Below are 55,407 nucleotides of genomic sequence, written 5' to 3'. Positions count from 1 at the left end.
CCCGTAGAGGTGCAGATGCGTACCGGGTTCGGCGAGCAGTTCGTGCCAGGCATCGACATCGTCGCCGATCAGGTTGCGCATCTCGACCGACGTGCCGGTGAGGGTCACCGGGCCGAGCGGGAGGCCGAGCACTGCGCGCACATGATTTTCGAACTGCGAGGTTTCTGCACCCTCGATCGTCCAATGGCCGCTATTGTGGACGCGCGGGGCCATTTCGTTGAACACCGGGCCGTCGGGCGTGGCGAAGAACTCGCAGGTCAGCAGCCCGACATGGTCGAGTCGGTCCGCCAACTGCGTCGCGAGTGCGATGGCGGCGGGGCCCTGTTCGAGGATCGCGGTGGGTGCGGGGGCGGTCGATCGGTCGAGGATGCCGCCGACATGTTCGTTGTGCGGCGTGGGGTAGGCGATGCTCGTGCCGTCGACGCCGCGCACCAGCAGCACCGAGAATTCATGGGTGAAGGCGACCAGCCCTTCGAGCACGCATTCGCGTCCGCCCAGCGCGGCCCATGCGGGGTCGGCGTCGGCGGCGGAGGTCAGGCGGACCTGGCCCTTGCCGTCATAGCCTTCGGTCGCGGTCTTGAGGATTGCGGGGGTGCCGATCGCGGCGATCGCGGCGTCGAGATCGGCGCGTGATGCGACCGCGTGCCACGCCGCAGGACGCCCGCCACATTCTTCTGCCAGCCGCTTTTCCCGCCAGCGATGTGCGGCGGTTTCGAGTGAGGCGCGACCCGGTCGGACGGGCGCATGGGCGGCGATCGTCGCGACGGCGCGCGCGTCGATATTCTCGAACTCATAGGTAACCACGGCGCAGTCGCGCGCGAAGGCGGCGAGCGCGGCTTCGTCGTCATAGGCGGCGCAGGTGAAGGCGGCGGCGACATCGCACGCCGGGCCGCTTTCGGGTGCATAGATGTGAACGCGATAGCCGAGCTGCGCGGCGGCGACCGCGATCATCCGGCCGAGCTGGCCGCTGCCCAGGATTCCGAGGGTACTGCCGGGCGGGATCGCGGTCATTCGGGATCCGTGGCGACGCTTTCGGTCTGGCGCGCGCGCCATGCCTTGAGCCGTTCGGCGAGCGCAGTGTCGCTGGTGGCGAGGATCGCGGCGGCGAGCAGGCCGGCGTTGATCGCCCCCGCCTTGCCGATCGCCAGCGTGCCGACGGGGATGCCCCCGGGCATCTGGACGATCGAAAGCAGGCTATCCATGCCCTTCAGCGCCTTGGATTCCACCGGTACGCCGAGCACGGGGAGATGCGTCATCGACGCCGCCATGCCGGGCAGATGCGCCGCGCCGCCTGCGCCGGCGATCACCACCTTGAGTCCGCGATCCGCTGCGCCCGTTGCGTAATCGTAGAGCCGTTGCGGGGTGCGATGCGCGGACACCACCTTGGTCTCATGCGCGATACCGAGCGCGTCGAGCGTCTCGGCGGCGTGGCGCATCGTCTCCCAGTCGGAGGTGCTGCCCATGACAATGCCGATCAGTGGTGCGTCCGCCATTCGCCTGCCCTGAAAGCTGCGGGAAAGCGTCCCCCTAATGGCGTCGCGCTTTGGACGCAATGCGCGGGAAGCGATGTTGGTGCGATGCGCTATATCGGGGGACATGAACGACGCGATCCTCTCCGACGATGAGGCCTGGGAAGCCTTTCAACGCCGCGACCGCGCCTATGACGGGCGGGTTATTGCGGGGGTGCTGACCACCGGCATCTATTGCAAGCCGAGCTGCCCCGCGCGGCATCCGCTGCGCAGCAATGTCCGCTTCTTTCCCGATGCGGCGAGTGCACGGGCGACGGGGTTGCGCGCGTGCCTGCGCTGCAAGCCCGACGAGATCGGGCGTGAGCGGGTCGCTGTGGCGAAGGCGGTCGCGCTGCTGGAGGGGGCGGAGGAGACCATCGGGCTGGAGGCGCTGGCCGCGCAGGTCGGCTATGCGCCGCACCATTTCCAGCGCTTGTTCAAGCGGGCGACCGGGGTGACCCCGGCCGCCTATGCCCGGGGGTGCGGGCACGCCGTGCCGCCGCCGCGCTCGATACGGAGGACAGCGTGACCGATGCGATTTACGAGGCGGGCTATTCCGCGCCCAGCCGCTTTTACGAAACTGCCGCCGACCGGCTGGGCATGACGCCGAGCGCGTGGCGCAATGGCGGTGCGGGGGTGACGATCCGCTGGACGGTCGCGCCGACCAGCCTGGGGCCGCTGCTGATCGCGGCTACCGACAAGGGGTTGTGCCGGGTGGCGTTCGATGAGGACAGCCTTGCGCTCGCCGCCCGCTTCCCGCGCGCGGAGATCGTGGCGGGCGGTGCGGCGCTTGCCGATCTTGCGGCCCGGGTGGTGGCGGAGGTGGAGCAGCCTGGACGACATACCGACCTGCCGCTGGACGTGCGCGGGACCGCGTTCCAGGAGGCGGTGTGGCAGGCGCTGCGCGCGATCCCGCCGGGCGAGACGCTGAGCTACACCCAGCTCGCCATCGCGGTCGGCCGGCCTGGCGCGGTGCGCGCGGCGGGAACGGCGTGCGGCGCGAACAATGTCGCGATCATCATCCCGTGCCACCGCGCCCAGCGCAGCGACGGGAGCATGGGCGGCTATGCCTATGGCATCGAGCGCAAGCTGGTGCTGCGCGCACGCGAAGGGGTCGAGGAATGAGCTACATCGTCACCGGGCTCAGCCCCGAACCCTTCTCGCCGCTGTTCGGCCAGTCTGACGACGCGCTGACGGAGCAGGGCGTGATCCGGGTGCGCGCCGATGCCAAGCCCGGTTATCCGTGCCGCATCACGCTTGAGGATGCCGAGCCGGGTGAGACGGTGTTGCTGCTCAACCACGCGGATCATGCCGTCGCCACGCCCTACCGCAACGCCTATGCGATCTATGTCCGCGAGTCCGCGGTCGTGGCGAACCGGTTCGAGGGCAGCTTGCCGCCGGTCTTCGCCAACCGCCCGATCGCGCTGCGCGGCTATGACGCGGACGGGATGCTGCGTGGCGCATTGCTTGCGCTGGCGGGGGATGCCGAGGCGCGGATCGGCGACCTCTTCGCCCGGCCCGAGATCGCGTACATCCATGCGCACAATGCCGCGCATGGCTGCTTCGCCGCGCGGATCGATCGCGCCTAACCCGCCGGCTTGCAGCTATAGACCAGCCTCTCGTTGAATATCTGTGGCAGCGCGGTGCGGATCGACTGTTGGCGCGTGGCGAGTTCTGCGCGCGCGCTGGGGTCTGTCGAGCAGGACTTGACCTTGACGTCCGCCCGCCGCTTGCGCGCGGTGTCCATCTGCGCGGCAGACAGCAGGTAGCGGGTGGTCGAATAGGTGCGCGTCGTCGGCGCATATTCGAGCACCGAGACGGTCGCCTCGTCATCCGGCACGAGGATGCGCTGCCAGTTCTGCCCCGCCTCGGCATATTGGGTGCGACCGTTGACGCAGCCTTCGGGGTTGATGTCGATCGCTACATCCTTGGTATCCGACACGGTAACACGCGAGCGGACGGGGTCGATCGTGCAGACCATCTTGCCCAGGCCACCGGGCTGCGCGACCGGCGGCGGCACCGCGACGCGCGCCCCGCCATCGACCGCGGCAGGGTCGAAGGCGGGACGGAGGATGAAGGTCGCGACCGATGCGGCGATCAGCGCGCCGCCGCCGAGCGCAGTCAGGATCGCCTCGCGCTTCTGTTCGCGGGTCAGCAGCAGTCCGGCAATGCCGAGCGCGAACGCCCCCATCACCAGCAGCAGGGCGGCCCCGGCCATATAGTTTTCGCGCGTCACGATATTCTCGCTGCGTGCGGTCTGGATCGCGTCCTCGCGGTCGGCGGCCGCCTTGGCGGCGGCTTCGCGCGCGCGCAGTTCGTCCGCTGCGCGCGCCTGTTCGGCGGCGGTGCGATCCTGTGCCAGGCGTTCGGCGATGCTGGTGCAGGCGACGCCGTTGGATGGCATCGGTTGCTTCGCCTCACGCAGGAACGCGGCGACCTCCTCATTGCTGATCGCAAAGCCGAAGCTGGCGTCGCCATCGTCGGCGCGGGTCAGCGCCGCGTTGACACCGAGCACGCGCCCGCACGGGTCGAGCAAAGGACCGCCCGAATTGCCGCGTGCGATGCCGGCAGTGTGGAGCAATACCTTCACCCCCTGAAGGTCGCGGCGACCGGAGAACACGCCCTGTGAGCGGATCGGGGTCAGCGGAGTGATGAAGTCGGCGGACGTGCGTGCGGTGGCGAGATCGACATTTCCGGGATAGCCGAGCGCGATCATCGAGTCCCCCTCGCTGACCGGGCCGGAATAGAAGGTGAGCGATGGCAGGCGGATGCCGGTGAATTCGATCAGCGCCAGGTCGCGGTCGCTGTCGATCGCGATCAGCCGGCCCTGGAACGACTTGTCGCCCTCTGACGGGACGACGCCGATCAGGACATTGCCGGGGTAGCGCTCGGCGGATTCGACGACATGCGCGTTGGTCAACACGCGATTGGGCGCGACGGCAAAGCCGCTGCCATGGCCGAACCCGACCACTTCGCCCTCGACCGTCGCGATCGTGACGATGCGCACCACGCCGCGCCCGGCGGCGGAAATATCGTCATCGGCGCGCGCCGGGGTCGCCAGACCGAGCAGCAGCGCCAGTGTCAGCAACAATCGAGTCAACACAACGCGCCTCCGCCCGAACCAGCCTTCCTTCGCCAAAGCGATGCGGTGGTGCAACCCCAAGCCGGCGTCGCGCTCAGTCTGCGGGTTCCTTCGTTTTCTCGCTCTCATCCTCTTGCTGGTCTGTAGCCCGCGCCGCGAAGACCTTTGCCGGAGGATCGCCGCGGTCGATGGCCGCAATCATCGCGCGGGCCTGGGCTCCCATCCCGCCGCCGTGCGGATGAAAGGCGACCAGCCTCAGCGCCTCGCGCGCTTCGGCACGATTGCCATCGTTGAGGAACATCGTCGCCGCGTTCATCCGCAGGCCAAGGTCGAACAGCGCGATATCATAGGCTCTGGCCAGGCCCAGCTTGGCATTTTTGGTCGGCGGTTCGCCGGCAGAAAAATAGCTGCGGTAAAAGAGGATCAGCGCGCGCGGATCCTCCGGGTCCGCCTGATTTTCGGCGACGATCGCGCGACGGACTGCCACCCAGTCCTCTGGCTTGCCGTCGCCCTCTTCGGCCAGCGCGAATTTCGCCATTGCGCGGTAGAGCAGGGCTTCGGTGCGCTTGGGGGCGGCGGCAATCGCCCGGTCCGCAGCGGCGAGCGCGAGTGCGTAATGGCCCGCATCATACTCCGCTTCGGCCAGCGCTTCCTGGGCACCGGGGTCGGATGGATAGGGTGCGGCGGCCTTGCGCGCGTCGAGAACGACCTGCTTGGCCTCCTCCGCATCGACCCCCGCGCGCGATTGAACACGCACCGCCATGGTCGCAACCTCTCCCGGGGTCAGCTTGCGCAACGTAACCGGTGCCGTCGCAAGCGCAGACGCCGGGATCCGCTTGGCCGTGAGGCGGGTGCTCCGCAGATATTTGTCGAGCGCCTTGCCGAGCTCCTTGAGGTCGCCAAATGCGAGCGCGGCCTTCTCCAGCGACTCGCCGCGGTTCATTGCCGCGATATAGGCACCAAGCTGCTTTTGGCGCTCCGGGTCGCTCATCAGATAGTGGGTGAGCAACCATCCGCGGCCATAGATTGCCTCGCGCTTGTCCTCGGGCAGCTTGCTTGACGTCAGAGTGAGAAGCTGGTCGACCGGAAGGGGGTTGCCGCTGAGCAACCCAAAGCCGCGATGTTGGGGCGCGGCACCGATCAGCGCGCCGCCATCCTTTTCGAAACGAACGGTCGACCAATATTCCGCGAAGCCCTCGCTGAACCACAGCGGAAACGAGGCCGGGAGCGAGGTGAACATGAAATGGTGCGCATATTCGTGGCGCAGCACGGTGGCGCCGGACATTTCATAGGCTTCGCTTTGCCCGGACACCCGCGGAACAAAGGCGACATTGGCACCTGCGCGGGGGATGTAGAAGCCGCGGGTAAACTTGTCCTTGGTCAGCTTTTCGACCGATACCGATCCCGACAGAACGAATACCGTCACCCGGTTAGCGGGACCCGCAGCGGCCGGGCGGGCATTGGGGTAGAAGACACGCATCGTCCGTTCGAACTTCTCGAGCTCGTTCGCAAAGCGTGTGATCGATTCCGGCCTGTCATCGGCGAGAACGACGAAATGTTCGGAACTCGCCTCATACCATTCTGCCCGAGCGACAGCCGAGCATGCCAATAGCGCGACCGCAAATGCGAGTAAGCGAATCACGGACAATCCCCCTTCTTGCCGATGACCACGGGCGCGTGCTCCAATGGCGAGCCGACCTGGATCGCGCGCCCGACCTTTAGCCCCGCGCGATGCTATCGCGCGTCAATCGGCGCGTCGAGCCTCGATCTGTCAGCGATCACAGGAAGTTATATGGGTCGACATCGACCACCACCCGCACCTTGGCCGGCCACTCCAGCGCACCGAGCCAGTCGCGGATCACGTCCTGCACGTCGAGCGCACGGCGGGCATGGACCAGCAGGCGGAAGCGGTGGCGGCCGCGCAGCATGGCGAGCGGGGCGGGGGCAGGACCGAACACTTGCATCGCCTCGACCTGCGGCGCGCTGCGACCGATCGCGCGGGCGGTGTCGAGCGCGGCGTCCTTGTCCTCGCTCGACACGATGATCGCGGCATAGCGGCCAAAGGGCGGCGCACCCGCCTCGCGTCGCGCTTCGGTCTCGGCGGCGTAGAAGCCCTCCGCATCGCCATTGACCAGCGCGCGCATCACCGGCGCCTTGGGGCTGTGCGTCTGGATGAGCACATGGCCGGGCTTTTCGCCGCGTCCGGCGCGCCCGGCGACCTGACAGATCTGCTGGAAGCTGCGCTCGGCGGCGCGCAGATCGCCGCCTTCAAGGCCGAGGTCGGCATCGACGACGCCCACGAGGGTAAGGTTGGGGAAGTGGTAGCCCTTGGTCACCAATTGCGTGCCGACGACGATGTCGATGTCGCCCGCCTCCATCCGCGCGACGAATTCCGCCGCCTTGGCCGGGGACCAGATCGTGTCGGAGGTGACGATGGCGGTTTTGGCATCGGGGAACAGCGCGGCGACCTCGTCCGCGATGCGTTCGACGCCCGGACCGCACGCGACCAGGCTGTCTTCACTGTCGCATTCGGGGCAGGCGCGCGGGGTCGGGATGGTGTGGCCGCAATGGTGGCAGGCGAGGCGGTTGATCAGCCGATGCTCGACCATCCACGCCGTGCAATTGGGGCATTGGAAGCGATGCCCGCAGGTGCGGCACAAGGTCAGCGGGGCATAGCCGCGGCGGTTGAGGAACAGCAGCACCTGTTCCTTGCGCTCCAGCGTCGCGTCGATCGCGCGGACCAGCTTGGGCGCAAGCCAGCGACCGCGCATCGGCGGGTCGGCGAGCAGGTCGATCGCCTCGATCGCGGGCATCTCGGCGACGCCGTAGCGATCGGGCAGCTTGAGTTCGGTGTAACGACCCAGCGCGACCTGTTGCCGGGTCTCGATCGCCGGGGTGGCGCTGGCGAGGATGACCGGGCAGCCTTCGAAATGCCCGCGCATCACCGCGACGTCGCGCGCGTGATAATGGACGCCCTCTTCCTGCTTGAAGCTGGTCTCATGCGCCTCGTCGACCACGATGAGGCCCAAGTTCGGATAGGGGAGAAACAGCGAGGAACGCGCGCCGACCGTCACCAGCGCTTCGCCACACGCGATGGCGCGCCATGCCCGCCGCCGCTGCGACTGGCGCAGGCCCGAATGCCAGGCGACCGGCTCGACCCCGAAGCGGGCGTAGAAGCGCTTGAGAAAGGGCTCGGTCAGCGCGATTTCGGGAAGCATCACCAGCGTCTGACGCCCGGCGCGGATCGCTTCGGCGACGGCTTCGAAATAGACTTCCGTCTTGCCGGATCCGGTGACGCCGTCGAGCAGGAAGGGCTGGAAGTGCTGATCGCGCACTGCGTCGCGCAGCGTTGCCGCCACCCTTTCCTGCTCGTCGGACAGCGCGGGCGCGCCGAAGCTTGGGTCCGGCAGCGGATAGGGGGTGTCGAGTGCGACCGTGACGCCCTCGATCGCGCCGGTCTTGACCAGTCCGCGGATCACGCCATCGGAGACATCGGCGATCGTCGCCAGCTCGCGGATCAGTCCTTGGCGGTCGCCGATCCGCTCCAGCGCCTGTTCGCGCTGCGCGGTCATGCGCGGCGGCACTTCGCCGGTCGCGCGATATTCGACGATGGTCTTGCCGCCCTCCAGCGCCGAGGTCGAGCTGAGCGCCATCCGCAGCACCGACGCGAGCGGGGCGAGATAATAGTTGGCGGTCCATTCGACCAACCGACGCAGCGGAGCGGGGATTGGGGGTGCGTCGGCGACGGCTAGGAGGTTGCGGAGGCGATTGTCGCCAATCTCCTCGACCGGCAGACGCTCTGCCTCCCACACCACCCCGATCAGTTGGCGCGGACCGAGCGGCGCGACAACGATCGCCCCCGGCTCGACCGGCATCCCGCGCGGGATGCGATAGTCGAGCGGGCCGAGCGCGGAGTTGAGGACGATGACGCGGGCGCGGGACATGCCCGCCCCATATCGGCATTCGCGGGCTGCGTGGGAAGCCTTTGGTTAGAGGCTGACGCCCAGCGTGAAGGTCAGCGCATGGTCGGTCGCGCTGGTGCGGCCGTTGCGGGGCAGGCGGTACTGGTGGAGATAGCCGCCTTCGACGCTGATCGCCTTGCTCGCCTTCCAGCTCACCCCGATCGAATTGCGCATCCGGTCGTGCCCGGCATTCTCGCCCCAGTCGGTGTCGTCGAGCGGCAGGAAACTCTCATGCGCCGCGAACAGGCGGAAATCGCTTTTGCCGAGTGGCAGCGCGGCCTTGATGTTCGGACGAAGCCGATAGCCGATCTCGTCGCCGGTCGATGCGGCGCGTCGTTCGAGCCGCAGCCGGCCCGACAGCTTGAACGGCCCGGCATCGGTGGAGAAGCCGCCCTGCACGCGCAGCCGGTCTTCGGTCCGGGTGACGGTACCGCGCGAATAGTTGACGACGCGGACATAGCCACCGCCGATATACCAGCCATCGCCGAGGCTGCGCTTCACCCCGGCGGCCAGCTCGATCTCATACAGTCCGCCCGAATCGTCGCTGAAGCGGTTGATCGATTCTGAGTTCGATGCTGGTCTTGTCCGCCACCGCGACCTCTCCGGTCGCGGTGAGCCAGAGTTCGCTGTCGTCACCTTGTGCCCAGGCCGGGGCGGCGATCAGCAGCGGGAGAGCGATGAGGATGGAGCGCATCGGAGTCCGGTGTTAGAGGGCTTCGCGAACAGAGTCGCGCAGCCCATAGCGCGGCGTCATTCAACTGTCACATTTCACCGGAGCAGGCCCATGAAGTTCTTCGCCGACACCGCCGACACCAACGATATTCGTGAGCTGGCGGATGCCGGGCTGCTGGATGGCGTGACCACCAACCCGTCGCTGATCCACAAGGCAGGGCGCAACTTCCTCGAGGTCGTCGCGGAAATCTGCGGCATCGTCGACGGACCGGTTTCGGCCGAAGTGGTCGCGCTCGACTATGAGGGCATGATGCGCGAGGCGGAGATCGTGCGGAAGATCGCCGACAATGTCGCGGTCAAGCTGCCGCTGACGATCGAGGGGTTGAAGGCGTGTAAGGCGCTGACCAGCGACGGCACGATGGTCAATGTCACCTTGTGTTTCTCGGCCAATCAGGCGTTGCTCGCGGCGAAGGCGGGAGCGACGTTCATCTCGCCGTTCGTTGGCCGTCACGACGATATCGGGTTCGACGGGATGGACCTGATCGGCGATATCCGGCTGATCTATGACAATTACGCGTTCGAGACCGAGATCCTGGTCGCCAGCGTTCGCCATCCGATCCACATTCTTGAAGCCGCCAAGCTGGGTGCGGATGTGATGACCGCGCCGCCGGCAGTGATCCGTCAGCTGGTCAAGCACCCGCTGACCGACAAGGGGATCGAGGGTTTCCTGTCCGACTGGGCGAAGACCGGACAGACGATTGCCTAAGGGCTAGTCGCATCACCGAAAGAAGGGCCGTCCCGGGATGCCGGGGCGGCCCTTCTTCGTTGCGGGTCACTCGGTGAGAAATGCCTTCACCTCTGCGGCGAAGCGCTGCGGCTGGTCGAGCATGATGAAGTGGTAGCTGTCGGGGACCGCGACCAGTTTTGCCGGAGTGCCGACATAGGCGGGTTCCCACACGGCCTTGGCCTGCGCTTCGCCGACGCCGGCGGCGTAGAGGATGGTGAAGGGTTTCGCGGTGACCTTGCCGAGTTCGGGGCCGATATCGGTGATCAGGTCTTCATACAGCGCCTGGGCGACGGCGCGCTGGTCGGCCTTGATGCCCCAGTTGGCGACCTTGATCCGGCCTTCGGGGGTGTTCGACCAGATGCCGCCGGGGTCGCTGGTGACGGCGGGCATCGCCTTCATCCGATCGGCTCCAGCTACGGTCATGGCGCGGAGTTGTTCCGCGCGGGGCGCAATGCTGGCGGGGGTGGCGGCGGGGTCGAAGAGCTTGCCGAAGAAGGGCAGGGTGTCGACGACTAGCAGCCGGCCGACCCGGTCGGGGTGGCGGGCGGCGAGGATCATGCCGATCAGGCCGCCATAGCTGTGGCCGATGACTGCGGGCTGCTTGGCACCGCGCTTGGTGGCGTCGGCAAGCACGTCGGCGATGATGCGGTCGGTCATGCCGGGCTTGCCATTCGCGCCGAGGTCATCGCCGCCGAAGCCGTTGACCTGGACCAGCAGCACCTGTCGGTCCTTGGCCAGATCGGGGGCGATGCGGTCCCAGACCTGGCGAGGACTGGACAGGCCGGGGATGAGGTAGACGGGTTCGCGGCCGGGCTTCGCTTCGCCAAGGGCGACGATCGAGATGTGCTGCATCCGCTGTTCGGCGACCGGGGCGGTTTGGGCGTGGCAGCGCTGGGGTGGGGCGAGGAAGGCTGTGGCGAAGGCGGCTAGGGCGATCAGGCGGAACATGGCTCAGGCTTCCTTCGAGGGGTTGGTGAAAATCTCTTCGATCGTCAGGCCGAACAGGTCGGCGATCTTGAAGGCGAGGGGCAGCGAGGGGTCGTAGCGGCCGGTTTCGATCGCATTGACGCTCTGCCGGGACACTTCGAGACGCTCGGCGAGGTCCTGCTGGCTCCACTCTCGCTCGGCGCGGAGGACGCGGAGGCGGTTCTTCATGCTTCCTCCTCCGACTTGCGGTTGCGCAGGGCGGAGACGCACTGGCTGATGCCCCAGATGCCGCACCAGATCGGGAAGCCCAGCATCGTCGGGAAGTGCGGGACGGCGCCGCCGAACTCCAGGAACCCCCCAGATGCTCATGATCGCCAGCAGGCCGCCAAGGCCGACCATCATGTGGCGGACGATTTGCGAGCGGAGATATTCGTCACTCTCTTCGACGACGTACAGGCCGAGGACGGCGATGATCCCGACCAGCGGCAGGGCGGGGAGGACCGAAAGCAGGCCGAGCAGCGCGCCAGAGGGCTGGCTGTCGCGGATCACCCAGGTCGTGATGAACAGCGTTGCGACATAGACCGCGATCAGCGGCATGAACCGGGCGATGTAGCGCCGACCGGCGGGGGTGGTGTTGCGCATTGGAAAGCTCCCTTGTTCAAATGACAAGTGAGCTTTACGCCGATCTGATTGGCGATGTCAATGTAGCTTTACAAAAAGATTGCCTACCTTTCCAAATCGTCGAGGATGCTTTGCGCGAGCAGGCTGAGCGTGTCGTCCCTTGCCCCCATGATGACGATGCGGTCGCCGGGCTGGGCGATGGCGGCGAGGTGGGCGGCGGCGGCGGCGCGGTCGGGGATGTGGCGGGCATCGCGGTCGGTGGCGGCGATGTCGGCGATGATGTCGGCGCTGGTCACTTCGCGCGTGACGGTGCCGCCCTGATAGACCGGGTCGGGGAGGATCAGCTGGTCGCCCGGCGCGAGCTTGTCGGCGAACATCGCGACGAGTTCGCTGCGCATCACCTTGAGCGGGCCATAGCCGTGCGGCTGGAACAGCGCGAGGATGCGGCCGGGAAAGGCGTGGAGCGTGTCGAGCGTCGCCCCGATCTTGTCGGGGTTGTGCCCGAAATCGTCGATCACCGCGACGCCGTTCGCTTCGCCGACCAGTTCGAAGCGGCGGCGCAGGCCGGTGAAGCCCTGAATCGCCTCGCATACCGCATCGGGGTCGAGACCGGCGGCGATGCAAGCGCCGATCGCGGCGAGGGCGTTGGCGACATTGTGGGTGCCGGGCACCGATAGGCGGATGCGGCGGGTGGCGCCGTCCATTTCGAGGTCGAAGCTGATCGCGAAGGGTTCGGGCGTCAGGTTGCGGGCGGAGAGGTCCGCTTCGGCATCGACCGCGAAGGTTCGCGTGCGGGCCGGGTCGAGCGCCCTCGCCAGTTCCGCGCTTTCCGGGTCGCCGATATTGACGATGGTGGTGCGCGCCTTGGCCGCGAAGTCGCCGAACAGGGTGCGGAGTTCCTCGAGGCTCTTGTGGTCAAGGCTGACATTGTTGAGCACCGCGACCTGCGGAGTGTAGAGCGCGATCGAGCCGTCGCTCTCGTCCACCTCGCTGACATAGAGGTCGCCCTCGCCGACCAATGCGCTGGCGAACGGTGCTTCGGGCCGCACGAAATTCTTCATCACCGCGCCGTTCATCACCGTGGGATCGCGGTCGAGGCTGTACAGGATCCACGCGATCATGCCGGTGACGGTCGACTTGCCGCTGGTCCCCGCGACGCCGATCGACAGCGGGGCGGCGTTGAACAGTTTCGCGTTGAGTTCGGCCCGGGTCATGCGGGGGCAGCCGAGGCTGGCGGCCTGAACCATGTCGGGGACGGTGGCTTCGACTGCGGCGGATGCGATCACCACCTGATCGGAAGAGGTGATGCCGCTGCCGTCCTGCGGGAATAGGTCGATGCCGAGGTTGCGCAGCGCGTCGAACTTGGCGGGGAGGCGCCCGGAGTCGAGGCTGCGGTCCGAGCCGGCGACGCTCGCGCCCTGGCCGGCGAGGATCATCGCGAGCGGCATCATGCCGCTGCCGCCGATCCCGACGAAAAAATGGGGTTTGCCGTGTTCCATCATGCCGGGCTATCGCGGGTTCGGAGACAGGGGGCAAGCGTGTCCCACTTCCGTTCGCCCTGCGCTTGTCGAAGGGCCGTTCTTCTTCGACGGGTCGAGCAGAAAGAACGGTGCTTCGACAAGCTCAGCATGAGCGGGACAGGCGAAGGAAAGCTATGCGGATCGGCGTCGTCGCACCGGCACGGACAGTCAGCGCGGAATCGGCGGCGCGGATGCAGGCGTTCATGGCGCTGTACTGGCCCGCGCATGAGATCGTGTTCCACCCGCAATGCTTCCTGACCGAGGGGCATTTTGCAGGTCCCGACGATGTCCGCGCGGCGGCGTTTCTGGAATTCGCCAATGACGCGGCGTTCGACGCGATCTGGTTCGCGCGCGGCGGATATGGTTCCAACCGCATCCTCGATGTCGCGATGTCGAAGTTGGGGCCTGCGGCGAAGACCAAGACCTATATCGGCTATTCCGACATGGGGTTCATGCTGGGTGCGCTCTATGCGCGGCGGATCGGGCGGCAGGCGCATGGGTCGATGGCGAGCGCCATGGGGGTCAACGACAAGGGCACCGACGCGGGCTGGGTGCTGAGCTGGCTGATCGACGGCAAGCGCGACGGGCTGGAGCCGACGCTGGACGGTCGCCCGGCGGCGGCGTTCAACCTGTCGATCCTGGCGGCGATGATCGGCACGCCGTGGCTGCCCGACCTGACCGACCATGTGCTGCATATCGAGGAGGTCGGCGAGCCGATGTACCGGATCGACCGGATGCTGTTCCAGATGGCGCATGCCACGCAGCTGCAGGGCATTGCGGGCGTGCGGCTGGGCGCGGTGACCGACATGGTCGATAACGACGTGCCGTTCGGGGAGAGCCTTGAGCAGATCATCATCCGCTGGTGCCGTGAGATGGGGGTGCCGTATCTGGGGCGGTCGGGGATCGGGCATATCGCGCTCAACCGGGTGGTGCCGTTCGGGGTGATCTGACCGCGCGCCTGACAGGCGTCCGACGATCCTGACGAAAATGGGCGTGTGTGGGGCGGAGACGACCGCGACGGGGCGGGTTTGCGCCGGGTAGGCGACTGTGACGCGACACCTGCGCGACGGGCTGACACCATCGGCGCGACATGCGGGCGACGGGGAGGCGACTGTGCCGCGACCGATGTGCGACGGGCAAGCGACACCGGCGCGACGGGTTCGCGACCGTGGCGCGAGCCCGGCACGACCGGCGTGCGACAGCGGCGCGTCGCGTATCTTCAGGGTAGTTTCGGGCGGGTTGCGCATCGGCCAGTCTATGCGCTTTTTGGCGGTTTGTAGGAAAGCGGATTTCGCCTCCTTTCGTCACCCCGGCCTTGAGCCGGGGCCCAGCTGCCTTGGCCGGTCGAAGAAGCTGGGCCCCGGGTCAAGCCCGGGGTGACGATTGTGGCGGGGTTGGTAGGTGGAGCCTCCGCTGCCGAGCGTGTGGCGGGGGTGGACCCCGGCACGGGGCCGGGGTGACGATCGTTAGTGTGTCGCCGTCCTGCGTGCAGCGGTGCGGAACAATGCCGCGCTTCCCAGCCAGAGCAGCGTGAACACCGCGTGGAAGGCGAAGGCCTTGGGTGCGCCGCCGGGGAGGGTGGCGGTGATCGGGGCGGTGGCGGTGAGCAGGCCGAGGATGAGCTGCATCGCCGCGACGCCGGCCATGGTGCGGGCAAGACCGGCGGCTTCGAAGCGGCAGGCATAGCCGCCGACGGCGGTGGCGAGGATGATCATGAAATTGCCGGCGGCGCTGCCTTCGTCGCGGACGATGCTGGTCCAGACGATCAGGAAGGATGTGAGGCCGACGAGCGCGATGCCGCTGCGATACGCGGTGGTGGGGGTCATGGGGTGGCTCCTGTGCTGGGTGACAGGGCAGGGATGGCGGGGTTTGCGCGCGGGGTAATGAGGCGGCGGTGAGGAATTTGTGATGCGTCGGGGTGCTTGAAGAAGACGCAGAAGAAGACCCTCCCAACCCCTACCGCGAAGGCGGGAGGGGCTAGAGATTGCGGGCGGTCAGCTCGCCTCCCGCCCCACGCGGACGAGTGCCCCGTCGGGATCGCTGACCGCGAATTCGACCATGCCCCAGGGTTTGAGGTGGGGTGTACCCGGCTCGATGATCGCATCGCGCACGCGGTTGGCGATGGCGTCGACGTCTTCGGCGTAGAGGTACAGGCCGAAGGGATTGTCGGGGGCCTGGGGCGTGTTGGGTTCGTGGCGCAGATGGAGGTGCCAGCCCTTGCCGTCGCTCAGGATGCGGTAATGGCCCCAGTCGCTGTCGAGGGTAAAGCCGAGGCGCTGGTAGAAATCGGTGCTCGCCTGCAGGTCGCGGCAGGGGAGGATGGCGGCGATGCGGTGGTCGGCGGGCATGGGCGGAGGGTAGCGTCGAAGCATGCGCCGCGCTATATCCGTGCCATGGCTCATCGCTTCGCCAGCACTACCACCACCACTCCCGCCGCGGCGGGAGGGTTTGGCGTGCGCGGTTAGAGCCGCTCCGCCGCCCTCTTGCCCGGGATCGGGTGAGATGGCGCTGCTCCTCCTGATCCTGCCCCTTTTCTAGCGCCGCGTGCCCGTGCATAGGCACGTCAAACATGCAGGATTGATATGGCCGACCTTCTTTCGATCACGCTTCCCGATGGCTCGGTGCGCGAAGTGCCGCCGGGGACCACGCCGGGCGACATTGCCGCCGCGATCGGGCCGGGGCTGGCCAAGGCGGCGATTGCCGCGCGGGTCGATGGCGAATTGCGCGATATCGGGCGGCCGCTGGAGAAGGATAGCGCGCTGGCGCTGGTGACGGCGCGGGACGAGGCCGATGCACTGGAGCTGGCGCGGCATGACTTTGCGCATATCCTGGCCGAGGCGGTGCAGGCGCTGTGGCCGGGGACGCAGATCACCTTTGGCCCGGCGACCGATGACGGTTTTTACTATGACGTGATGGCTCCGGCGTCGCGTGCGCCCTTCTCGATGGAGGATCTGCCCGCGATCGAGGAGAAGATGCGCGAGATCATCCGCGCCGACAAGCCGCTGCGCCGTGAGGTGTGGAGCCGGCAGGCGCTGATCGACCGCTGGACCGCCGAGGGCGAGAGCTTCAAGGCCGAATGGGCCAAGGAACTGCCCGAGGGCGAGGAGCTGACGGTGTACTGGTCGGGCGACGACTGGCTCGACATGTGCCGGGGGCCGCATCTGGCATCGACCGGCAAGCTCGATCCGCAGGCGTTCAAGCTCATGCGCGTCGCGGGGGCCTATTGGCGCGGCGACCAGAAGAATGCGCAGCTGACGCGCATCTATGGCACCGGCTGGCTCAACAAGAAGCAGCTCGACGCGCATCTGCATAAGCTGGAGGAAGCGGCGAAGCGCGACCATCGCAAGCTGGGTGCGGAGATGGACCTGTTCCACCTGCAGCAGGAAGCGCATGGCAGCGTGTTCTGGCACCCCAAGGGGTACATGGTGTGGCGTCAGCTTGAGGCCTATATGCGCCGTGCGATCGATGCTGCTGGCTATCGCGAGGTCAAGACGCCGCAGGTGATGGACGCGCGCCAGTGGGAGCAGTCGGGCCATTGGGGCAAGTATCGCGAGAATATGTTCGTGATCCCCGACGAGGTGCCGAACGTCGACGATGACGGCCCGGTGATCAGCGGCGAGGCCGACTGGATGGCGCTGAAGCCGATGAACTGCCCGGCGCATGTGCTGATTTTCCGGCAGGGGCTGAAGAGCTATCGCGAGCTGCCGCTGCGGCTGTACGAGAATGGCTGTTGCCACCGCAACGAGCCGCATGGCGCGCTGCACGGGCTGATGCGCGTGCGGCAGTTCACGCAGGACGACGCGCATATCTTTTGCCGCGAGGACCAGATCGTCGCCGAGGTGCAGGCCTTCTGCGAGCTGGCGGACCGGGTGTATCGCGACTTCGGCTTCACCTATTCGATCAAGCTGGCGCTGCGGCCCGAGAAGCGCTTTGGCTCCGACGCCGACTGGGACAAGGCGGAGAATGAGCTGCGCGACGCGGTGGTGCGCGCGGGGCTGGCGACGCCCGAATATGGCTGGGAGGAGCTGCCGGGCGAGGGGGCCTTCTATGCGCCGAAGCTGGAATGGCATCTGACCGACGCGATCGGGCGGACGTGGCAGGTGGGGACGATCCAGTCGGACCGGGTGCTGCCCGAGCGGCTGGATGCGTCGTACGTGGGCGAGGATGGCGAGCGGCACCGGCCGGTGATGCTGCACCGCGCGATCTTTGGCTCGTACGAGCGGTTCATCGGCATTCTGATCGAGCATTTCGCCGGAAGGCTGCCGGTATGGCTGGCGCCGGTGCAGGCGGTGGTGGCGACGATCGTGTCGGATGCGGATGACTATGCGAAGGATGCGGTCGTAAAGCTCAAGGCCGCCGGAATCCGGGTCGAGAGCGATCTGCGCAACGAGAAGATCAACTACAAGGTGCGCGAGCACAGCCTTGCCAAGGTCCCGCATTTGCTGGTCGTCGGCAAGCGCGAGGCCGAGGAGGGCACGGTCGCGGTCCGCACGCTGGGCAGCGAGGGGCAGAAGGTGATGCGCCTCGACGACGCCATCGCGATGCTTGCGGATGCGGCGCTGGCGCCCGATATGAAGGCGTAACCCGCGCGCCACAGCGTGTGGCTTTTTCGTCAGGATCGCGCGGCGGGACTACCCGCTCGCGCGTTTCTGCGTTATCGTAACTGGTCGAAATTATAACAGGAGCTGTTCCTATACGTCCTCCCATGTCCCGGCGCGGCTTCGCGCCTCCGGTCCCCACTGGTCCGCGGCACAATGAATTCATCACCTCCCCCCAAGGTTCGCGTGATCGACCATGAGGGCGAGAATCTGGGCGTGATGTTCACGCGCGAAGCGATGGAGCAGGCGCAGGCGCTTGGCCTCGACCTGGTTGAGGTGTCGCCGAACGCGGACCCGCCCGTCGCCAAATATCTCGACGTCGGCAAGTACAAGTACGAGGCGCAGAAAAAGGCGAACCTCGCCCGCAAGTCGCAGAAGACGCAGGAGATCAAGGAGATCAAGATGCGTCCGAACATCGACGATCATGATTATGAGACGAAGATGAAGGCGGTGCACAAGTTCATCGGCGAGGGCGACAAGGTGAAGATCACGCTGCGCTTCCGCGGGCGCGAGCTGAGTCATGGCCAGCTGGGCATGAACCTGTTGAAGCGCGTCCAGGAGGACAGCGCCGAGGTGGCGAAGGTCGAAAGCTATCCGCGCATGGAAGGCCGGCAGATGCTGATGGTGCTGTCGCCCAAGTGAGGGCGGCACTCCTCCTGTTCGCGCTGGCCGCATCGCTGCCTGCTGCTGCGCAGGTGGTGCACAGCCCACCGATCACCGCCGGGACGGACGAGCCGCTCGTCCGTCCTGCGGATGCGAAGCTGGTCTGGTCGGACGAGTTCGATGTCGACGGCCTGCCTGATCCGAAGCGCTGGGCGTACGACACCGCGCGCAACAAGCTCGGCTGGCACAATGAGGAAAAGCAGTATTACGCCGCCGCGCGACCGCAAAATGTGCGGGTCGAGAATGGCCGGCTGATCCTCACCGCCACGATCGAGCGGCTGAAGGACAAGGCCGATTATGGCGGCCAGGATTATGCGTCCGGCAAGATCTTCACCAAGGGGATTGCCGACTGGCGCTACGGGTTCTTCGAGGTCCGCGCGAAATTGCCGTGCGGGCGCGGCATCTGGCCCGCGATCTGGATGTTGGCGTCGGACGACCGCCGCGGCTGGCCCGCAATGGGCGAGATCGACATCATGGAGCATGTCGGCTGGGACAATGGCCGCGTCCATGGCACGGTGCATACCGGCGCGTACAACCATGTCGCGCAGACGCAGAAGGGCGCGCATGTCGTGCGGCCCGATGTGTGCGAGACGTTTCACACCTATCAGCTCGACTGGAATGAGGACCGCATCCTCGTGGGCATGAACGGCCGCGCCTATATGCGGTTCGAGAATGATAAGAAGGGCGATCCGCAGACCTGGCCGTTCGGCACGCCCGAATATCTGATCCTGAACGTCGCGGTCGGCGGCTGGGGCGGGCAGAAGGGGATCGATCCCAAGGCGTTCCCGGCGGCGATGGAAGTGGATTACGTGCGGGTTTGGCAGCGGGATTGAGGGGGCGAACCGATGAAGCTGAGTCGCCGACTGCGCCGCCGTCTGTCCCGTACGGCCTATATCATCGCAGCCATGACGTTCGGCGCATATGTGCTGACGCGCTATCTTGAAGTGTCTGACCCCGGCTTTGAGGAAAGATGGGGCGTGCTCGGCGACACGCTTGGTTTCCCCATATTCTTGCTGGCCATTGTCGGGAGCGCACTCGATCCGTCACCGAAGCCCAAGAGTGCGTGGAGCGGGCGGCTAAATCCCGATTATAGCGGCGCCATCGCCATTGCTGTGATGGGTTTCTCGGCTTCATTTATCCTCTGGTGGAATCAGACTGCTCGCGGAAGTGCCGTGGTTCCGATCATCGTCGCCGTAGCAACGATCATTGGCACGGTCGCAGCATGGCGATTCGCGAAGCTGCGGGGAGCCGAGATTGGAGAAGCACGCTTCGTGCGGCCCGCTGATTTGAGCACGTCGCGCCGGGCTTGACCCGGGGCTGGGCTTTCTTTTCAGCGTTGGGAAGAAGAAGCCTTGGCCCGGCTCAAGGCCGGGCTGACGAGGGAGTGTGGTCAATTCCTCCCCCAGCTTGCTGGTGGAGGGGGACCGCCCGCGTAGCGGGTGGTGGAGGGGCGCTGCGCGCAGACGCAGCGGATCGCTTGCCGCACGCGTTCCGCGCCGTTGGCGCGGCCCCTCCACCACCGCCTTCGGCGGCGGTCCCCCTCCCCTGAGACAAGCTCAGGGGAGGAATTGGTTAGTCTCCCCCTCCGCCGTCACCGCCGTTGTCACCGCTACCATCGCTGTCCGCGCGGTCGCGATCGGTGTCGCTGGCGTGGGTGGTGCCGCCGTCACCGCCATCTTTCTTGCGTTTGGCCTCCTTCGCCGCGTTGAGCGAGATGAACACGGTGACCAGCGAAATCGCCACCGCGCCGAGCGCGATCCAGACGGCGGTCATACGGGCGGCTCCCATAGTTCGATGGCGTTGCCTTCGGGGTCGTGGATGCGGGCGAATTTGCCGATGCCGCCTTCGTCCCATTCGGGTTTGGTGATGATGTCGATGCCGGCGGCGTTGAGCTGTTCGAGCATCCCTTCCAGATCGCGCACGCGCAGGTTGATCATGAACTGCTTCTCTTCGGCGAAATAGTCGGTGGTCGCCTTGAACGGCGCGAAGACCATCGGGCCGCCGACCGTCTGCCACACCCATTCATTCGCCTCGCCCCCGCTATCCTCGGCGACGCAGCCCGCGCCGATACCGAGATGTTCGCGATACCATGTGTTGAGCGCGTCCGGGTCCTGCGCCCGGAAGAACAGCCCGCCCATGCCGAGTACGCCCATATCTCATGTCCTCCCGGTGGTGATGGGGGGAGTGTAGGGCGGGGGGTGCGATGGCGGAAGCACTGAAATCCTCCCCGTTCCGGGGAGGATTGGTCACGCTGCGCTGGCGAACTCGCCTTGGCCCGCGGTTGCGTCGAGCAGGCGGCGTTCGAGTGACTTCAGGCGCAGCACAGCGGTGATCTTGTCGCCGGTCAGGTCGGTTACGTAGAAGGTATCGACCGCGCGCTCGCCATAGGTGGCGACGTGCGCGCTGTGGATCGTCACCTTTGACTGGAACAGCGCATAAGCGAGGTGGTGAAGCAGCGCCGGGCGGTCGCGCGCCTGCACCTCGATCACGGTGAAGCGGTTCGACGCCTTGTTGTCGATCAGCACGTTCGGTTCGATCGTGAAGGCATCGGCGCGGAGTCGGAGCGGTTTGGCGGCGAGGCGTTCGGTGAGCTTGGCGCGGTTGGCCAGCGCCTCGGCAATGCCGCTTTCGATGCGGGCGAGCTGGCCGGGATCGTCGAACGGGCGGCCGAGCGGGTCCTGAACGAGGAAATTGTCGAGCGCCATGCCGTCGCGCGTGGTGTGAATGCGCGCGTCGATGATGTTGCCGCCCGCAGCATGGATCGCGCCGGCGATGCGGTAGAACAGCCCGGCATGGTCGGCGGCATAGACGGTGACGAGCGTCGCGCCGCGATCGGGATAGACTGTTGCCTCGACCGACAGCTGCGCGTCGCCAACGCGGGCAATGAAGCGCGCGTTGCGTTCGATCACATCCTCCGGCTCCGCAACCCAGTAAGGATCGGCGAGGCGGCGGACGAAATCGCCGACATCGCGGTCGAGCGCGCGGCCAAGCGCGGCCTGTTTCGCGGCGATCCGCTCGCTGCGACCCTTTTGCTTGTGGCCGAGGCGCAGCACTTCCTCGGCGCTGTCGAAGAGGTTGGTGAGCAGCTGGCGCTTCCACCCGTTCCACACGCCGGGGCCGACCGCGCGGATATCGACGACGGTGAGGATCAGCAGCATCATCAGCCGCTGGGGCGATTGCACCACCTCGGCAAAGTCGAGGATCGTCTTGAAATCGCTGAGGTCGCGCTTGAACGCGGTCGCGGACATCAGCAGGTGATAGCGGACCAGCCAGGACACCGTCTCGGTCTCCGCCGCGGTCAGGCCGAAGCGGGGGCCAAGCTTGAGCGCGATCTCGGCACCGATCACGCTGTGATCGCCGCCGCGCCCCTTGGCGATGTCGTGCAGCAGCACCGACACGTAGAGCGCGCGGCGCGACGCGACCTGGTCGAGGATCGAGGTGGAGAGCGGGTGATCCTCCTTGAGGTCGCCCTTTTCGATCCGGTTGAGCAGGCCGACCGCGCGGATCGTGTGCTCGTCCACCGTGAAATGGTGGTACATGTCGAACTGCATCTGCGCGACGACGCGGCCAAAGTCCGGAACGAACTGGCCGAACACCCCCGCCTCGTTCATCCAGCGCAATACGGTCTCGGGGTCGCGGGGGGCTGGTCAGCACGTCCATGAACAGAGCATTGGCGCGCGGATCGTCGCGCCAGTCGGCGATCAGCTTGGCATCGCGATTGGCGGCGCGCATCGCGAGCGGGTGCACCTCCAGCTTGTGGAGGTCAGCGAGCTGAAACAGCTCGACGAGGCGCACCGGATCCTCGGCGAAGAAATCGTCGCGCGGCAAGGCGAGGCGGCCGCGATCGAGGACGAAGCCCTTGAGCTTGCGCGGACTGCGGCGGATGCGGGGCAGGCCGAAACGGCTGCCCCGCGCGGCGAACTTCTCGTCCAGATGGGCGAGGAAGACGCCGGTCAGGTCGCCGACCATCTTCGCCTGGAGGAAGTAGAAGTGCATGAAGCGCTCGACCTTCGACTTGCCCGGCCGGTCGGCGTAGCGCATCCGCTCCGCGATCTCGCGCTGATAGTCGAAGGTCAGCCGGTCCTCGCCGCGACGGGAGAGGTCGTGGAGGTGACAGCGCACCGCCCAGAGGAAATTTTCGGCGCGGCGAAACTGGCGATACTCCAATTTGGTGAGCAGCCCCGCCTCGACCAAGTCGCCCGGCTCGCGCACGCCATGAGCGTATTTGCCGATCCAGAACAGGGTGTGCAGGTCGCGCAGCCCGCCCTTGCCCTCCTTGACATTGGGTTCGACGACATAGCGGCTGTCGCCCATCTTGCGGTGACGCTCATCGCGTTCGGCGAGCTTTTGCGCGATGAAGTCACGCGCCGTCCCGTTCTGGATCTCCGCCTTGAAGCGCGCGGCACCCTCGTCATAGAGCGTGGTGTCGCCCCAGATATAGCGCGCCTCCAGCAAGGCGGTACGCACGGTGATGTCACCCTTTGCCTCACGTACCATCTCGTCGAGCGAGCGCGAGCTGTGGCCGACCTTGAGCCCCATGTCCCACAGCGAATAGAGCATCGATTCGATGACCTGCTCGCTCCACCCGGTCTGCTTCCAGGGGGTGATGAAGCCGATATCGACGTCGCTGTGCGGCGCCATCTCGCCCCGGCCATAGCCGCCCACCGCGATCAGCGTCATCCGCTCGGCCGCGGTCGGGTTGCTGTTGGGGTAGAGGCGCGCGAGGGTGAAGTCCCACAGGGTGCGCAGCAGCTGATCCATCAGGAACGCGCCGCTGGCCGCGCTTTCATGCCCCTTGGCCGGGTGTTCGATCAGTCGGCGGGCGATTTCGGCGCGCCCATCCTCCAGCGCCTGTTTGAGGCGGAGCGCCCCGGCCTGACGCAGCCGCATCGTATCGGGAGCATCGAGCGCGGCGAGGTCGTCCGCCAATGCCCGCCGGTCGATGATCGCGCGGCGGTGGGGGGATGGAGTCAAAACGGCCGGACATGGGGTGGAGATAGGGGAAGGGCGAGGTACGCGCTACCCGCCTTGATCGTCATCCCGGCCTCGTGCCGGGATCCACCGGGCGGCAGGCGCGATGCTCGAGCCGCTGTCGCCGGACGTGCGGCGCAGTGGACCCCGGCACAGGGCCGGGGTGACTAAGTTGAATTCAATCCGGCTTCTTCGCCACGCCGACCAGTGCGGGGCGCAGCAGGCGGTCGCGGATCATGTAGCCGGACTGGATTTCCTGCACGATCGTGCCGGGTTCCGCGTCGGCGCTGGGGATTTCCATCATCGCCTGGTGGCGGTTGGGGTCGAGCGCTTCGCCGAGCGCGCTGATCTTCGAGATGCCGTGGCGGGCGAAGACGCTGTCGAGTTCGCGGCCGGTGGCTTCGAGGCCGGTGATCAGCCCCTTCATCTTCTCGTCCTCGCGCAGCTCTTCGGGGATCGCCGAGAGGGCGCGACCGAGATTGTCGGCGACCGACAGGATGTCGCGCGCAAAGCCCGTCGCGGCATAGTTGCGCGCGTCCTCCGCCTCCTTCTGCGCACGGCGGAGCAGGTTCTGGGCCTCGGCGCGGGCGTAGAGGGTCGCGGACTTGGCTTCGGCCAGCTCTGCCTCCAGCTCGGCGACGCGGTCATGCTCGGCGACTTCGGGCGCCTGCTCGGCGGTCTCCGCGCGGAGGTCTTCGGTCGCTTCGGTCTTATTGTCTTCGGTCATGGTTCCTGCGTGTTCTGTTATGAGTCAGGCCAGCAATCTGGCCAGGGTTGAAGCGGTGAAGTCCACCATGGGCACGACGCGGGCATAGTTCAACCGCGTCGGGCCGATTACCCCCCACCACGCCGACGACGCGGCCGTCCATCGCGCGGACGGGTTTGGCGATGACCGAGGAGCCGGACAAGGCGAACAGCTTGTTCTCGCTGCCGATGAAGATGCGTGCGGCGTCGGCCTCGCGCGCGCTGTCGAGCAGGCGGGCGATTTCCTCCTTGCCCTCCAGCTCGTCGAGCAACTGGCTGACGCGATCGAGGTCCTCGGCGGCGGCACTGTCGAGCAGGCGGGCCTGGCCGCGCACGATCAGAACGGGGCGATCATCGCCATCCTGCGACCAGACCGCAAGGCCGCGTTCGACCAGCGCGCGCGCAGCATCGTCGAGCGCGGCGCGTTCGGTGGCGATCTGGCGGCCGATCCGGACGCGGGCTTCGGACAGGGTCAGGCCGCCGAGCGTGGCGGTGAGGTAGTTCGCCGCCTGTTCGAGCGCGCCCGGCGGCAGGCCGGGGGGAGTTCGACGACGCGGTTCTCGACCGATCCGTCCTCTCCGACCAGCACCGCGAGCGCGCGGTCGTTGCCCAGTGGGACGAAACCGAACTGGCGCAATACCCGCTCCGCCTTGGGGACGAGCACCATGCCGGCACAGGCGGACAGGCCGGACAGCGCGGCGGTGGTGCTGGCCAGCGCCTCCTCAACCGGACCGCGCGTCGCGGCGCGCGATTCGATCGCGGCGCGCTCCTCCGCCGAGGGCTCGTTGGCCTGCATCATGCCGTCGACGAACAGGCGGAGGCCGAGTTCGGTCGGCATCCGCCCCGCGCTGGTATGCGGCGCGGCGAGCAGGCCGAGCTCCTCCAGATCCTGCATGACGTTGCGGATCGAGGCGGGGGAGAGGTTGAGGCCGGGCGCGCGCGAAATGGTGCGCGACCCCACCGGCTGGCCCGCGTCGAGGTACGACTCCACCACGACGCGGAAAATGTCGCGGGCGCGGTCGGTCAGTTCGGTGATCGGCGGGATGGTCACATCATTGATGTAGCGTGTCGGCGCTGGCTCTCAAGGCCGTTCGCCGATCAGCGGGGTCAGCGCGGGGATCAGGTCGGGGGCGTTGCCGATGGCGTCGGCCATGGCGCGGTTCGCCTCCATGTCGCAGCCGAAATAATAGTCGAGGCGACTGGTTCGTGCGTCGGCATATTCCCAGCGCACCTCCACGCTCGGCAGATCCGTCGCCGCAGCCTTGCAGTCCGGCGTGCCTGGAACGATCTCCCGCTCCGTATCGGGAGCGGGACGGAAGCGGGAAAGCGCAGCGACGAAAGCATCATATTCGGCGCGCGTGAGGCTGAATCGACGGGTGCCGGTCACGCCTGTATGCTTGCGCCCCTCAAACGTCCCGTTCCCATCGCTGGAAATGCTAAAGCGATAGACTGGACAGGCACCAAAGCAGGGTCCGGTCGTGTATTCGATCGACGTCACCGCGCGTGCAGCTGGAACTGGTCCCGTTGGCCCCGGCGTGCGGGCGCAGCCCGCCATTGCCAGCCCCAATGCGAATACAAGACCCACGCGCCGCATATCGTTTCTCCGACGGATCGAAGCGTCAGACTGGCGCGTTCGTTCCATCGCGTCTAGGTCCGCTGCCAAACCAGTTCAGGAGACTCCCCCCTATGCGCCCCAGCGGCCGCGCCCCCGACCAGATGCGTGCAATCAGCATCGAGCCCAACTTCACCATCCACGCCGAAGGATCGGTGCTGGTGAGTTTCGGCAATACCAAGGTGCTGGTGACCGCGAGCGTCGAGGAGCGGCTGCCGCCCTGGCTGCGCGGCAAGGGCGAGGGCTGGGTGACCGCGGAATATGGCATGCTGCCCCGCGCGACCCACACGCGCGGCAATCGCGAGGCGGCGAAGGGCAAGCAGTCGGGGCGGACGCAGGAGATCCAGCGGCTGATCGGGCGATCCCTGCGCGCGGTGACCGACCTCAAGGCGCTGGGCGAGCGCCAGATCACGCTGGATTGCGACGTGATCCAGGCCGATGGCGGCACGCGCACGGCGGCGATCAGCGGCGCGTGGGTCGCGCTGCGACTCGCGGTCGACAAGTTGATCGCGGAGGGGAAGCTGACGAGCGATCCGATCATCCAGCAGGTCGCGGCAGTGTCGTGCGGCATCTATCAGGGCAATCCGGTGCTTGACCTGGATTATGACGAGGACAGCGCGGCGGATGCCGATGCCAATTTCGTGCTGCTCGCCGACGGCAAGATTGCCGAGGCGCAGGCGACCGCCGAGGGCGCGTGCTATGACGAGGAAGGGCTGCTGCGGCTGTTGCGGCTGGCGCGGATCGGCTGCGGCGAGATTTTGCTGCGCAGCTGAAGGCGACGGGACGATGAGCGGCGAGGGAGACGCCCCGCAGGCGATCCGCAAGCTGGCCCCCGGCAAGCTGGTCATCGCCAGCCATAATGAGGGCAAGGTCCGCGAGATTCGCGAGCTGCTCGCGCCCTATGGCATCGAGCCGATCAGCGCGGCGTCGCTCGACCTGCCCGAGCCGGAGGAGACGGGAACGACTTTCGTCGCCAATGCCGAGCTGAAGGCGATGCAGGCGGCGGACCTGTCGGGTCTGCCCGCACTGGCCGACGATAGCGGGCTGTGCGTCGAGGCGCTGGGCGGCGAGCCGGGGATTTTCTCGGCGCGCTGGGGCCTGCCCGATCCGGGCATTCCGGCGCTGGAGCCTGAGGAGGGCGAAGGCCGCGATTTCGACCGCGCGATGCGGCGGGTCAACACGTTGCTGGACGCAATGCCCGAGGGGACGTCGCGTGCGGCGCATTTCGTCTGCGCGCTCGCGCTCGCCTGGCCCGACGGGCATGTCGAATGGTTCGAGGGGCGGGTCGACGGCACGCTGATCTGGCCGCCGCGTGGCGACCGGGGCTTTGGCTATGATCCGATGTTCGTGCCCGAAGGCCATGACCGCAGCTTTGGCGAGATGAACCCTGCGGCGAAGCACGCGATGAGCCATCGTGCTGACGCTTTCAGTCAGCTGGTCGCGGCGGTGTTCTGAAGTGGCTAGGGTGGGCGAATGGCGACCTTTGTCCACCTGACCAGTCACCGCAATCTGCCCGGTATCCGGCGCGGGGGGATCGCCTTCGTCAAGAAGGACGGGTGGCGCGCCGATCGCATCTATGCGCTGCCGGTGACGCGCGAGTTCAACATCGCGCATCAATGGCTGCGCGAGCTGCGGCGGATGGGCGGCGGGACGATCGCGGGGGTCTATTTCCGGATCCCCGATGACGAGATGGTCGAGGTGTCGCATTTCAACGGTACCCCCGTGGCGATGCGCGCGGCGGAGGCGGTAGCGTTGATGCTGGCCGCCGAGCAGCGCGATCCGGCTGCGGCGCGGGTGACGGACAAGGCGTCGAAGGCGGTGCAGCGTGGGCGGGCGCTGCCGTCCTCGCCCGAGGGCTTCCAGGTGACGATCGCGCGGCCGATCGCACGGAGCGAAATTCTGCGCTTCAAGATGCTGCCGCAGGTGACGGGGTGGCGCTACATGCCCGGCGCGAATGGTGCGCCGCCATGCGGGTGCGTGTGCTGCCTCAAGGGCAGTTTCGGTATCCGCAAGCTGGAGCGGCGGCTGGAGGGCGACGAGGCGGCGGGGCGGAAGGCGAAATTCTACCTGTTCGGGCGCGAGGAAGCTTCGTTCGCGCGGGTGGAGCGGTTGAAGGCGCGAGCCACCAAATCATCGTCACCCCGGGCTTGACCCGGGGCCCCGCTTCTTCATCCGTTGGGCAAGGCAGCTGGGCCCCGGGTCAAGCCCGGGGTGACGAAGTTGGTTAAGGCAACGCGACCTGTCCCATCACATTCCCCGCGGGGGAATAGCGGCACACCAGCACATCCTCGCGTGCGTTGCTGGCCAGTGCGCAGCCGACTCGGGTGGTGCGCGACCAGACGATCTGGGCATAGTGGCCGGCATCGACGAAGCGACCGGTGCGGCTGATATTGGGGATCGGGCGGTTGAGATAGTCGCGCCTTTCCGCGACCCAATGTCCGGCCATCTCTTCGTAACGATAGGCGCTGCGGGTGCCTTTCCACAGATTTTCCCCCTGTGCAGCGGGGCCGCGCGGTTGCCTTGAATGTTCGAACGCGCCGCGACGGGCGAGGTCGCGTGCATAGGTGGCGGCGTCACGCGCAAGCCCTTCGTCCCAGCTTAGCGGCGGTACGCGCACAGCGGCGCGTGCGGCGTTGTGGGTGTCGAGCATCGCGGTGCGCAGCCGGTCGGCTCCGCGCGGGGCGGGCGCCATCGACTCCCGGCGTTCGACGAATCGCTTGGGTTCTTCGGCCTGGGGCGAGCAGGCGGCGAGGATCAGCAGGGGGAACAGCAGCATCTTTCGTGAGACCTCAATCCGGCGCATAGCGCGCGCCAGATGAACGCTTCCCAACCGAGTGATGCCGAACCGCTGGCGCTCTATGTCCACTGGCCGTTCTGCGTGTCCAAATGCCCTTATTGCGATTTCAACAGCCATGTCCGCGAGGTGGTGGACCAGGATGCGTGGCGCAAGGCGCTGCTCGCCGACCTGGCGCACGAGGCGGCGTTGCTGCCCGGGCGGCGGCTGGGATCGATCTTCTTCGGCGGGGGCACGCCGTCGCTGATGCCGCCCGAAACGGTCGCGGCGGTGATCGACGCGGCGGTCGCGGCATGGACGCCGCAGGGCGATCTGGAAGTGACGCTGGAGGCCAATCCGTCATCGGTCGAGGCGGCGCGGTTCGCCGATCTGGCTGCGGCGGGGGTGAACCGTGTGTCGCTGGGGTTGCAGGCGCTGGACGATGAAGCGCTGGGCTTTCTGGGGCGGGCGCATGGCGTGGCCGAGGGGCTGGGGGCGCTGGCGACGGCGCAGCGGCATTTCGGACGGGTGAGTTTCGACCTGATCTATGCGCGGCCGGGGCAGACGGTGGCGGACTGGGAGACGGAACTTCGCCAAGCGCTCAGCTTCGGGACCGAGCATCTGTCGCTGTATCAGCTGACGATCGAGCCGGGGACGCGCTTTGCGACGCTCGCGGCGAAGGGCGATCTGGTGATCCCCGACGCCGATGCGGCGGCCGATCTGTGGGACGTCACGCAGGCGTTGACCGGCGCGGCGGGGCTGCCGCTGTACGAGGTGTCGAACCATGCGCGGCGCGGGGCGGAGAGCCGGCATAACCTCAGCTACTGGCGCTATACCGATTATGCCGGGGTCGGGCCGGGAGCCCATGGGCGGCGGACGGGGCAGGCGACCACGCGCCACAAGAAGCCGGAGAACTGGCTGAACGCGGTGGCGCGCAACGGGCATGGGATGCAGGAGGAGGTTGCGCTGACGAAGGCCGAACGCGCGACCGAGGCGCTGGTGATGGGGCTAAGGCTGGCCGAGGGCGTCGACCTGGCGCGGATCGGGGCGGGGTTTGTCGATCTGGATGCGGTGGAGCGACTGGCGGCACATGGGCTGATCGTGCGCGAGGGCGATCGGCTGCGGGTTACCGATGCGGGGATGCCGGTACTGGAGGGGATATTGCGGGAGGTGGTTCGGTAAACCCTCCCCGGAACGGGGAGGTGGCAGCGCGCAGCGCTGACGGAGGGGGCCCGAGGCAACGGATGCGCTTGCCTCGGGCCCCCTCCACCATGCTGCGCATGGTCCCCCTCCCCGTTCCGGGGAGGATTTTTGACTTACCGCCCGAAACCCTGCGGTGCGGGGGACACCGTGACGGTGGTGCCACCGCGAATCTCCTGCACCTCCAGCGCGCGTTCGGCGACGCCGTCGCGGCCGAAGCGGAACGCGCCGTCGATGCCGCCAAAGCCGCCGCTGTCGCCCAGGCGATCGGTCGGAAAGGCGTCGCCGGGGCGCCAGTCGCGGGCGATGCGGACGGTGAGCAGCACCGCGTCATAGCCGAGCGTCGACAGGCGATAGGGTGCCGCGCCGAAGCGCGCCCGATATTTGGCGGCATAGGTGCGGTAGAGCGTGTCGGAGACGCTGGCGAACCAGCTGCCGGTCAGGGGCGTCATCCCGCCAATGCCCGAATCGCTGTTCCACAATTCGGTGCCGAGCACCTTTGCGCTGGCATTGGCGCGGCGGATGCCGGGGATCGCGGTGACCGCGCCGCTGGCGCTGTCGGCGATCAGCACCGCCTGGAATGGCGAGCGAGCGAGGCGGGCGATCGCGGCGTTCATCGCCGGTGCGCCGCGGTTGTAGGTTTCGAGCGCGGTGACCTTGCCGCCCGCACCCTCGACCGCGCGGAGGAAGGCGGTGCTGGCGCGGTCGCCATAGAGGCCGGTCGGCATCAGGCCGGCAAAGTCGGTGACGCCGCTGCGCCGGGCATAATCGACCACGCGCTCGATCGACTGGGCGGGGGCATAGCCCATGACATAGGTGCCGTTGCCGGCGACGCTGGTGTCGTTCGAGAAGGCGAGCACCGGTACCCCGGCGCGGCGGGCGAGCGGCGCGATGGCGCGCGCGTCCTCGGACAGGAGCGGACCGAGGATCAGCTTGTTGCCGTCGGCCAGCGCGCGGGTCGCTGCGGCGGTCGCGCCGAGTGCGGTATCGTAGGTCGTGATGCGGACATTGTCCGCCTTGAGATCGAGGATCGCAAGCTGGGTCGCATTGGCGAGGCTGCGGCCGATCCCGGCATTGGTGCCCGACAGCGGGACGAGCAGGGCGACGCGGTGCCGTTCGGTATCCGCCTCGGGCAGACCGGGGCGGATCGGCGGCGGGGTGGTCGGGCGGACCGGCGTGGTCGGTCCCGGCCGCACCGGCTCCGGCGGCGGGGCTGAGGGGCGGACGCAGGCCGACAGCGCGAGCGCCGCGCCGATGACGATCCCCCGGACGATGGTCGCGATGCCCGGTTGGCGTTTCAGTCCTGCCTCTGCCATGACGTTCCCCAATGACTTCTGTTCTTCAGCCCGGCCTCTACATCGTCGCGACGCCGATCGGCAATCTCGGCGATCTTTCCCCGCGTGCGGCTGAAATACTCCTGAACGCCGATGTGGTTGCAGTCGAGGACTCGCGTGTGACAGCGGGGTTGTTCCGGCATCTGGGTGCGAAGCGACCGATGACGCCATATCACGACCACAATGCCGAGGCGGTGCGGCCGGGGCTGGTGGCGCGGATGGAGCGTGAGGCGGTGGCGTTGGTGTCGGACGCGGGGACGCCGTTGATCTCCGACCCCGGATACAAATTGGTGCGCGACGCGCGTGCGGCGGGGCATGCAGTGGTGACGATTCCCGGGCCGTGCGCGGGGATCGCGGCGCTGACGCTGGCCGGACTGCCGACCGACCGGTTTCTGTTCATGGGATTTTTGCCGAGCAAGCAGCAGGCGCGGGCGGAGGCGATTGCCGAAGTGTCGGGGGTGCGCGCGACCCTGGTCTTCTACGAAAGCGGGCCGCGGCTGTCGGCCGCGCTGGCGGCACTGGCCGAGGGGCTGGGGGATCGCGAGGCGGCGGTGGCGCGCGAGATCACCAAGAAGTTCGAGGAATGCGTGACGGGATCGCTGACCGAATTGTCGGCGCGCTATGCCGAGGGCGGGCCGAAGGGCGAGATCGTGGTCGTGGTCGCCCCGCCGGGCGAGGCGACTCCGGCGAGCGCGGAGGATGCGGATGCGGCGCTGGCCGAGGCGCTGACGCGGCTGCCGGTGTCGAAGGCGGCGGGCGAGGTGGCCAAGCGGCTGGGGCTGGATCGCAAGGCACTGTATGCGCGGGCGATGGAGCTCAAGGGGTGAGAGACCGCCGCGCTGCCGAGCAATCGGGCCGCGACGGGGAGACGCGCGCCGCGTGGTATTTGCGGTTGCGGGGGTGGCGGATCCTCGACCGGCGGGTGCGGACGCCGGCGGGGGAGGTCGACCTGGTGGCGAAGCGCGGACGGCTGGTGGCGTTCGTCGAGGTGAAGGCGCGCAAGACGGCGTCAGAACTCGATTTCGCGATCGACGAGCGGCGGCTCGCGCGGGTCGCGGCGGCCGCGGAGTATCTGATGCCGCGCTATGCAGCGAACGGCGAGGATATCCGGGTCGATGTGCTGCTTCTCGCGCCGGGCGTGCGGCCGCGCCATATCGAGAATGCCTGGATTGGTTAGAGGGGATCGGGTGACATTCGCCCACCGGCTCCCTACTTGCGGCGTTGAAGCCGACAAAGGACCGCGAATGCCCCTCACCGTCGCCGTGCAGATGGACCCGCTTGCCTCGATCAATATCGCGGGCGATTCGACCTTTGCGCTGATGCTGTCGGCGCAGGCGCGCGGGCATCGGCTGTTCCACTATGCGCCCGAAGCGCTGAACTATGCCGATGGGCGGGTGTGGGCGAAGGCGCACCCGGTGACGGTGCAGCGGGTCGCGGGGAATCATTTCGAGTTCGGTGAGCCGGTGTCGCTCGATCTGGGCGAAGAGGTCGATGTCGTGCTGATGCGACAGGATCCGCCGTTCGACCTCGGCTATATCACCGCGACGCATCTGCTCGAGCGGATTTCCGACAAGACTTTGGTGGTCAACGATCCCGCCAGCGTGCGCAATGCGCCCGAGAAGGTCTGGGTGCTCGATTTCGCGCGCTTCATGCCGCCGACCTTGATTACGCGCGACTATGACGAGGCGAAGGCGTTTCTGGCGAAGCATGGCGCGATCGTGGTCAAGCCGCTGCATGGCAATGGCGGCAAGGCGATCTTCAAGATCGACGCCGACGGCGCGAACCTGTCGTCGCTGATCGAGGTGTTCAACACCGCCTATCGCGAGCCGCATATGGTGCAGGCGTTCCTTCCCGATGTGGCGAAGGGCGACAAGCGCATCGTGCTGGTCGATGGCGAGGTGGCGGGCGCGGTCAACCGCGTGCCGGGCGAGGGCGAAATCCGGTCGAACCTGGCGGTCGGCGGGACCGCAGCGAAGACCGAACTGACCGCGAAGGAAGCCGAGATTTGCGCGGCGCTGGGGCCGGAGCTCAAACGGCGCGGTCTGATCTTTGTCGGGATCGACGTGATCGGCGGCGAATGGCTGACCGAGATCAACGTGACGTCGCCGACGGGGATCGTGGCGATCGACCGGTTCAACGGGACCGATACCGCCGCGATGATCTGGGACGCGATTGAGCGTCGGGTGGCGCATCTCCCCTCCCGCTTGCGGGAGGGGTCGGGGGAGGGCCTGTAACCTCCTGCGTTTCGCCTTTGGACAGACCCTCCCCTAGCCCCTCCCGCAAGCGGGAGGGGGACTTGAGCGTTATCCCCTTATGACCGAGTTCATCCTCAACCTGATCGCCTGGGGCGGCTATGTCGGGATCTTCATCCTGATGACGCTCGAGAATGTGTTTCCGCCGATCCCGTCCGAGGTCATCATGGGCTTTGGCGGGATGGCGGTGGCGCGCGGCGACATGGACATGACGCCGTTGCTGATCGTCGCGACGCTGGGGACGACGCTGGGCAACATGTTCTGGTACGGCGTGGGGCGCTGGATCGGGATTGAGCGCATCCGGCCGTTCGTCGAGCGGCACGGGCGCTGGCTGACGCTGACCTGGGAAGATGTCGAGAAGCTCGACCGCTTCTTTAACCGGCACGGGCTGTGGGTGGTGTTCGTGTTCCGCTTCTTTCCCACCTTCCGCACGATGATCTCGCTGCCCGCAGGGATGGCAAAGATGGGGATTCCGCGCTTTCTGGCGGCGACATTCATCGGCAGCGCGATCTGGAACGCCGTGCTGGCCTATGCCGGGCTGCTGCTGGGGTCGCAGTTCCAGCAGCTGCAGGTTTATGTCGGTCCGGTCGCGATCGGCACCTCTGTGGTGGCGGCGGCAATCTGGGCCTATCGCGTCGTGACCTGGAACCGGCGGACGCGCTAGCCGCGAAAGCTGTCCTTCGCCGCACGGCGTTCGGCCAGCTCTTCCACGGATGATGCACGCATGAAGGGGTTGGTCGCCCGTTCAAGCGCGATGCTGGTCGGGACGGTGGGGAGGCCCTGCGCGCGCATCGCATCGACCTCAGCCATCCGCGCGATCAGCGCCGCATTGTCCGGCTCCGCGACCAGCGCATAGCGGCCGTTGGACTGGGTATATTCATGCGCGCAATAGACCGTCGTGTCGCCCGGGAGCGCGGCGAGCCGCTGCATATTGGCGAACATCTGCGCCGCTGTTCCTTCGAACAGACGGCCACAGCCCATTGCGAACAAGGTATCGCCGACGAAGACGATCTCCGCCTCGGGCAGGTGGTAGGCGATATGGCCGGCGGTGTGGGCGGGGACGTCGATCACCTCCGCCTGGAACGTGCCGAGCATCACCATGTCGCCCTCTGCCACCAGCCGGTCGGCGGTGGGGATCTTCGCGGATTCGGCGGCGGGGGCGATCACGGTGCAGCCGGTGGCGGCCTTGATCGCGGCGTTGCCGCCGGTGTGGTCGGGGTGCCAGTGGGTGTTCCAGATCGCGGTGATCGTCCAGCCCCGCGCGGCTGCCCCTTCCAGCACCGGGTCGGCGGCGGCGGGGTCGACGACGATGGTTTCGCCCGAGGCCGGGTCATGCGCCATCCAGATATAGTTGTCGCTTAACGCTGGGATGCGGACCACTTCGATCATCGGACTCTCCTAGCAGTTCGAAAAGTTCCCGCGCCAGCCGTTCGGTGAGCGCCTGTGCGCCTTCGGGAGGCTCGCCGGGGAGCGGGGCGCCGAGCGACGCGGCCTGTCCGGTCCAGAGCGGGGAATAGTCGCCACGCCCGTCCGCCTCGGCCATGCGGCGCAGTTCGGCGAGCGCGGCGGAGGCATAGGGGAAGCGCGGGGCGGCAGGATGCACCGGCCCGATTTCGTCGATCAGCGCGTTGCGTATCCCGCGCGCGAGTCCGCCGGAGAAGAGGTTGGTGACGACCGTCTCGCCGCTGCGCAGCGCTGCGCGATGGGCGGGGGAGATCGTCGCCTCGGCCGTGTGAAGATAGGCGGTGCCGAGCTGGACTGCGCCTGCGCCCAACTGAAGTACTGCTGCGATACCCGCCGCATCCGCGATGCCTCCCGCAGCGATCGCAGGAACGAGCGGCAGATCGGCATCGAGCGCGACCTGCCGTACCAGCGCCAGCGTCCCCTCGGGGCGGTAGCCGTCGAGGAAATGGCCGGCATGGCCACCGGCTTCGAACCCCTGCGCGATGACCAGATCGACCTGATCGGTCAGGGCGCGGGCCTCGGCGCGCGTGGTGGCGTTACCGACAATCAGCGCGCCAGCGCGGCGGACCCGATCCAGCAGGGCGGGTTCCGGGAGACCGAAATGGAAGCTGACGATCTCGGGCCGCACTTCCTCGACCACGCGGCACATCGCATCGTCGAACGGCGTGCGCAGCGGAGGCGGGGTTTCGGGCGGGCCGACGCCTTCCTTGTCATAGAAGGGCTGGAGCAGCGCGCGCCACGCGCTCTCATTGGGCGGGTCGCCGAGCACGTGGCAGAAGAAGTTGAGGTTGAGCGGGCCGTCCGCCTGCGCGCGCACCTGCGCCACTTGCTCGTGCACCTGATCCGGCGTCAGCATCGCGCAGGGGAGCGACCCGACCGCGCCGCCGCGGATCGCGGCAGCGGCGAGCGCGACTCCGCCAGCGCCCGCCATCGGTGCCTGGATGATCGGTACTTGCGCACCGGTCAGCCTGAAAAATTCCCGGACGGGCCAGCCATGAAGGATGCCCGTCATCGGTAGCTCACCACACCCCGGTGTTCGGCATCGACGCCCAGGGTTCGGCGGGTTCGAGATGGCCGGCCTGCAGCAGCTCGACCGAGATGCCGTCGGGGCTGCGCACGAACGCCATATGGCCGTCGCGCGGCGGGCGGTTGATGGTGACGCCGGCGTCCATCAGTCGCTGGCACGTCTCGTAGATATTCTCGGCCCGATAGGCGAGGTGGCCGAAATTACGACCGCCGGTGTAGACCTCGGGCGGGCTGCCGTCCTCGGGCGGCCAGTTATAGGTGAGTTCCACCTCGGCGCGCGGGCGGCCATCGGCTTCGGACGTGTCGGCTTCGATATCGCCCGGCGCGGCCATGAAGATCAGCGTGAAGCGACCCTTCTCGCTCTCCATCCGCCGGGTCTCCTTCAGGCCGAGGAGTTCGAAGAAGCGGATCGAGGCTTCGGGATCGGTCACCCGGATCATGGTGTGGAGGTAATGCATGGGACTTCCCTGTCGCTGGTTCGCGCCAGAGATAGGGATGCGGGGCCTGGTTTCTATTCCTGCTCGGCAAATTGTTGGAGCGCGGCGCGCGCAGATGCGCCGATCGGGCTGTCCGGAGCGAGTTGCGCGGCGCGGGTCCAGGCGGCCTTTGCCCCCGCCTCGTCGCGCGCGACTGCGGCGATATTCCCCGCCTCCAGCTGGACCGAGGCATCGTCGCCGGCCATCTCCAGCGCCCTGGCGATATGGTCGCGGGCGAGCGGGATATTGCCGGTGCGGCGCGCGAGATTGGCGGAGAGCAGCCAGGCCATCGGGTCCTTCGCGGCATGGACCAGCGCCTTGTCGAGATCGCCGCGCGCGCCGGCAAGGTCGCCCGATGCGACGAGGGCGCGGGCGCGGTCGAGGTGCGCCTCGCCGCGTTCCAGTCCTTCGAGTGTGCCGGTCGCCAGCGCTGCATCGAGCGCGGAGCGCGCCTTGGCGGCCTCGCCCGCAGCGAGCCAGGCATTGCCCGCCTGAGCCCAATATTTCGACGCCCGGCGGTCGCGCGCGACTTCGGCCTCGCGCGCGGCGGTTTCGAACGCGCCGCCAGCGCTGACCCAGCGCTGTTGCCGGGTATAGGCCATCCCGCGGCATTGCTCGGCGAGGAAACGCCCCCCCGACAGCCGCCAGCGATCCGCCTCGGCGATGCCCTGCACGGGATTGTCCACGGCGAGTTCGACGCAGCGTTCCCAGCGCTGCTCCTCGGGCGAGGGTGGTCCGGCGACAGTCTGGGCGGCGGAAGCGAGGAGCAGGAACATCATGGCGTAGCGAGTAGATCCTCAAGGGTGCGCAGGATCAGGGCAATGTCCTGCGGGCGCGACAGGCGGTGGTCGCCGTCCTTGACCAGAATTGTCTGCACATCGTCTGAACGGAGGAGACCGGCGAGGGTGACGCTGCGTTCCCACGGGACGTCGGGGTCGCGCTGGCCGTGGATCAGCCGGGCGGGGATGGACAGGTCGATGGGGCCATGCATCAGCCGGTTCGCCTCGCCCGACGACCAGAAGGCGCGGGTAGTGATCGTCGGTTCCGGAGCATATTCGGAGGGCTGTTCGAGGCGCCCTTCATTGAGCAGCGTCATCTTCTGCGCCTGGGTGAACCCCCAGTCGGTGAAATCGGGGGCGGCGGCGATGCCGACCAGCCCGACGACGCGGTCGGGCCGTGCCCTGGCGACGAGCAGCATGATCCACCCGCCCATCGACGACCCGACCAGGATGATCGGTCCATCGATCAGGCGGTCGATAAGCAGCAGCACATCGTCGCGCCAGCTGGCGAGCGTCTGATCCTCGAACGCGCCTTCGCTGTCGCCACATCCGGCATAGTCGAAGCGGAGGAAGGCGCGGCCGGTGGATTGCGCCCATGCCTCGATCGCCACCGCCTTGCTCCCGCTCATGTCGGAGGCATAGCCCGGCAGGAAGACGATGGTCGGCCCGGTGCCGGGGCTGTGGTGAAAGGCGAGGCGGTGGCCGGCGGCGTTGATCATGGGGAGGGTCTTAGGGACAAAATCGCGCCGATTGAACCATGACGCGCGACGCGGGGGCGGTTAGGTTGCCGTGATGGACGACAAGCCATTGCCTTTGCTGTTCGGTGCGCATCTCGCGCGGGATCGGCGGCGGTCGGCGCATACGGTGCGGGCCTATGAGGCGACGGCGGTGCGGTTGATGACGTTTCTGTCGGGGCATTGGGGCGGGGCGGTGGATCGCGCGGGGCTGGCCAAGGTGAGCGCCGCCGACCTGCGCGCCTATCTGGCGCATCGCCGCACTGACGGGATCGGCAATGCCAGCGCCGCGCGGGAGCTGTCGGCGGTGCGCGCGTTTCTGAGCTTTGCGGCGGGCGCGGAGGCGGAGCTGCCCCGGCTGCGCGGGCCGCGGGTGCGCAAGGGGGTGCCGCGCCCGGTTTCGCCCGACGAGGCGGTGGCGCTGGCCGAGGAAGTCGCGGACGAGGCGCGCGAGCCGTGGATCGCGGCGCGCGACTTGGCGGTGCTGCTGCTGCTCTATGGCGCGGGACTTCGAATTGGCGAGGCGATGGGGCTGACGGGCGCGGCGCTCCCGCTTGGCGAGACGCTGCGCGTCACGGGCAAGCGCGACAAGGTGCGGATCGTGCCGCTATTGCCGCAGGTGCGCGCGGCGGTGGAGGATTATGTGCGACTCTGCCCCTATGGGACCGCGAGCGCCGCGCCGCTGTTCCGCGGTGCGCGGGGCGGGCCGCTCGATCCGGCGCTGGTGCGGCGCGCGGTGCGCGCGGCGCGGGTGCGGCTGGGGCTGCCCGAACGCACCACGCCGCACGCGCTGCGCCACAGCTTTGCGACGCATCTGCTCGGGCGTGGAGCGGACCTGCGCGCCTTGCAGGAACTGCTCGGCCATGCCAGCCTGAGCTCGACGCAAATCTACACGGCGGTCGATGCCGCGCATCTGCTCGACGTCTACCGTAACGCCCATCCGCGGGCGTGAAGCGGAACCCTTTACCCGCTCGCTCATTGGCGACGCGAGCCTTTGCAACAGGAGACCAAGGATGATCCGGACCGGCTGCGCGATTGCCGCGCTGATGCTGACCGCTGCGTGCGGCGGCGCGGAGACGACCAACACCGCAATGCCCGCAAACGACACGATGATGTCGGGCAATGAAGTGCTGCCGGTCGAAAATGGCAGCGCCACCGCCGAGAGCGCCACCGCGACGCTGACCAAGGCGGACGGCAGCGCGGCGGGCAGCGCGGTGGCGACCACCACCGCCGATGGACTGGCGGTCACCGTGTCGGTCACCGGGATCACGCCGGGCGAGCATGGCGTGCATGTCCATATGACCGGAAAATGCGATGCGCCGGGATTCACCACTGCGGGCGGCCACTGGAATCCTGAGTCGACCCAGCACGGCCTCGACAATCCGCAGGGCGCGCATGCCGGCGACATGCCGAACCTGACCGTCGCGGACGACGGCAGCGGCACGCTGAGCTTCACGCTGCGCTCGGGCACGATGGCGCAGCTGCTCGATGCCGATGGCTCGGCGTTCGTGGTCCATGCCGGCAAGGACGACCAGAAAACCGATCCGTCGGGCGACAGCGGCGACCGCGTCGCATGCGGCGTGTTCGCGGCGGGGTAACGGGCCGGTGCTCCTGCTCAGGCAGGAGCACCGGGGTTGCGACGCCAATCGCATGTGACTCTGGGCTCCTGCCTGCGCAGGAGCTCTAGGCGGTCAGCGCGTAGCGCTCGACCGGTTCGTAGCTCGCGCCCCCATGGCCGAGGCGGCTTTCGTAGAGGGCCATGTGATCGACGGTGAACTCCGGGCTGGTCAGCGCGGCGTGGCGGGCGAGAAAGCCGTCGACCGGTCCCGCCGATCCGGCGAGGCGGGCGAGCGTGATGTGCGGGACATAGGCGCGGTGCTCGGGTTCGAGGCCGATGCGGATCATCGCGCGGTCGATCTTCTTGTGCAGGGTCGCGAGCGCATCGCGCGGGGCGACCCCGGCCCAGAGCGCATTGGGACGCCCCTTGGTGTCGAATGTGCCGCAGCCGTCGAGCCGGAGCGGGGGAAGGTCGAACCGGATCGCCGACAGCGCGGTTGCGACGTCCTCGGCGGTGCGGCGATCGACTTCGCCGATATAGCGCAGCGTGATGTGGAGCTGGTCGTCGCCCTGCCAGCGCGCGCCCTCGACCCCATCCATCAGGTCGGTGAGGCGGTCACGAATCGCGGGTGGCGGGCGCAATGCGACGAACAGACGGTGCATCGCGCGGGCATTAACCCATTTCGTCAGACGCCGCGATGCCGGTTTTCCTTGAATCTCGTCGGCAGAACCATGATATTCGATAACATCCGGGCGGCCGATCATCTGAGACCGCCGGGCAAAGGAGTTTGAGATGGCTAACTGGTCTGACCCCCAAACGACCGCCGCGCCGTACGCGACGGCCGCAGGTACGCGCGATGCCGCGTATGATGCGGGGCTGCGGTCCTACATGCTTTCGGTCTACAACTATATGGCCTCGGGCGTGCTGCTCAGCGGCATCGTCGCGCTCATGTTCGCATGGGGCGGCGAGCAGTCGATGGCCTATTCGGTCTTTGCCAATGGCGGGCCGCTCGCCTGGCTGATCATCCTGTCGCCGCTGGCGATCGTGTTCGCAATGAGCTTCGGCCAGAACAAGATGTCGACCGGCACGCTGCAGGTTCTGTTCTGGAGCTTCGCGGTGCTGATGGGCCTGTCGCTCTCGACGCTGCTGCTGCGCTACACCGGCACGTCGGTCGCGCAGGCGTTCTTCGCGACGGCGGCGGGTTTTGTGGGCCTCAGCCTCTATGGCTATACCACCAAGCGTGACCTGACCGGGTTCGGCAGCTTCCTGATCGTCGGCCTGATCGGCATCATCGTCGCGTCGATCATCAACATCTTTACCCAGTCGAGCATGATGGCGCTGATCATCAGCATCGCGGGTGTGCTGATCTTCGCGGGCCTGACCGCCTATGACACGCAGCGGATCAAGAGCATGTACGCCTATGTCGCGGGCACCGACATGGTCGGCAAGGTCGTGATCATGAGCGCGCTGAGCCTGTATCTGGACTTCATCAACATGTTCCAGTTCATCCTCAGCATCTTCGGCACGTCGCGCGACTGATCGCTGCGACAGGCTTGGGAAATCGGGAAGGCCCGGCCAGCGATGGCCGGGCCTTTCTGCGTTGCGCCATCAGCGTTTCGGAGGCGGAACGCGAATCGCCCGGCGCGCGTTTTCGACGTCCACCCCTTTGGGAGCAGGACAATGGAAGACGACAAGAAGCGCGGTGACGCCGGGACCGACGAGAGTATCGCCGAACGGCTCGAGAAGAATCCGGAGAGCAAACAGGCGCGGCTCGATCGCGCGCTGGATGAATCGATGGATGCTTCGGACCCGCCTGCGACGACGCAGCCGGTGCATTCGCACCATGCGCCACCCTCGACTGGCTATGATGCCGAGAAGGAGGCGGAGCTGGCCAAGAAGAAGGCCGAGGCGGAATAGCGCTAGTTACGGAGCGATTCAGATTTGGCTCTGGGCTCCTGCCTTCGCAGGAGCGCCGGGTCAGCGTTTCATCACATCCAGCGCCGCTGCGGTCATTGCTTCCGCAGCGGTGCCGACCACCTTTTCGGCATCGGGCGCCCATTTCGGGCTGTGGAGCGAAGGGAGACCTGCGCCGCCATTGGCCTGCGCCTTGTCCCATGCGTCCTGCGGGACGCCGCCCACCCAGTAGATCACGCTCTGCACAGAAGGATCGGCGATCGCGTAGCGGCCGAAGTCCTCGCCCGCCATGGTCGGGGCGATGTCCTGAACGCGGTCCTCGCCGAAGCGGGTCGTGAACAGCGTCCTGAGCTGGCCCGCGAAGCCGGGGCTGCTGACCGCCGGCGGCGTGAAGGGTTCGCGTATCGTCACCACCGGCATCCGGTCCTCGGGCACGCCCGCCGCGATTGCCTCGCCCTTGGCGATCCGCGCGATGCCGTCGAGCAATTGCTTGCGCACCTGCGGCGTATAGGCGCGGACGGTGAGCAGGAGCAGTGCCTGATCCGGAATGATGTTGTGCCGCGTCCCGCCCTGAAAGCTGCCGACCGTGACCACGGCGGAATCGAGCGGGTCGATCTCACGCGCGACCAAAGTCTGGAGCGCGGAGACGATTCGCGCGCCGAGGACGATCGGATCCTTGGTCGTCGCGGGATAGGCACCATGACCGCCGACGCCCCTCACCACGATATCGACCGAATCGACGCTGGCGAAGGTCGGGCCGCTGCGGATGCCGATCGTGCCTGCGGGCAGCGCGGCGCTGTTGTGGAAGGCAATCGCGTGGGTCGGCTTGGGGAAGCGGGTGTAGAGCCCGTCCTTGAGCATCGCGAGCGCGCCTGCGCTGCTCTCCTCGGCCGGCTGGGCGATCATCACCAAAGTCCCACGCCACTGGTCCTTCATCGCGGCCAGATTGCGCAACGTCCCGACCCATGCGGTCATGTGCGTGTCGTGGGCGCAGGCGTGCATCACGCCGCTCTCGACCCCCTCCGGGGTGCGCGTGCGGACCTTCGATGCGAAAGGCAGCCCGGTTTCCTCGGTGACCGGAAGCCCGTCCATGTCGGCGCGGATCATCACCACTGGCCCGTCGCCATTCTTCAGGACAGCAACGACGCCGGTCCCGCCGACCTGTTCGGTGACGGTGTAGCCCGCCTTGCGCGCCTCGGCGGCGAGCTTGGCGGCTGTCTTCACCTCAGCAAGGCTGATCTCGGGATTGGCATGCAGGTCGCGGTAGAGCGCCATCAGCGACGGTAACTCGCGTGCCGTAGCATCCCGCACGCTGTCGGCGGCGGCGGGAAGGGCGAGCGCGAAGGTCGCGGTTGCGGTGGCGAGGAACGTCTTCATGGCGATACCCTAACCCGGCACGGCCGCGACGCAACGACCAAGAACGACTAGCCCGCCGGGACCATCTCGATCACGTCGAGCTGCGATTCGAAATTGGGGTAAGGCAGCACCAGCCGCCAGCGGCCGATCGCGACGCGCTCGACATAGCCCGCCATGTCCCGCTTGCGGTCAAGGCTGTAGGCGAGCGCGGTGGTTTCGTCGCCGAGTTCGAGCGTGCCGAGGAAGATCACCCGCGCATCGGTTTCGGCGTAGAGCGTGCCTGACGGCCGCTGATCACCCTCCAGCACCGCGAAGACCGGCATTTCGCCCTCTCGACCGACGCGGCAGCGGACCCAGGGGCGTTCGGCAAAAACGCGCAACTCGGGACGTATCGCGCCCAGCTTGAACGTGCGGCAGCGATAGTCGCCTGCAGGCGGCATGGCGTTGGCCATCGCCCGGTCTGGTTCGAACAAGGCGCCTTCGCGAGCGATCGCCCCGCCATCGGCCGTGCGCGCGGCGGGGGAGCGCTTCGACCCATGCCTTGCGCCAGTTGCGCAGCCGCTCACGGTCCTGATCGGTGGTGACCGCGCGCCAGCGGGTTTCAGGCGCGGTTTCGACGAGGCTGAGTCCGTCCTTTGCACAGGCGGACAGCGCCAGGCCGAGAACGAGCGCGAGGAGGGCGGGGCGGGTCATGCCGCGGTCCACCCGCCGTCCATCGAATAGTTCGCGCCGGTGATCGAGCGCGCTTCGTCGCGGCACAGGAAGGTCGCGAGCGCGGCGATCTCGTCCGGCTGGACGAATTGCTTGGTCGGCTGGGCGGCGAGCAGGACGTCGTTGATCACCTGCTCGCGGGTCAGGCCGCGCGAGGCCATTGTGTCGGGGATCTGGTTCTCGACCAGCGGCGTCCAGACATAGCCGGGTGAGATGCAGTTGACGGTGATGCCGTCGGTCGCGGTTTCCAGCGCGATCGTCTTGGTGATCCCGGCGACACCATGCTTGGCGGCGACATAGGCCGACTTGTTGGGGCTGGCGACCAGGCTGTGGGCCGAGGCGGTGTTGATGATACGGCCCCATTTCGCCGCCTTCATGTGCGGCACGGCGGCGCGCATCATGTGCCACGCCGAGGACAGGTTGATCGCGATGATCGCATCCCATTTCTCGGGGGAAAGTCCTCGATCTTCGCGACATGCTGGATGCCGGCATTGTTGACGATGATGTCGGGACCGCCGAGTTCGGCATGGCAGCGTTCGACCATCGCATAGATCGCGTCGGGCTTGCTCATGTCGGCAGCGTCATAGAGCGCCATCGCCCCGCTGATCCCCGCAAGGCTCGCGCGCTCGGTTTCGATCGCATCCGCGTCGCCGAACCCGTTGATCATCACGCTCGCGCCCTCTGCTGCCAACGCCTTGGCGATGGCCAGGCCGATCCCGGAGGTGGAGCCGGTGACGATGGCGGACTTGCCCTTGAGGAACATGGCGAAAACTCCCGGTTAGCGTCTGGTCAGGTCGAAGGCGGCGGTGCGGCCGTCGGCGATGTTGCTGGCGATCAGGCGCGCATTGGCCATGGTGCGCGCGACATCGTCGCGGCCTGCCTGCCAATGTTCGCGCATCGAGCGCGCTGAGAATTCGAAGTCGCGACTGCCGCCCTCCCACGCATTGGCGCGGTAGATGAGGTGGACGAGCGCGACCGGCTGTTCGTCGGCGGCGGCGCGCAATGCGGCGACATCGGGGTCGTCGGCGAGGTTGTCGGGCAGTTTGGCGAGGACCTTGCGGATCATCTCGCGCTCCTTGCGCAGCTTCAGCCGTTCGTCGCTGACCTGACGGGTACGGCTGGAAAATCGAATCTCCTTTTCGCGTGCCATCACGTCGGTGATCGTGTGCGGCATCGGCGCGGCGGCGGAGAAGAGGTCGACCTGAAACACCAGCATCGCGGTGTTCTGGTGATCGAGGACGTGGATCAGCGGCGTGTTGGAGACGAGGCCGCCGTCCCAGTAATATCTACCGTCGATCTCGACCGGGGGCAGGCCGGGGGGCAGTGCGCCCGATGCCATGATGTGCCGCGCGTCGATCCGGTCCTGCGTCGTGTCGAAATAGCGGAAATTGCCGCTTTCGATCTCGACCGCGCCGACCGACAGGCGGACCGGGCCGGTGTTGAGCAGGTCCCAGTCGACCAGCGAATCCAGCGTCTCGCGCAACGCGGCGGTGTCGTAGAAGCTGAGCGCGGCGCAGCTGCCCGGCGTGGCGAAGAGCGGCGGAAGCGGGCGCGGGTGGAAGAAACCGGGCACGCCCTGTGCCAGCACGGCGGCGGCGGACCATTCATGGACCAGCTCGCGCACTTGGTCCTGCGGGAAGATCGGGAAACTGGGCAGGCCGCTGGTCACCCTATCCCAGAATGCCTCAAGTCGCTCGACCCGGCGTTCGGGCGGATTGCCCGCGACGATCGCGGCGTTGACCGCGCCGATCGAAATGCCGGCGACCCAGTCGGGGGCGATGTCCGCCGCCGCCAGCGCCTCGATCACTCCGGCCTGATAGCTGCCCAGCGCGCCGCCGCCCTGAAGCACCAAAGCGACGCAGCCGGGGAGCGGGAGCGGCGCGTCGCTGCCCATGTTCCTGCGGCGTTGCGGATCGGCGTCGGCCATGGCGCACATGTGGTGCAACGCAGCGCGAAGGGCAATGCGGGATTATGCATGCAACGTCCGTCCGCTTCGGGCATTGTCGCGGAGTAGCAACGAAAAGGGGATGGGCCATGCGGCTCGACGATCTCGATCCCAGCGACAATGTCCGCGACCTCGGCTCCGGTGGTGGCGGGTTCGGCGGGGGCGGGGGCAACATCCTGTTCGCGTTGTTGCCGATGCTGCTGGGCAGCCGGCTGGGCTGTGGCACGATCGCGCTGATCGGCATCGGCGCGGCGATCTTTATGGCCGTCGGTGGGGGCGGGGCGTTGTTGACCGGTGGGGGCACCACCGGCAGCGGCGGGCAGCAGGTGACGCAGCAAAAGGCATGCGACACGCCCGAGGAGCTGCAGGCGTGCCGGGTGATGACCAGCACCGAACAGACCTGGACCAAACTGTTCGCCGCGGGGGGCAGCGCTATCCGGCACCGGTGCTCAATTTCTACGAAGGCGGGGTGCAGTCGGGCTGTGGGTCGGCAACCTCGGCAGCGGGGCCGTTTTACTGCCCGGCGGATCGGGGCATCTATCTCGACACCGGCTTCTTCCGCGAGCTGGCGACGCGGTTCGGCGCGGCGGGCGATTTCGCGCAGAATTACGTGATCGCGCATGAGGTCGGCCATCATATCCAGAATGTCACCGGCACGATGGAGCAGGTCCGTGCGCGCCAGGCGCGGATGAGCCAGGTCGAGGGCAATGAACTTTCGGTGCGCGTCGAGTTGCAGGCGGACTGTTTCGCCGGGGTCTGGGCGGCGCAGAATCGCGACCGACTGGAGGCGGGCGATATCGAGGAAGGGCTGCGCGCCGCCGAGGCAATCGGCGACGATACGCTGCAGCGCCAGTCGCAGGGGACGATCGTGCCGGAGAGCTTTACCCATGGCACATCGGCGCAGCGCATGAAGTGGCTGAAGCGCGGGCTGGACAGCGGCAACCCGGCCGCGTGCGACACGTTCAGCGGGCCGATTTGAGGATGAGCCGATGAGCGTCGCCTTCCGCCGCGAGAGCGACGAGGATCATAAGGAGCCCCGCTTCGAACTGCCGATTCCGGTCGGCCCCAATCCGGTGACCGAACGCGGGCGGGCGCTGATCGACCAGCGCGTGCGCGACATCGAGGCGCAGCTCGACGGGCTGGAGGGCGAGGAAGCGCGTGCCCCGCTGCTGCGCGACCTGCGCTATTGGCATACGCGCCAGACCACGGCGGAGGTTGCGCCGGTGCCGGAGCCGGGCGTGGTCGCGATCGGATCGCGCGTGCGGTTTCGCATTGATGGGCGCGAGCGGACGATCGACATTGTCGGGCATGACGAGGCCGATCCGGCGGCGGGCCGGGTCGCGTTCCAGGCGCCGCTCGCCGCCGCGATGATCGGTGCGGAGGACGGGGAAGCGGTCGATTTCAACGGGCGCAGCGAGGCAATCGAGATCGTGTCGGCTGAACCGATCCCGGCCTGAACCAAAACGGCCCGGGCGTCGCCGCCCGGGCCAAGGGTCGGGCCGGACATCCGGCCCGCCTGGGAGTTCCGGTCAATAGGTGCCGGAGAAACTGCGGTTGAGATAAGGCGTGCCGCGCGTATCGTCGCGCTCGCCGAACAGCGCACCGCTGCGGTCCTCGTCGCGCCAGGCGGCCTTAGCCTCGTCTGCGGTCTTGCGGATCGTCACCTTGTCGTCGACCGAATCGATCCAGCGCGACGGGATCGAATGGTGATGGCCACCGGCATCGGCGTCGTTCTTGGTCAGGATGATGCGATCGCCGCGCACCTTGTCGACTGTGCCGATATGCGCGCCGTCGGATCCAACGACTTCCATATGCTCGGTCACGCGGCTCAGGGAACCCCGCTGGGTCTGGCGCTCGTTGCGCCAGGCGCCGAACTCATTCTCGAACCGCGCCTGATTTTCGCGGCGATATTCGTGATAGTCGCGGTCGAGATCGTCGATCTGACGGCGACGCCAGCCATGGTAGTCCGCGTCGCGCGCACCCCAGTCATTGCCGTAGCGCGCGTCGTAGCGCGCATCCATTTCGCGGCGGCGCTCCGCGTCCTCATCACCGAACCATGAGCGGACTTCGTCGCCCGCGCGGTCAAAGAAGCCGCGATCGTCATAGCGATAGCCTTCAGGTCCGTGCTCGCGACCGCGACCGCCGCGGCCCTCGTCATACCGGTCGCGATAGCCGCGGCTGCCGCTGGTATAGCGATCGTCATGGTCACGTCCGCCACGATAGCCGCGCGCGCCATAACGATCCTCGCCACGATAGCTGCGGCCCCGCTCGTCCGGGTCGGCGGCATAATGTTCGCGCGCGCTCGACCGGTAGCGGTCGCGATCGGGATCGTAGCCATAGCCATAGCCATAGCTGGAACCGCGCGACGCACTGCGGTCGCTCACGCCCCAGTCGTTGCGGTTGTCGTTGCGATAGGGTTCGTAGCCCATCGGGTCCTCCTCATCCTGCCGGTTTCCGGGCACGCGCCATCCGCGTGCCCCACAGCAAAAAATGAATGAACAGCGGGGCTTGTTCCCGAGCATCGCGCCGACGCTGCGACGAGCGGGGGCAAGGATCGGCCCACCGGAGAACCGGTGCGATTGGCGTTGCAAAGCGGGTGGAGGAAAGCTAGACGAACCGCCGTCCGGCGCAGCCGGACGTGGAGCGGGGCTGTAGCTCAGATGGGAGAGCGCTGCAATCGCACTGCAGAGGTCAGGGGTTCGATTCCCCTCAGCTCCACCAGTCCGCCGTGTAAGGCGCTGATTTTCCACGGAAAAACCTAGCAAGGATATTGCCTCCCCACACTGTGCCCTACAAAATCGTTGGGCTCTTTGCGGAGCAGGGAATCAGCTGGTGATCTCGCCCAAGCCGCTACAGCGGCCTCTGCGCAGTGCGGAATTCGGTCCTAGCCAACGGCCAATCAGCCGTTGAAAATCCAACTTTCAGGATTTGAGACGCCAGCGAGGCTTGCTGGAATGTCGTGCGCCATCCACCTTTGAACTGTTCTCCCTGAGCCAGGTTTCGGCGAAGAGATCGCGGTTCGCGACATGGCTGTTCAAGTCCTTCACCACACGCGTGAATGCACCGATCAACGTGCCCGGCTCCAAGAATTCGATATCGTCGCCAAGCTCGTCATTCAGCTCACCCAAGGCGATCGTGAGGATCGTCGCGAGCTTGTTGTCAGCGCAACGGACGGCAAATTCATGCGACTTCAGCGGCAGCGACAGCAGAATCGCAACTGGGTCGCTATTGGTGGCTTCCGCGAACCGGACGACCTTGTCGTAGGTTATCTTGCCTCGTCCTGCCTCCAAGTGTTCGTAGGTGCGCAGTGGCATCCCGAGCTCGCGCGCCAGCTCGCTCGTCCGCATCCGCCGTGCCAGACGGATGTTCCGCAGCGCGGTTGCAAGTAGCGCGGCGTTGATCTCGTCCTGCTCGTTCTTCACGCCTAATCCTCAAACGAACCTGTAACAGTCCCAGCGTACCTTGTGCCCGCCGTCGCAGCTGCGAAACCGCGCGGACCTGCAACAACCCACAGTAGAATCCTGATTCAGGTGGATGCACCCGCTTTTTGCGGAAGGTTTTCATTTCGGGCACGATTCTTGGGCGTCGTTCGCGCGGAAACTGGCGGTGTCTGCGCACATTCGGCCGATTTTCGGCGATACGCGGTCAAGCAACACTCAAATTCTGGTTGGAAGCTGATTCGACTCGGGCCTAGCCCCTCCTTGGCCATGATCGGGTAGGGAGTTGAGCCGTATCATGAGCAAACGCCAGGCATCCTTTTCGCGCGTATATACTTCGACGAAGTCACAGCTGCGTAGCGCGAAGCTCGCGCCGGGCACACAGCTGCTGGTCAATGAATGGGCGTCCTTACACGGAGTAAGTGCTACTCCCGTGCGCGAGGCGCTCGCCAAGCTCGCCGGAGAGACCCTCGTCGAGGACCGCGAACGGCTAGGCTATTTTGTGCCGCTGCTATCGTCGATCGAGGTCGCCGGGCTCTACGAATTGCTCGAACTCTATCTCGTTCGCGCGGTCGTGCATTGGAAACGCAACTCGCGGGACAATTCGAGTGGCTTGCTGGTCACCGATTCAGATGAAGGCGATACCGCAATTCTCGTGCTGATCGCACGGCGATCAAACAACCCGCTACTGATCGAGGAGGCCCAACGCTGCCTCGATCGGTTAGCGTTTGCACGACGACAAGAAGCGGAGATTTTCGGCCCGTCCGAACAGGTGGCGAAGCTCGTCGAGGTGTGCACGCGCGGTAACACGGAAAAGCTCGCCGGCACCGTCCGCAGCTATTGTCATGCCGGACGTAATCGCGCTGACGCCGTGGCGCACGCGATGGCCGCTGGCTATCGCGAGACAATAGCCCGAAAATAGTTTGAGTAGAGAGGTGCGCCGCCGCCTTCTTGGGCTGCCGCTATGTTGCGGCAAGCAAGCATGGAGGTTGCAATGTCCGACAATCCCACCCCGCGGCTCGTCCGTGTCGGCCGGGTCAGCAGCGCCACGAAATCGGATGTCATCGTGGTGCCGCTCGAAGCCGGCAGCCAGTTCCTCGGCCGCACCGGCTGAAGGGAATGCGGGAGCGGCGCTGTGCGCCGCTCCCCTTGCCGCAATGCTCTACGGTCTTATTCCGGAGGTCCATCTTGCTGATGTGGATGGCGACATCGTGCTGATGGATACCAAGCGCAATCAGTATTTCTGCATCGCGCGTGATGCGGCCCAAACGGTGCGAGGCGAGCTTGTTGGCGGCAACCGGTTTCGCGGCGACGCTCCCCTACTCGACGAGCTTGAGGCGGCAGGTCTCTATGGCGCGCTCGATTGCGTCACTCCCTTTCGGGCTGTGCAGCATCTTGCGGAGAACGACATCTTCGGCGACGCGCCTGATCGGCTTTCCATTGGAGACGCGCTCGTACTGATGCGGGCAGCTGGACGTGCGTGGCGTCGTCTTCACGTCGGGCAGCCCGCGGGCTGGCTCGAGTTGACGCGCCGCCGCAATCGCCGCGCGTACGGTATCGCAGCGGACGCGGACCGTGTCCACACGCTCGCGCGACAAGCCTACCTGGCCCGCGCGCTGTTTCCGGGAGCGGCACGATGTCTCCCGAATTCGATGCTGCTGCTTGAGCTGCTTGCCTTGAATGGGCTTGGCGCCCGCTGGGTGTTCGGCGTGCGGACCTTTCCGTTCGCCGCCCATTGCTGGGTCGAACATGAGGGGGTGATCCTCAATGACACCGTCGACCACGTCCGTTGGTATACGCCGATCGCCGCAGCCTGAGGCGGGGCTGGTCCCGCATTATGTCGCGCTCTTCTGGATGAATCCGGAAGCTGGCGAAGCGGCCGCTGATCGTCTGGTCGCGCGCGCCGCCAAAGAAGCTACGCGCTTGAAGATTGCACGGCGCACGGCTGACATGTTGGTCCTCGGCGATGTGGTCGATCCGCGTGGTCAAGTGAACGTCGAAGGACAAGTGACGCTTATCGGCGAGATTTTCCAACGAGCGGACCGTCTCGCTGATGAAAACGAGCCCAACGGGTCAACCAGCGGCATCTGGGGCACCTTCGTCACCTTCGAGTGCCGTCCCGACGGGTCGATCGAGATCGCCCGCGATCCTAGCGGCGGGCAGCAGCTCTATTTGGCGCAAAAGGATAACATGCTCATCGCGAGCGACGCGCTTCCACGCTGGCTGCGCGAGCCCCTTGGCCTGAATGCGCGCTGCGATCTCGACCAACTCGCCGCCGCGCTCGCCGACCCCCTGCGGCTGACCTACGCCTCGCCACTACGTGGGATCCACATCGTCCCGGCTGGATGCAAGCGCGAGTGGCGCGGTGCGACGCTTGGACCGGTAGAGCCTGCCTGGCAGCCGCATCTGCTGTGCAGAACGCGACCCGGTCTTGACGCCGCAGCTGCGGGCGCGCGGCTGCGCGACGCGGTGAAGGACAGCTGCCGCGCCTTTGCGGCGCGACACGATCGGCTGACAATCGAACTCTCGGGAGGACTCGACTCTGCGATCATCCTGGGTGCCATAGCTTCTGGACCGCGTCCTCCGGAAATCAGCTGTGTCCATTTCGATGTGGGGCATTCGGGCGGCGACGAACGCGAACATGCCCGCGCCGTTGCCGAACGCTGGGGCGTGCGCCTTGTGGAGGTCAGCGCGACGGCGTCGGAATTCCGCTTCGAAGATGCGCTTCAAGCCGAGCAGCCGCTCGAGCCGGTGATCTTCGGCCTCGATCCACTGGTCGAAGGCGCGTCGCTAGGCGTCGGGCGTGCACTGGACGCGACCGCTATCTTCACCGGACAGGGCGGGGATGCGGTGTTCCTCAACTCGCCTTCGCCATGGATTGCTGTTGACCGGGCTCGTACGCAGCGGTTCGCAACCTTCGCCTCGCGCGTTCCGCTCGAGACGGCGCTTCGCGCCGGAACATCGGTCTGGCACGTCTATCGGCTGATGCTCGCCGACATTGTCTACGCACGGCGGGAAGTGTCAGCGAAGCTCCCTGGCGGCCATCTGGCCGAGCGCGCCATACGTGCTCGCCTGCAAACCGAGCACCCCTGGCTTGAGCACCTGGCCAGTCTGTCGCCTGGCCGCCGTGACCAGTTGCGCGCGATCGCCAATTGTCAGCATTTCCAAAGCCCGACCGCGCGCGCTGCTTTTACGCCGCTGCTCCATCCGCTGCTCTCTCAACCAGTGGTCGAGACCTGCCTCGCCATCCCGACCTGGCTGCTGGCCCATGGCACGATCAACCGCGCGCTTGCGCGCGAAACGTTCGGCGTGTGGCTCCCGGAAAATCTGCGCCGGCGCCGCGGGAAGGGCGATGCGTCCAACTACTACCGCCGCGCGGCCGCCGAGAACGCTGCCTTCCTGCATTGCTATCTCGGCGACGGCACACTGGTCAGCCACGGCCTGCTCAATGGGGATGCGATCCGTGCGGCGCTGCACCCAGACAGCCTGATCTGGAGCGAGGATGCGCGGCTGATCGCGACTTATGTCGCGTTCGAGGCTTGGGCGCGCTATTGGGGCTTGGGCTGAGGCTGCGCTTCCTGTTCGCGGTGTGTGGCAAGAAACGCGAAGACGCGCCGCCAATAGTCGCGGATATTGTGCGGGTTGATCAGCACATGGCCTTCGCCCGCATAGCGCGCGAGCAGAACGTCGCGGCCCGCGCGATGCAGCGCGGTGTACAGCCGCTCGGCCTGATAGGCGGGGGCATAGTCGAGCTCGCCATGCACAAGCAGCAAGGGCGCGCGAAGCTGCGGAATCGCGAAGTAAGGGCTGTTGCGCAAATAGCGTTCGGAATCCTGCCAAGGCGCAGCGCCCATGCGACCGGCTCCCATCTCGTACCAGCCAACTGACATGGTGAGCGCGAGGCCCGAGCCATTTGGATCGCTGCGCGGGTTGAACCCGCCATAGCCTGCCGCAAGATCATAGATACCGGCGGCGGCGATGCCCGCGGCGAAGCGATCACTACGTGCCAGCAGCCCCGCCACTGCGTAGCCGCCGAAGCTGTGTCCTAGCAGCAACGGCTTTGTCGTAGCGATTAGTCCGCGGCGTTGTGCTTCGTCGATCGCCGCAATGACCGGTGGCCCGAGATGCTTGAGCGGATCGGCCGGGGCGGGGGGAACAGGAATGCTTGGCTCGAGCACCGCATAGCCTTGGCCTGCGATCAAGTGGGCGTGGGTCATCATGTTGGCGCTGGCCGCGCTCGTCTCCGGGCGATTTGCCATCAGCAGCCCCGGGTAAGGCACCACTACGAGCTGCGGCGGTTGCGCAGAGGTTCGAGGCAGTGTCAGACGGTGCGTAAGCTGCGCGCCGTCGATCGCGGTCGTCGTAAGGTCGATTTCGCGCGGCGGTTGGATTGCGGCGAGATGCACGTTGATGCGATCGACCACGCGCCGACGATGACGGTCCGCCACGACGATCGCGCCGACGCCATATGCGTCTTCAGCATAGGCAAGGACGGTATCGCGGCCAAACGCGAAGACGCGATCCTTGTGATCGAGCGCAAGCGGCGATCCCAGCTGATCGCCGGCACCCTCAATGCGTGCCCGGGCCTTTCCAGTTCGCACGACCAGCGGTAGCGGCGGAATGGCGTTCATCCAGTTGCGGGTACCCCAACTGTGCGGGTCGAAGCGGATCAGCGCTTCCGGACTTCCCGCGATGGACCCGGCTATGCGGCCCTGTGCATCGACCCATCGCGCGTGCGATCCGTCGCCGATCAACGCGAGCCTGCCGTCGATCGCCAAGAGCCTCGCCGATGACGCCGACATATCGCGACTCAAGGTGACGAGGCCGTGAGGGGACGCAGCGACCCAGTCCGACCGGCGGTTCCGCTCGACGAGGGCGATCGGCGTGGAGCCCAGCCAGTGCACCGCGAGCGTCCGCGCACTTCCACCATCGATGCTGAGGCGAGGACTGATGCCCGCCGGCAAGGGTAAGCTTAACGTGCTAGTGGAGGCACTCCATCGGCGAAGGCTGCCCGACGACCAGGATTGTCCGTCGGCACGGGCATGAAACAAGAGCTCGTTCCCGATTGGACTCCAGCTCAGGAAATTCGGCAGAACATCGCAGCTTGCACAGGGCTGGGCGACCCGTCCGCTTGGCAACTCGATAACCGCCAGGCGGTGCCGGCGGGGCTCGAAGGCCTGGTCGAGCGGTACGTCCGGATCGGGCAAGATGTTGCCTGTTCGCAAGACGATCGCCACCCGCGTCCGGTCGGACGACAAGTCAAAATCGGAAATGTCGCCGCCGTATAGCTGCTGTGACGCGCCGGTGCGCAGGTCGATCAGGCGAAGCTGCCGCGCGCGGGGCGTCACGCCGATGGCAGCATATTTTCCGCTGCCGAGCACCGAAACAGTCGCTGCCATGCCGGTCTCGGCCGAATGCCAATAGGTGCTGGCGCGGCGCTGCGCGCGCGTCGGAGTGTCAAGCAGATCAGGCAGTTCGGTCCCTTCGAGGGTGACCAACAGCAACCGGTCGTCATCGAGCCAACGCGGTGCGGGGCTTGCATCGGGCAAGTCCGGTGCCACCGAGAGCCAGCGCACCGAACGCTTCGCCATATCAAGGATGCCGATGTGAAGCCGGGCCGCGTCGAGCCGGAAGATCGTGAGCTTGCGTCCCGAGGGCGAGAAGCTCCCGGCCCAATAGCCCGCATTCGGATCCTGCGCGAACAGCACGCGCGCGGGCGAGTCCGCCGCGAGATCGACGATCATCAGATTCGAGAGCAGCCGGCGCGTCATATAGTCGTAGCGATAGCTCGGAGCGCTGGCATAGGGCCGGCGGCGTTCGATGATGCCCCAGCGACCGGTGGGATCGGTCAGTACCTGCCCGTAGCTTTCTAGGTTGAGTTGATCTTCGATTTGTAACGGTCGCGCGCTGGCGACCGTGGCGACGAGGCACAGCGCCGCCGCCCACGAGCTTCGCATGGGTCTGATCCTTAAAAGAGGAGCGTGATGGCTAGCTCGTCTTCACCATCGCTTGACGACCTGGATCGACAGGATGCGGCCGAGGGGGTCGGCATTTGCCGCACCATAGCCGACGCCTGTCATCTGATCGACGAATGGCGGACGCGCATCGAGCAGGTTTTGCACGTTGAGTGAAAGTCTGAACCCGCGTTCGGCGAGCGCCTTGGGCTCGAAGCGTAGCTGAGCGTCGATCGTCGCGAACGCATCAACGCGCCGCGGCGGGCTGCCGATATCCTCAAGATAGGAATGAGTGTAGTTGAGCGTTGCTGATGCCCCCCAACCCCGCGCATCCCAACTCGCCATCGCCCGTCCGCGCCACGAGGGGGGATCCGCCAGGGTGCCTGCTTGTTCGAGCGGACGTGCGAGTGGCGTGATCTGTCGCTGATAGTCGATCATATGCGAGGCGCTGAGGCTGAACGATGCCTCGCCGTCCGGCGTGGCAAATCCGCCAGCAGCGGCGATATCGATTCCACGCACGGTCAGCTTGGTCGAGTTCACCAGTCGTGCGTCGAGAATGGCGCGAAAGAATTCAGGGGGATAAGAGTCGGGCGGCAGCAATGATCCGGGATGGTTGAGATAGTCCAGTAACAACGCGCGATCGGCTGCGCTCCCCGCCGGATTTACCCGGCGCACATAGGGGGTGTAGATCGGGTTGGTCAGCGCTTGGGTGATGTTGTCGGCTGCGGGCCGTTCGATCCGATCGCGAAAGTGCGTCTCGAAATAGCCAAGCTCGAAACGCCAACGCCGCGCGTCAGGCGGGCTATAGCGCATGCCAACGGTAAACG

Annotated in this window: 52 protein-coding genes, 1 tRNA gene and 7 pseudogenes (2 of these 60 only partly in view); 26 read left to right on the top strand and 34 right to left on the bottom strand. The window is 66.9% G+C overall.

Annotated features, from left to right (window positions below):
* Both LRS08_RS07235 and purE read right to left on the bottom strand, forming a co-directional pair.
* Window positions 1–1,011, bottom strand: partial view of a 5-(carboxyamino)imidazole ribonucleotide synthase gene (locus LRS08_RS07235; RefSeq protein ID WP_257844306.1) — the 5' portion only. 57 nt of this gene lie to the left of the window's left edge; the window shows 1,011 of its 1,068 coding nt (coding positions 1–1,011); the start codon lies at window positions 1,009–1,011; its stop codon lies beyond the left edge, outside the window.
* Entirely contained in the window at window positions 1,008–1,493 is a 486-nt protein-coding gene (gene purE / locus LRS08_RS07230) for a 5-(carboxyamino)imidazole ribonucleotide mutase (RefSeq protein WP_257844307.1), read from the bottom strand. The genes LRS08_RS07235 and purE overlap by 4 nt, the downstream gene beginning before the upstream one ends.
* 103 nt (window positions 1,494–1,596) lie before the next feature.
* On the opposite strand from purE, the pseudogene ada reads away from it, so the two are divergent.
* Together ada and LRS08_RS07220 are read left to right on the top strand one after the other, a co-directional pair.
* Window positions 1,597–2,633: pseudogene (ada, locus tag LRS08_RS07225) on the top strand (bifunctional DNA-binding transcriptional regulator/O6-methylguanine-DNA methyltransferase Ada).
* On the top strand, window positions 2,630–3,097 hold the full coding sequence (locus LRS08_RS07220) for a DUF1203 domain-containing protein (protein ID WP_257844309.1): 468 nt from the start codon (window positions 2,630–2,632) through the stop codon (window positions 3,095–3,097). Before ada ends, LRS08_RS07220 begins: the two are co-directional and overlap by 4 nt.
* Here LRS08_RS07220 and LRS08_RS07215 read toward each other — a convergent pair.
* The 5 genes from LRS08_RS07215 to LRS08_RS07195 all read right to left on the bottom strand — a co-directional run bounded on the left by LRS08_RS07215 (window position 3,094) and on the right by LRS08_RS07195 (window position 9,246).
* Window positions 3,094–4,611 carry a trypsin-like peptidase domain-containing protein gene (locus LRS08_RS07215; RefSeq protein WP_308222996.1) on the bottom strand — a complete coding sequence of 506 codons (1,518 nt, stop codon included), beginning with the start codon at window positions 4,609–4,611 and terminating at the stop codon, window positions 3,094–3,096. The two genes, LRS08_RS07220 and LRS08_RS07215, sit on opposite strands and share 4 nt — an antisense overlap.
* A 73-nt stretch (window positions 4,612–4,684) precedes the next feature.
* Entirely contained in the window at window positions 4,685–6,232 is a 1,548-nt protein-coding gene (locus LRS08_RS07210; RefSeq protein ID WP_260481500.1) for a DUF1570 domain-containing protein, read from the bottom strand.
* 136 nt (window positions 6,233–6,368) lie between these two features.
* Entirely contained in the window at window positions 6,369–8,534 is a 2,166-nt protein-coding gene (locus LRS08_RS07205; protein WP_257844312.1) for a primosomal protein N', read from the bottom strand.
* A 45-nt stretch (window positions 8,535–8,579) separates the two neighbouring features.
* On the bottom strand, window positions 8,580–9,065 hold the full coding sequence (locus LRS08_RS07200; protein ID WP_260481660.1) for a DUF2490 domain-containing protein: 486 nt from the start codon (window positions 9,063–9,065) through the stop codon (window positions 8,580–8,582).
* Window positions 9,066–9,072: 7 nt separating this feature from the next.
* A complete protein-coding gene (locus tag LRS08_RS07195; RefSeq protein ID WP_260481710.1) occupies window positions 9,073–9,246 on the bottom strand; it encodes a hypothetical protein in 174 nt (57 codons plus the stop codon).
* 90 nt (window positions 9,247–9,336) lie between these two features.
* Here LRS08_RS07195 and fsa point away from each other — a divergent pair, with 90 nt between their 5' ends.
* Window positions 9,337–9,990, top strand: a complete 654-nt coding sequence (gene fsa / locus LRS08_RS07190; RefSeq protein WP_257844314.1) for a fructose-6-phosphate aldolase — start codon at window positions 9,337–9,339, stop codon at window positions 9,988–9,990.
* Window positions 9,991–10,056: 66 nt separating this feature from the next.
* Here fsa and LRS08_RS07185 read toward each other — a convergent pair whose 3' ends face one another.
* The 3 genes from LRS08_RS07185 to LRS08_RS07175 all read right to left on the bottom strand — a co-directional run bounded on the left by LRS08_RS07185 (window position 10,057) and on the right by LRS08_RS07175 (window position 13,058).
* Window positions 10,057–10,959 carry an alpha/beta fold hydrolase gene (locus LRS08_RS07185; RefSeq protein WP_257844315.1) on the bottom strand — a complete coding sequence of 301 codons (903 nt, stop codon included), beginning with the start codon at window positions 10,957–10,959 and terminating at the stop codon, window positions 10,057–10,059.
* Window positions 10,960–10,962: 3 nt separating this feature from the next.
* On the bottom strand, window positions 10,963–11,166 hold the full coding sequence (locus tag LRS08_RS07180) for a helix-turn-helix transcriptional regulator (protein WP_257844316.1): 204 nt from the start codon (window positions 11,164–11,166) through the stop codon (window positions 10,963–10,965).
* A 497-nt stretch (window positions 11,167–11,663) separates the two neighbouring features.
* Window positions 11,664–13,058 carry a glutamate ligase domain-containing protein gene (locus LRS08_RS07175; protein WP_257844318.1) on the bottom strand — a complete coding sequence of 465 codons (1,395 nt, stop codon included), beginning with the start codon at window positions 13,056–13,058 and terminating at the stop codon, window positions 11,664–11,666.
* Window positions 13,059–13,213: 155 nt separating this feature from the next.
* On the opposite strand from LRS08_RS07175, the gene LRS08_RS07170 reads away from it, so the two are divergent.
* A complete protein-coding gene (locus LRS08_RS07170; protein ID WP_257844319.1) occupies window positions 13,214–14,029 on the top strand; it encodes an LD-carboxypeptidase in 816 nt (271 codons plus the stop codon).
* Window positions 14,030–14,545: 516 nt separating this feature from the next.
* On the opposite strand, the gene LRS08_RS07165 is transcribed toward LRS08_RS07170, so the two are convergent.
* Window positions 14,546–14,905 (bottom strand): hypothetical protein, encoded by a 360-nt coding sequence (locus LRS08_RS07165; RefSeq protein ID WP_257844320.1) that lies wholly within the window; start codon window positions 14,903–14,905, stop codon window positions 14,546–14,548.
* A gap of 168 nt (window positions 14,906–15,073) precedes the next feature.
* A complete protein-coding gene (locus LRS08_RS07160) occupies window positions 15,074–15,427 on the bottom strand; it encodes a VOC family protein (RefSeq protein ID WP_257844321.1) in 354 nt (117 codons plus the stop codon).
* Window positions 15,428–15,661: 234 nt separating this feature from the next.
* Here LRS08_RS07160 and thrS point away from each other — a divergent pair, with 234 nt between their 5' ends.
* The 4 genes and pseudogenes from thrS (at window position 15,662) to LRS08_RS07140 (ending at window position 19,650) form a co-directional block, all read left to right on the top strand.
* Complete coding sequence (gene thrS, locus LRS08_RS07155; protein WP_257844322.1) at window positions 15,662–17,662, top strand: threonine--tRNA ligase; 2,001 nt, start codon at window positions 15,662–15,664, stop codon at window positions 17,660–17,662.
* A gap of 122 nt (window positions 17,663–17,784) precedes the next feature.
* Window positions 17,785–18,319: pseudogene (infC, locus tag LRS08_RS07150) on the top strand (translation initiation factor IF-3).
* Window positions 18,316–19,173 (top strand): glycoside hydrolase family 16 protein, encoded by an 858-nt coding sequence (locus tag LRS08_RS07145; RefSeq protein WP_257844324.1) that lies wholly within the window; start codon window positions 18,316–18,318, stop codon window positions 19,171–19,173. Before infC ends, LRS08_RS07145 begins: the two are co-directional and overlap by 4 nt.
* Window positions 19,174–19,185: 12 nt before the next feature.
* Window positions 19,186–19,650 (top strand): hypothetical protein, encoded by a 465-nt coding sequence (locus LRS08_RS07140; RefSeq protein ID WP_257844325.1) that lies wholly within the window; start codon window positions 19,186–19,188, stop codon window positions 19,648–19,650.
* Between the two features lie 262 nt (window positions 19,651–19,912).
* On the opposite strand, the gene LRS08_RS07135 is transcribed toward LRS08_RS07140, so the two are convergent.
* From LRS08_RS07135 to LRS08_RS07110, 6 genes and pseudogenes are all read right to left on the bottom strand, one after another.
* Window positions 19,913–20,113 carry a hypothetical protein gene (locus LRS08_RS07135; protein WP_257844326.1) on the bottom strand — a complete coding sequence of 67 codons (201 nt, stop codon included), beginning with the start codon at window positions 20,111–20,113 and terminating at the stop codon, window positions 19,913–19,915.
* Complete coding sequence (locus tag LRS08_RS07130; protein WP_257844327.1) at window positions 20,110–20,493, bottom strand: VOC family protein; 384 nt, start codon at window positions 20,491–20,493, stop codon at window positions 20,110–20,112. Before LRS08_RS07130 ends, LRS08_RS07135 begins: the two co-directional genes overlap by 4 nt.
* Window positions 20,494–20,586: 93 nt before the next feature.
* A pseudogene (locus LRS08_RS07125) lies at window positions 20,587–23,327 on the bottom strand ([protein-PII] uridylyltransferase).
* 162 nt (window positions 23,328–23,489) lie between these two features.
* Window positions 23,490–24,038, bottom strand: coding sequence for a nucleotide exchange factor GrpE (gene grpE, locus LRS08_RS07120; protein WP_257844329.1), 549 nt, complete (start codon window positions 24,036–24,038; stop codon window positions 23,490–23,492).
* A gap of 24 nt (window positions 24,039–24,062) precedes the next feature.
* Window positions 24,063–25,106, bottom strand: a pseudogene (hrcA, locus tag LRS08_RS07115) (heat-inducible transcriptional repressor HrcA).
* 30 nt (window positions 25,107–25,136) lie between these two features.
* Window positions 25,137–25,610, bottom strand: a complete 474-nt coding sequence (locus tag LRS08_RS07110; protein WP_260481659.1) for a DUF6438 domain-containing protein — start codon at window positions 25,608–25,610, stop codon at window positions 25,137–25,139.
* Window positions 25,611–25,741: 131 nt separating this feature from the next.
* Here LRS08_RS07110 and rph point away from each other — a divergent pair.
* The 3 genes and pseudogenes from rph to LRS08_RS07095 all read left to right on the top strand — a co-directional run bounded on the left by rph (window position 25,742) and on the right by LRS08_RS07095 (window position 27,818).
* Window positions 25,742–26,457, top strand: a pseudogene (gene rph / locus LRS08_RS07105) (ribonuclease PH).
* Window positions 26,454–27,122: an RdgB/HAM1 family non-canonical purine NTP pyrophosphatase gene (rdgB, locus tag LRS08_RS07100; RefSeq protein ID WP_257844331.1), complete on the top strand. Its 669-nt coding sequence runs from the start codon at window positions 26,454–26,456 to the stop codon at window positions 27,120–27,122. The pseudogene rph and the gene rdgB overlap by 4 nt, the downstream one beginning before the upstream one ends.
* A gap of 18 nt (window positions 27,123–27,140) precedes the next feature.
* On the top strand, window positions 27,141–27,818 hold the full coding sequence (locus tag LRS08_RS07095; protein ID WP_257844332.1) for a hypothetical protein: 678 nt from the start codon (window positions 27,141–27,143) through the stop codon (window positions 27,816–27,818).
* 73 nt (window positions 27,819–27,891) lie between these two features.
* Here LRS08_RS07095 and LRS08_RS07090 read toward each other — a convergent pair whose 3' ends face one another.
* On the bottom strand, window positions 27,892–28,443 hold the full coding sequence (locus tag LRS08_RS07090) for a CAP domain-containing protein (protein ID WP_257844333.1): 552 nt from the start codon (window positions 28,441–28,443) through the stop codon (window positions 27,892–27,894).
* Window positions 28,444–28,482: 39 nt separating this feature from the next.
* Between LRS08_RS07090 and hemW the strand changes: the two genes are divergently transcribed.
* Window positions 28,483–29,622, top strand: coding sequence for a radical SAM family heme chaperone HemW (gene hemW / locus LRS08_RS07085; protein ID WP_257844334.1), 1,140 nt, complete (start codon window positions 28,483–28,485; stop codon window positions 29,620–29,622).
* Window positions 29,623–29,756: 134 nt separating this feature from the next.
* Here hemW and LRS08_RS07080 read toward each other — a convergent pair whose 3' ends face one another.
* The gene (locus tag LRS08_RS07080) at window positions 29,757–30,956 is read right to left on the bottom strand and encodes a penicillin-binding protein activator (protein WP_257844335.1); all 1,200 of its coding nucleotides are present in this window, start codon (window positions 30,954–30,956) and stop codon (window positions 29,757–29,759) included.
* An 11-nt stretch (window positions 30,957–30,967) separates the two neighbouring features.
* Here LRS08_RS07080 and rsmI point away from each other — a divergent pair, with 11 nt between their 5' ends.
* From rsmI to LRS08_RS07060, 4 genes are all read left to right on the top strand, one after another.
* Window positions 30,968–31,801: a 16S rRNA (cytidine(1402)-2'-O)-methyltransferase gene (gene rsmI / locus LRS08_RS07075; RefSeq protein WP_257844336.1), complete on the top strand. Its 834-nt coding sequence runs from the start codon at window positions 30,968–30,970 to the stop codon at window positions 31,799–31,801.
* The gene (locus LRS08_RS07070; protein ID WP_257844337.1) at window positions 31,798–32,151 is read left to right on the top strand and encodes a YraN family protein; all 354 of its coding nucleotides are present in this window, start codon (window positions 31,798–31,800) and stop codon (window positions 32,149–32,151) included. The genes rsmI and LRS08_RS07070 overlap by 4 nt, the downstream gene beginning before the upstream one ends.
* Window positions 32,152–32,218: 67 nt before the next feature.
* Window positions 32,219–33,208 carry a glutathione synthase gene (gene gshB, locus LRS08_RS07065; RefSeq protein WP_260481499.1) on the top strand — a complete coding sequence of 330 codons (990 nt, stop codon included), beginning with the start codon at window positions 32,219–32,221 and terminating at the stop codon, window positions 33,206–33,208.
* A gap of 79 nt (window positions 33,209–33,287) precedes the next feature.
* Window positions 33,288–33,890: a DedA family protein gene (locus LRS08_RS07060; protein ID WP_257844339.1), complete on the top strand. Its 603-nt coding sequence runs from the start codon at window positions 33,288–33,290 to the stop codon at window positions 33,888–33,890.
* Here LRS08_RS07060 and gloB read toward each other — a convergent pair.
* Genes gloB through LRS08_RS07035 form a run of 5 tightly spaced genes read right to left on the bottom strand, consistent with a single transcriptional unit; the run spans window position 33,887 to window position 37,690 of the window.
* Entirely contained in the window at window positions 33,887–34,615 is a 729-nt protein-coding gene (gene gloB, locus LRS08_RS07055; protein WP_257844340.1) for a hydroxyacylglutathione hydrolase, read from the bottom strand. The genes LRS08_RS07060 and gloB overlap by 4 nt on opposite strands.
* Entirely contained in the window at window positions 34,557–35,702 is a 1,146-nt protein-coding gene (locus tag LRS08_RS07050) for a nitronate monooxygenase family protein (RefSeq protein WP_260481498.1), read from the bottom strand. Before LRS08_RS07050 ends, gloB begins: the two co-directional genes overlap by 59 nt.
* Before the next feature lie 7 nt (window positions 35,703–35,709).
* The gene (locus LRS08_RS07045; protein WP_257844343.1) at window positions 35,710–36,174 is read right to left on the bottom strand and encodes a VOC family protein; all 465 of its coding nucleotides are present in this window, start codon (window positions 36,172–36,174) and stop codon (window positions 35,710–35,712) included.
* A gap of 53 nt (window positions 36,175–36,227) precedes the next feature.
* Entirely contained in the window at window positions 36,228–36,971 is a 744-nt protein-coding gene (locus tag LRS08_RS07040; RefSeq protein WP_260481497.1) for a hypothetical protein, read from the bottom strand.
* Complete coding sequence (locus LRS08_RS07035; protein ID WP_257844345.1) at window positions 36,968–37,690, bottom strand: alpha/beta fold hydrolase; 723 nt, start codon at window positions 37,688–37,690, stop codon at window positions 36,968–36,970. Before LRS08_RS07035 ends, LRS08_RS07040 begins: the two co-directional genes overlap by 4 nt.
* A 73-nt stretch (window positions 37,691–37,763) precedes the next feature.
* On the opposite strand from LRS08_RS07035, the gene LRS08_RS07030 reads away from it, so the two are divergent.
* The gene (locus LRS08_RS07030) at window positions 37,764–38,657 is read left to right on the top strand and encodes a tyrosine recombinase XerC (protein ID WP_257844346.1); all 894 of its coding nucleotides are present in this window, start codon (window positions 37,764–37,766) and stop codon (window positions 38,655–38,657) included.
* 61 nt (window positions 38,658–38,718) lie between these two features.
* A complete protein-coding gene (locus LRS08_RS07025; protein ID WP_257844347.1) occupies window positions 38,719–39,303 on the top strand; it encodes a superoxide dismutase family protein in 585 nt (194 codons plus the stop codon).
* Window positions 39,304–39,388: 85 nt separating this feature from the next.
* Here the strand turns inward: LRS08_RS07025 and thpR are convergent, their stop codons facing one another.
* Window positions 39,389–39,925, bottom strand: coding sequence for an RNA 2',3'-cyclic phosphodiesterase (gene thpR, locus LRS08_RS07020; protein ID WP_257844348.1), 537 nt, complete (start codon window positions 39,923–39,925; stop codon window positions 39,389–39,391).
* Between the two features lie 130 nt (window positions 39,926–40,055).
* Between thpR and LRS08_RS07015 the strand changes: the two genes are divergently transcribed.
* Complete coding sequence (locus LRS08_RS07015) at window positions 40,056–40,802, top strand: Bax inhibitor-1/YccA family protein (protein ID WP_257844349.1); 747 nt, start codon at window positions 40,056–40,058, stop codon at window positions 40,800–40,802.
* Between the two features lie 141 nt (window positions 40,803–40,943).
* Complete coding sequence (locus LRS08_RS07010) at window positions 40,944–41,180, top strand: hypothetical protein (RefSeq protein ID WP_257844350.1); 237 nt, start codon at window positions 40,944–40,946, stop codon at window positions 41,178–41,180.
* A gap of 60 nt (window positions 41,181–41,240) precedes the next feature.
* Here LRS08_RS07010 and LRS08_RS07005 read toward each other — a convergent pair whose 3' ends face one another.
* The 4 genes and pseudogenes from LRS08_RS07005 to LRS08_RS06990 form a co-directional block, all read right to left on the bottom strand.
* Window positions 41,241–42,554, bottom strand: coding sequence for an amidohydrolase (locus tag LRS08_RS07005; RefSeq protein ID WP_257844351.1), 1,314 nt, complete (start codon window positions 42,552–42,554; stop codon window positions 41,241–41,243).
* 47 nt (window positions 42,555–42,601) lie between these two features.
* Window positions 42,602–43,099 (bottom strand): DUF4893 domain-containing protein, encoded by a 498-nt coding sequence (locus tag LRS08_RS07000; protein ID WP_260481496.1) that lies wholly within the window; start codon window positions 43,097–43,099, stop codon window positions 42,602–42,604.
* Between the two features lie 123 nt (window positions 43,100–43,222).
* Window positions 43,223–44,007 (bottom strand): annotated as a pseudogene (locus tag LRS08_RS06995) (3-hydroxybutyrate dehydrogenase).
* Window positions 44,008–44,022: 15 nt separating this feature from the next.
* Window positions 44,023–45,171, bottom strand: coding sequence for a patatin-like phospholipase family protein (locus tag LRS08_RS06990; RefSeq protein WP_260481495.1), 1,149 nt, complete (start codon window positions 45,169–45,171; stop codon window positions 44,023–44,025).
* A gap of 107 nt (window positions 45,172–45,278) precedes the next feature.
* Between LRS08_RS06990 and LRS08_RS06985 the strand changes: the two are divergent.
* Window positions 45,279–46,168, top strand: a pseudogene (locus LRS08_RS06985) (neutral zinc metallopeptidase).
* Window positions 46,169–46,178: 10 nt separating this feature from the next.
* The gene (locus LRS08_RS06980) at window positions 46,179–46,646 is read left to right on the top strand and encodes a GreA/GreB family elongation factor (RefSeq protein ID WP_257844354.1); all 468 of its coding nucleotides are present in this window, start codon (window positions 46,179–46,181) and stop codon (window positions 46,644–46,646) included.
* Window positions 46,647–46,718: 72 nt separating this feature from the next.
* Here the strand turns inward: LRS08_RS06980 and LRS08_RS06975 are convergent, their stop codons facing one another.
* Entirely contained in the window at window positions 46,719–47,618 is a 900-nt protein-coding gene (locus LRS08_RS06975) for a DUF2171 domain-containing protein (RefSeq protein WP_257844355.1), read from the bottom strand.
* A gap of 216 nt (window positions 47,619–47,834) precedes the next feature.
* Between LRS08_RS06975 and LRS08_RS06970 the strand changes: the two genes are divergently transcribed.
* Window positions 47,835–47,910, top strand: a tRNA-Ala gene (locus LRS08_RS06970).
* 200 nt (window positions 47,911–48,110) lie between these two features.
* Here LRS08_RS06970 and LRS08_RS06965 read toward each other — a convergent pair.
* Window positions 48,111–48,611 (bottom strand): helix-turn-helix domain-containing protein, encoded by a 501-nt coding sequence (locus LRS08_RS06965; protein WP_066581672.1) that lies wholly within the window; start codon window positions 48,609–48,611, stop codon window positions 48,111–48,113.
* 313 nt (window positions 48,612–48,924) lie between these two features.
* Here LRS08_RS06965 and LRS08_RS06960 point away from each other — a divergent pair, with 313 nt between their 5' ends.
* The 3 genes from LRS08_RS06960 (at window position 48,925) to LRS08_RS06950 (ending at window position 52,193) form a co-directional block, all read left to right on the top strand.
* Window positions 48,925–49,548 carry a GntR family transcriptional regulator gene (locus tag LRS08_RS06960; RefSeq protein WP_257844356.1) on the top strand — a complete coding sequence of 208 codons (624 nt, stop codon included), beginning with the start codon at window positions 48,925–48,927 and terminating at the stop codon, window positions 49,546–49,548.
* A 235-nt stretch (window positions 49,549–49,783) separates the two neighbouring features.
* Window positions 49,784–50,443 (top strand): lasso peptide biosynthesis B2 protein, encoded by a 660-nt coding sequence (locus LRS08_RS06955; RefSeq protein WP_257844357.1) that lies wholly within the window; start codon window positions 49,784–49,786, stop codon window positions 50,441–50,443.
* Between the two features lie 133 nt (window positions 50,444–50,576).
* Window positions 50,577–52,193: an asparagine synthase C-terminal domain-containing protein gene (locus LRS08_RS06950; RefSeq protein ID WP_257844358.1), complete on the top strand. Its 1,617-nt coding sequence runs from the start codon at window positions 50,577–50,579 to the stop codon at window positions 52,191–52,193.
* Here the strand turns inward: LRS08_RS06950 and LRS08_RS06945 are convergent.
* Window positions 52,175–54,583: a prolyl oligopeptidase family serine peptidase gene (locus LRS08_RS06945; RefSeq protein WP_257844359.1), complete on the bottom strand. Its 2,409-nt coding sequence runs from the start codon at window positions 54,581–54,583 to the stop codon at window positions 52,175–52,177. The genes LRS08_RS06950 and LRS08_RS06945 overlap by 19 nt on opposite strands.
* Window positions 54,584–54,625: 42 nt before the next feature.
* Window positions 54,626–55,407, bottom strand: partial view of a TonB-dependent receptor domain-containing protein gene (locus tag LRS08_RS06940; protein ID WP_260481494.1) — the end only. 2,263 nt of this gene lie beyond the right edge of the window; only the last 782 of its 3,045 coding nucleotides appear in the window; the start codon falls outside the window, past its right edge; its stop codon occupies window positions 54,626–54,628.

Source organism: Sphingomonas sp. J315 (genome assembly GCF_024666595.1).
GTDB lineage: Bacteria > Pseudomonadota > Alphaproteobacteria > Sphingomonadales > Sphingomonadaceae > Sphingomonas.
The sequence above is the reverse complement of the archived record's forward strand: the minus strand, read 5'-3'. Positions and strand labels throughout refer to the sequence as shown.

Bases quoted from the DNA above. Each gene is read 5' to 3' on its own strand.
- LRS08_RS07060 (WP_257844339.1), top strand. From the start codon at position 33,288: ATGACCGAGTTCATCCTCAACCTGATCGCCTGGGGCGGCTATGTCGGG.
- thrS (WP_257844322.1), top strand. From the start codon at position 15,662: ATGGCCGACCTTCTTTCGATCACGCTTCCCGATGGCTCGGTGCGCGAA.
- LRS08_RS07050 (WP_260481498.1), bottom strand. From the start codon at position 35,702: ATGACGGGCATCCTTCATGGCTGGCCCGTCCGGGAATTTTTCAGGCTG.
- LRS08_RS06955 (WP_257844357.1), top strand. From the start codon at position 49,784: ATGCTCTACGGTCTTATTCCGGAGGTCCATCTTGCTGATGTGGATGGC.
- thpR (WP_257844348.1), bottom strand. From the start codon at position 39,925: ATGCACCGTCTGTTCGTCGCATTGCGCCCGCCACCCGCGATTCGTGAC.
- LRS08_RS07170 (WP_257844319.1), top strand. From the start codon at position 13,214: ATGCGGATCGGCGTCGTCGCACCGGCACGGACAGTCAGCGCGGAATCG.
- LRS08_RS07130 (WP_257844327.1), bottom strand. From the start codon at position 20,493: ATGGGCGTACTCGGCATGGGCGGGCTGTTCTTCCGGGCGCAGGACCCG.
- fsa (WP_257844314.1), top strand. From the start codon at position 9,337: ATGAAGTTCTTCGCCGACACCGCCGACACCAACGATATTCGTGAGCTG.
- LRS08_RS07035 (WP_257844345.1), bottom strand. From the start codon at position 37,690: ATGATCAACGCCGCCGGCCACCGCCTCGCCTTTCACCACAGCCCCGGC.
- rdgB (WP_257844331.1), top strand. From the start codon at position 26,454: ATGAGCGGCGAGGGAGACGCCCCGCAGGCGATCCGCAAGCTGGCCCCC.
- LRS08_RS07135 (WP_257844326.1), bottom strand. From the start codon at position 20,113: ATGACCGCCGTCTGGATCGCGCTCGGCGCGGTGGCGATTTCGCTGGTC.
- LRS08_RS06975 (WP_257844355.1), bottom strand. From the start codon at position 47,618: ATGGGCTACGAACCCTATCGCAACGACAACCGCAACGACTGGGGCGTG.
- LRS08_RS07015 (WP_257844349.1), top strand. From the start codon at position 40,056: ATGGCTAACTGGTCTGACCCCCAAACGACCGCCGCGCCGTACGCGACG.
- LRS08_RS06950 (WP_257844358.1), top strand. From the start codon at position 50,577: ATGTTGGTCCTCGGCGATGTGGTCGATCCGCGTGGTCAAGTGAACGTC.
- LRS08_RS06980 (WP_257844354.1), top strand. From the start codon at position 46,179: ATGAGCGTCGCCTTCCGCCGCGAGAGCGACGAGGATCATAAGGAGCCC.
- LRS08_RS07180 (WP_257844316.1), bottom strand. From the start codon at position 11,166: ATGAAGAACCGCCTCCGCGTCCTCCGCGCCGAGCGAGAGTGGAGCCAG.
- LRS08_RS07220 (WP_257844309.1), top strand. From the start codon at position 2,630: ATGAGCTACATCGTCACCGGGCTCAGCCCCGAACCCTTCTCGCCGCTG.
- LRS08_RS07140 (WP_257844325.1), top strand. From the start codon at position 19,186: ATGAAGCTGAGTCGCCGACTGCGCCGCCGTCTGTCCCGTACGGCCTAT.
- LRS08_RS07195 (WP_260481710.1), bottom strand. From the start codon at position 9,246: ATGCGCTCCATCCTCATCGCTCTCCCGCTGCTGATCGCCGCCCCGGCC.
- LRS08_RS07090 (WP_257844333.1), bottom strand. From the start codon at position 28,443: ATGCTGCTGTTCCCCCTGCTGATCCTCGCCGCCTGCTCGCCCCAGGCC.
- gloB (WP_257844340.1), bottom strand. From the start codon at position 34,615: ATGATCGAAGTGGTCCGCATCCCAGCGTTAAGCGACAACTATATCTGG.
- LRS08_RS07030 (WP_257844346.1), top strand. From the start codon at position 37,764: ATGGACGACAAGCCATTGCCTTTGCTGTTCGGTGCGCATCTCGCGCGG.
- LRS08_RS07040 (WP_260481497.1), bottom strand. From the start codon at position 36,971: ATGATGTTCCTGCTCCTCGCTTCCGCCGCCCAGACTGTCGCCGGACCA.
- LRS08_RS07165 (WP_257844320.1), bottom strand. From the start codon at position 14,905: ATGACCCCCACCACCGCGTATCGCAGCGGCATCGCGCTCGTCGGCCTC.
- purE (WP_257844307.1), bottom strand. From the start codon at position 1,493: ATGGCGGACGCACCACTGATCGGCATTGTCATGGGCAGCACCTCCGAC.
- LRS08_RS06960 (WP_257844356.1), top strand. From the start codon at position 48,925: ATGAGCAAACGCCAGGCATCCTTTTCGCGCGTATATACTTCGACGAAG.
- LRS08_RS06990 (WP_260481495.1), bottom strand. From the start codon at position 45,171: ATGGCCGACGCCGATCCGCAACGCCGCAGGAACATGGGCAGCGACGCG.
- LRS08_RS06945 (WP_257844359.1), bottom strand. From the start codon at position 54,583: ATGCGAAGCTCGTGGGCGGCGGCGCTGTGCCTCGTCGCCACGGTCGCC.
- LRS08_RS07010 (WP_257844350.1), top strand. From the start codon at position 40,944: ATGGAAGACGACAAGAAGCGCGGTGACGCCGGGACCGACGAGAGTATC.
- LRS08_RS07080 (WP_257844335.1), bottom strand. From the start codon at position 30,956: ATGGCAGAGGCAGGACTGAAACGCCAACCGGGCATCGCGACCATCGTC.
- LRS08_RS07185 (WP_257844315.1), bottom strand. From the start codon at position 10,959: ATGTTCCGCCTGATCGCCCTAGCCGCCTTCGCCACAGCCTTCCTCGCC.
- LRS08_RS07160 (WP_257844321.1), bottom strand. From the start codon at position 15,427: ATGCCCGCCGACCACCGCATCGCCGCCATCCTCCCCTGCCGCGACCTG.
- LRS08_RS07025 (WP_257844347.1), top strand. From the start codon at position 38,719: ATGATCCGGACCGGCTGCGCGATTGCCGCGCTGATGCTGACCGCTGCG.
- gshB (WP_260481499.1), top strand. From the start codon at position 32,219: ATGCCCCTCACCGTCGCCGTGCAGATGGACCCGCTTGCCTCGATCAAT.
- hemW (WP_257844334.1), top strand. From the start codon at position 28,483: ATGAACGCTTCCCAACCGAGTGATGCCGAACCGCTGGCGCTCTATGTC.
- LRS08_RS07095 (WP_257844332.1), top strand. From the start codon at position 27,141: ATGGCGACCTTTGTCCACCTGACCAGTCACCGCAATCTGCCCGGTATC.
- LRS08_RS07005 (WP_257844351.1), bottom strand. From the start codon at position 42,554: ATGAAGACGTTCCTCGCCACCGCAACCGCGACCTTCGCGCTCGCCCTT.
- LRS08_RS07175 (WP_257844318.1), bottom strand. From the start codon at position 13,058: ATGGAACACGGCAAACCCCATTTTTTCGTCGGGATCGGCGGCAGCGGC.
- LRS08_RS07110 (WP_260481659.1), bottom strand. From the start codon at position 25,610: ATGGCGGGCTGCGCCCGCACGCCGGGGCCAACGGGACCAGTTCCAGCT.
- grpE (WP_257844329.1), bottom strand. From the start codon at position 24,038: ATGACCGAAGACAATAAGACCGAAGCGACCGAAGACCTCCGCGCGGAG.
- rsmI (WP_257844336.1), top strand. From the start codon at position 30,968: ATGACTTCTGTTCTTCAGCCCGGCCTCTACATCGTCGCGACGCCGATC.
- LRS08_RS07045 (WP_257844343.1), bottom strand. From the start codon at position 36,174: ATGCATTACCTCCACACCATGATCCGGGTGACCGATCCCGAAGCCTCG.
- LRS08_RS07205 (WP_257844312.1), bottom strand. From the start codon at position 8,534: ATGTCCCGCGCCCGCGTCATCGTCCTCAACTCCGCGCTCGGCCCGCTC.